Below are 57,671 nucleotides of genomic sequence, written 5' to 3'. Positions count from 1 at the left end.
CGCCTACGTCTCCAACAAGGACGGGCGGACCGTGGCGTCCGGCGCGGAGATCCTCGACCGGCTCGTCGGCCAGGTCGCCAACCCGGTCCGCTGGGACCTGTGCATGGAGACCTTCAAGGAGCTCGGCGTCACCGCGATCGTCGAGGTGTCCCCCGGCGGGACCCTGGTCGGTCTGGCCAAGCGCGCGCTGCCCGGCGTGCGGACGCTGGCGCTGAAGACCCCCGACGACCTGGACGCGGCCCGCGAGATCATCTCCGAGACCGTGACGCCCGCCGCCGACGCGGCGGGTGCGTGAGGAGCCCTGATGGCGAAGATCAAGCCCAGTAAGGGCGCCCCGTACGCGCGCATCCTCGGCGTGGGGGGCTACCGGCCCACCCGGGTGGTGCCCAACGAGGTGATCCTGGAGACGATCGACTCCTCCGACGAGTGGATCCGCTCGCGCTCCGGCATCCAGACCCGGCACTGGGCGAGCGACGAGGAGACCGTCGCCGCCATGTCGGTGGAGGCCGCCGGCAAGGCGGTCGCCGACGCGGGGATCACCGCCGAGCAGATCGGCGCCGTGGTCGTCTCGACGGTCTCGCACTTCAAGCAGACCCCGGCCGTCGCCACCGAGATCGCCGACAAGCTGGGCACCGCCAAGGCCGCCGCGTTCGACATCTCGGCGGGCTGCGCCGGCTTCGGCTACGGCCTGACCCTCGCCAAGGGCATGGTCGTCGAGGGCTCCGCGGAGTACGTCCTCGTCATCGGCGTGGAGCGGCTGTCCGACCTGACCGACCTGGAGGACCGGGCCACCGCCTTCCTGTTCGGCGACGGCGCTGGCGCGGTCGTGGTCGGCCCCTCGCAGGAGCCGGCGATCGGCCCGACGGTCTGGGGCTCCGAGGGCGACAAGTCGGAGACCATCAAGCAGACCGTGCCGTGGACGGACTACCGCACCGGCGAGGTCGCCAAGTTCCCCGCCATCACGCAGGAGGGCCAGGCGGTGTTCCGCTGGGCCGTCTTCGAGATGGCGAAGGTCGCCCAGCAGGCGCTGGAGGCGGCCGGCATCGGCTCCGACGAGCTGGACGTCTTCATCCCGCACCAGGCCAACGAGCGGATCATCGACTCGATGGTGAAGACCCTGAAGCTCCCGGAGTCCGTCACGGTCGCCCGTGACGTGCGCACCACCGGCAACACCTCGGCCGCCTCGATCCCGCTCGCGATGGAGCGGCTCCTGGCGACCGGCGAGGCGAAGAGCGGCGACACCGCGCTCGTCATCGGATTCGGGGCGGGTCTCGTCTACGCCGCGACGGTCGTTACCCTCCCCTAGGCACTCCGTGCCGGATCATGCGGTCCGGTACGGGAAACGCACCACCTGCCGCTACCGCGGCGGGCGCCACACCCTGAAGAACACCAACGAAGGAGCGCCGACATGGCCGCCACTCAGGAAGAGATCGTCGCCGGTCTCGCGGAGATCGTGAACGAGATCGCCGGGATCCCGGTTGAGGACGTCCAGCTGGACAAGTCCTTCACCGACGACCTTGACGTCGACTCCCTGTCCATGGTCGAGGTCGTCGTCGCCGCCGAAGAGCGCTTCGACGTCAAGATCCCGGACGAGGACGTCAAGAACCTCAAGACCGTCGGCGACGCGACCGACTACATCCTCAAGCACCAGGCCTGAGCCACTGCTTGGGCCGGACGCTCCGGCCCGCCCCGCCACCCGGCGGTGGCGCCGCTGAATCCTCGCAAACGTTGGAGAAGGAATCCGTGAGCCCGACCAATCGCACCGTGGTCGTCACCGGTATCGGCGCAACCACACCGCTGGGTGGCGACGCAGCCTCTACCTGGGAGGGCCTGGTCGCCGGCAAGTCCGGCGTCAAGCCCCTGGAGCAGGAGTGGGCGGCCGACCAGGCCGTCCGTATCGCGGCCCCGGTCGCCGTGGAGCCCACCGAGGTCATCCCGCGGCCCCAGGCCCGCAAGCTGGACCGCTCGGCGCAGTTCGCGCTGATCGCGGCTCAGGAGGCATGGAAGGACGCCGGTTTCGCAGGCAAGGCCGGTGAGTCCACCGAGGGCGCCTCGGTCGACCCCGACCGGCTGGGCGCGGTCATCGCCTCCGGCATCGGCGGCGTCACGACCCTGCTGGACCAGTACGACGTGCTGCGGGACAAGGGCGTACGCCGGGTCTCGCCGCACACCGTGCCCATGCTGATGCCGAACAGCCCGTCCGCCAACGTCGGTCTGCTCGTGGGCGCCCGCGCGGGCGTGCACACCCCGGTCTCCGCCTGCGCGTCGGGCGCCGAGGCCATCGGCTACGCCATCGAGATGATCCGCACCGGTCGCGCCGACGTCGTCGTCGCGGGCGGCACGGAAGCGGCGATCCACCCGCTGCCGATCGCCGCGTTCGGCAACATGATGGCGATGTCCAAGAACAACGACGACCCGCAGGGCGCGTCGCGTCCCTACGACGTCGCCCGCGACGGCTTCGTCCTGGGCGAGGGCGCCGGTGTGATCGTCCTGGAGTCGGCCGAGCACGCCGCCAAGCGCGGCGCTCGGGTGTACGCCGAGGCCGTCGGCCAGGGCATCTCCGCCGACGCCCACGACATCGTGCAGCCCGAGCCGGAGGGGCGGGGCATCTCGCACGCCCTGCAGAACCTGCTGGAGCGCACCGACCTGAACCCGGCGGAGATCGTGCACGTCAACGCGCACGCGACGTCGACCCCGGCCGGTGACATCGCCGAACTGAAGGCGCTGCGCAAGGTCTTCGGCGACGACACCGACCACATGGCCGTCTCGGCGACCAAGTCGATGACCGGTCACCTGCTGGGCGGCGCGGGCGGTGTGGAGTCGGTGGCGACGGTCCTCGCGCTGTACCACCGCATCGCTCCGCCGACCATCAACGTGGAGAACCTCGACCCGGAGGCGGAGGCCAACGCGGACGTCGTTCGGGGCGAGGCGCGCAAGCTGCCCGTCGAGGGCCGTATCGCGGCGCTCAACGACTCGTTCGGGTTCGGCGGGCACAACGTGGTGCTGGCGTTCCGGACGATCTGAGAAGTCCTCCAGACGTCGAGTGGCCCGAACCCCGGGGTGGGGTTCGGGCCACTCGGCGTCTCGGCGTCTCGTGGGCCGGTTACACGACCTGGTGCAGCCAGCGCACCGGGGCTCCCTCGCCCGCGTATCTGAACGGTTCCAGTTCGTCGTCCCACGGCTTGCCGAGCAGCTTGGCCACCTCGGCCTCCAGGTCGCTCTCCTCGCGCCGGCTGCGCAGCAGGGCCGCGCGCAGGCGGTCCTCCGGGATCAGGATGTCGCCGTGGATGCCGGTGACGGCGTGGAAGATGCCCAGGTCTGGGGTGCAGCTGTAGCGCTCGCCCTCGGCGCCGGCGCAGGGCTCGGCGGTGACCTCGAAGCGCAGCAGGTGCCAGCCGCGCAGCGCGGACGCCAGCTTGGAGGCGGTGCCGGCCTGGCCCTGCCAGGAGAACTCCGAGCGCCAGGTGCCGGGCGCGGCGGGCTGCCGGATCCAGTCGAGGTTGACGCGCGTGCCGAGCACCCCGGCGACGGCCCACTCGACGTGCGGGCACATCGCGCGCGGCGCGGAGTGCACGTACAGAACTCCACGTGTCGTCACCGGGACCTCCGGGCAGAGCGGGACAGTCTTGCAGGCTGGCGTGGCGGCGGCGGGGCAGCCGCGTTGAGGGCGAGGCTACCGTGCGGCGGCGCAAGGAGTGTGACGTACCGTCGGTCCCGATGTCGTTAAACGTGTGCCATTCACCCGGCAGGACGCCTGTGCGGGTGCGATCGGTCGCTTCCGGTCGCCGTCGGGAACTCCCGGACGTTGTCATGGGAGAGGGACCGGGTGCGGCGCGTCGCACGGAAGCCGGACGAGGAGCGAGGGGGTCACCGGGGATGCGGAAGGGAATCCGGCGCGGGCGGGCGGTGCTCGCGGTCACCACGGCGGCCGTGCTGTGCCTGGCCGGCTGCGACGCCCTGGGCGGGGGCGGCCCCGAGGCGCCCGGCGCGCGGCAGAGCAAGCCGGCGCCGACACCGTCCTTCGCGTGGGACCGCAGCCCCGCGTCGATCGCCGCGGTGGGCGACTCCATCACCCGGGGGTTCGACGCCTGCGCGATCCTGACGGACTGCCCGGAGGTGTCGTGGGCGACGGGCGGCAACGCGGAGGTGAACAGTCTGGCGGTCCGTCTGCTGGGCGCGCGCAAGGCGGCGACGCACAGCTGGAACCACGCGGTGACCGGGGCGCGGATGGCGGACCTGCCCGCGCAGATGGCGCGGGCGGCGGCGGACAAGCCGCAGTTGGTGACGGTGATGGTGGGGGCGAACGACGCCTGCCGGGCGACGGCGGCGGCGATGACGCCGGTGGCCGACTTCCGCGCCGCGTTCGAGGACGCGATGCGCACGCTGCGCCGTGCCGCGCCGAAGACGCAGGTGTACGTGGCGAGCGTGCCGGACCTGAAGCGGCTGTGGTCGCAGGGCCGGACCAGCGCGCTGGGCAAGCAGGTGTGGAAGCTGGGGATCTGCCCGTCGATGCTGGGCGACGCGGACGCGCTGGACGCGGCGGCGACGCTGCGGCGGGACACGGTGCACAAGCGGGTGGAGGACTACAACACGGTGCTCGGGGAGGTCTGCGCGAAGGACCCGCGGTGCCGCTTCGACGGGGGCGCGGTGTACGACTACCGCTTCGGCACCGACCAGTTGAGCCACTGGGACTGGTTCCACCCGAGCGTGAACGGCCAGGCGCGCCTCGCCGAGATCGCCTACCGGAAGGTCACCGGCGCGACCGCGTGACTTAAGGTCTCGCTCATGAGCGAACACTTCGGAACACTTTCCGACGGCACACCGGTGCATCGCTGGACCCTGGAGCGCGCGGGCGTGCGGGTGCGGGTCCTGACGTACGGCGGGATCGTGCAGTCGGCGGAGGTCCCGGACCGGGAGGGGCGGACGGCGGACGTGGTGCTGGGGTTCGCCGCCCTGGACGGGTACCTCGCGCATCCGGAGCCCTATCTGGGCGCCCTGGTCGGCCGGTACGCGAACCGGATCGCGCACGCCGGCTTCCCCCTGGACGGGCGGACGTACGCCCTCGCGCCGAACAACGCCCCGAACTCCCTGCACGGCGGTGAGCACGGCTTCGACAAGCGAGTGTGGGAGGCGGAGCCGGTCGAGCACGGGGTGCGGCTGAGCCGGGTCAGCCCGCACGGCGAGGAGGGCTTCCCGGGCCGCCTGGAGGTGTCGGCGACGTACGCCCTCGACGCGTCGGGCGCCCTGCGGATCGCCTACGAGGCGGTCACGGACGCGCCGACGGTGGTGAACCTGACCAACCACAGCTACTTCAACCTCGCCGGATCAGGGCCCGCGGGCGGGCACGAACTGCGGCTGGCCGCCTCCCGGTACACCCCGGTCGACGCGGACCTGATCCCCGAGGGCGCGCCGGCGGAGGTCGAGGGCACCCGCTTCGACTTCCGCGCGTCCCGCAAGGTGGGCGACGGCTACGACCACAACTTCGTGCTCGACAAGGGCGTCACGGACACTCCGGTGGAGGTCGCCGAGCTGCACGACCCGGCGTCCGGACGGGTGATGACGGTGTCGACGACCGAGCCGGGCATCCAGGTGTACACCGCGGACCACCTCGGCGAGCCCTTCGCCCCCGGTGCGGGCATCGCCCTGGAGACCCAGCACTTTCCCGACTCCCCGCACCGCCCGGACTTCCCGAGCACCGTCCTGCGCCCGGGCGAGGTGTACCGCTCGGAGACGGTGTACGGCTTCTCGGCGCGATAGGCCCGCGAAGACGCGCGAACCCCGGTCCAGGGGTCAGGTCCCGGACCGGGGCCGTTCTCGGGCGAGGAGTGCCGCGTCCGACGCCGGTCGTCGCGGTGCTCCCGCGATCCCGCCTCGATCTACCCACCCGGGTTTCGTACGAACCCTTCGTAAGGGGCTGGGGCCCTCACAGGGGCTGGGGCGCGGTGTCCGTCTCCTCGCGGTCCTCGCCGTCCGCGCTCTCCTCGCCCAGCAGGTCCCGCGCCATGAGGGTCGCGCCCGCGACCGCGCCCGGCATCAGGAGAACCGCCACGAACGGCACCAGGAAGGCCAGGCCCAGCGGGGTGCCGAAGCCCCACACCAGGGGCTTGCGCGAGCGGAGCAGGGCGAGGCGGGCGCGCAGGTCGACGTTCCTGCGCTGGAGGGCGACGGCGGTGAGCTGCTCGGTGAGGAAGAAGCCGGTGACGAAGAAGCCGATCACCGGGACGACCGTCTGCCCGAGGAAGGGGATGAAGCCTAGGGCGAACAGCAGCACCGCCCACAGCAGCGCCCGGACCAGGATGCGCAGGCTGTCGCGGGCGGAGATCCACAGTTCGCGCCAGAGCGGCAGGCCGGAGGAGGGGGCGGTGCCGTCGGGTGAGACGTCACGGTCGACGCGCTCGGAGAGGCTCTCGTAGAAGGGCTCCCCGATGAGCAGCGTGACCGCCGTGAAGGTCAGGACGGACAGCAGCAGTCCGAGGGCGAACAGCACGGCGGTGAGGAAGCCGCGGAACAGGCCCTGCCAGGGGCTCGACCAGTCGTCGGCGAAGGGCGTCGCCCAGGCCGTGAAGTCGTCGCCCCACACCGCGAGGGCCACCAGCGCACCCACGTAGAGGACGAGTGTGATCAGTCCCGGCACCAGAGCGAACCCGTACTGCCTGCCGTGCCGGGCCACCCATCGCTGGCCCTCCATGAGGTACTTGAATCCGGCCCCGAGTTCTCGCATGGCCGCACTCTATCGGTCGTGCTCACATCAGCCTCGGGCGTGATCGAGGGGCTGTGTAGGCCATCCGGGGCACAGGAGACACCGAGCCCCGTGTCACACAGTTGAGTCGATCGGGTAGACCTCGCCGTACCGATCCACGAAGCACGCGAGTACCCCCAGGTCGGGCAGGCTTTGATCACGATGGAACACGCAAGCAGCGGTCTGGTTGAGGAGCACGGATGACGCAGGAGATCCACGGCACCGTCGCGGACGGTTTCGAGGCGGCGCGGGAGGAGTTCGCCGCGTTCGTCGCGCAGGAGCGGCCGGGTTACGAGGGCCAGTTGTGCGCGTACGTGCACGGCCGCCGGGTCGTCGACCTGTGGACCGGGGACGGGGCGGGTGTGGACTCCCTCTACGGCGTGTTCTCGTCGACGAAGGGCGCGGCGCATCTGGTGGCCGCGCTCCTCGTGCAGGACGGCACCCTGGAGCTGGACCGCAAGGTCACCTACTACTGGCCGGAGTTCGGCAGTGAGGGCAAGGGCGCGCTGACCCTGCGTGAGCTGCTCGCCCACCGGGCGGGCGTGGTCGGCACGGACACCGGGTTCACCCGGCAGGAGCTGGCCGACGACCGGCAGCTCGCCGAACGGCTCGCCGACCAGCGGCCGTTCTGGCGTCCGGGGACCGCCTTCGGCTACCACGGGCTGGTCATCGGCGCGCTCGTCGGCGAGGTCGTGCGGCGTGCGACGGGCCGCACGCTGCAGGACGTGTACGAGGAGCGGGTGCGCGCCCCCTACGGGCTGGACTTCTTCCTAGGGCTGCCGGCGCGGCACGAGGCGCGCTTCCGCAGCACGCAGCCGATGGCGCCGACGCCGGAGCAGCGGGCCCTGCTCGACCGGCTGGCCGGCGGGCCGCACTCGCTGTCGGCCATCGCCTTCAACCGCCACGCCGCCGAGCCGACCGATCTCGAACTGCTGCCGAACGACCCGCTGGTGCGTGCCAAGGGTCCGGCCTCGGTGGGCGGGGTGGCGTCGGCGCGGGGGCTGGCCGGGATGTACGCGGCGGCGATCAGCGAGGTCGGCGGGAAGGCGCCGCTGCTGAAGGAGGACACGGCGGCGGAGTTCGCGCAGTTCCACTCGGTGGGCTATGACCTGGTGTCGCGGGCGCACAAGTCGTTCGGTCTGGGGTTCCAGGCGACCGCGGACACCTGGTACCCGTTCCTCGGCGCGGGGGCCTTCGGGCACAGCGGGGCGGCCGGCTCACAGGCGTTCGCGGACCCGCGCAGCGGGCTGGCCTACGGCTACACCCGCCGCCGGTTCGCCTTCCCCGGCGGGGCGGCCCCGGAGAACGCCCGGCTGGCGGCGGCGGTGCACGGGGCGGCGCTGGCGGCCGGCTGAGGCACGGGCTGTCCGCGTACGGCGAAGGCCGCGCCCCGTGTCGGGGACGCGGCCTTCGCCGTACGCGGGTGTGCCGCTCAGAGCTTCACGATCATCTTGCCGGTGTTGTCGCCGCGCAGGACGCCGAGGAACGCCTCGAGGTTGTTCTCGATGCCCTCGACGACCGTCTCGCGGTACTTCAGCTCGCCGGAGCGGACCCAGGCGCCGACCTCCTGGACGAACTGCGGCTGGAGGTCGTAGTGGTCGGCGACCAGGAAGCCCTGGATGTTGCCGCGGGTCTGGATGAGGCGGGTGAGGTTCCTCGGGCCGGGCACGGGCTCGGTGTTGTTGTAGACGGAGATCATGCCGCAGATCGCGATGCGGCCGTGCTCGTTGAGCGCGCCGATCGCGGCCTCCAGGTGGTCGCCGCCGACGTTGTCGAAGTAGACGTCGACGCCGTCGGGGGCGGCCTGCTGGAGCTGCTCGGCCACGGGGCCGTTCTTGTAGTTGAAGGCGGCGTCGAATCCGTACTCCTCCACGAGCAGCTTGACCTTCTCGTCGGAGCCAGCCGAGCCGATGACCCGGGAGGCGCCCTTGAGCTTGGCGATCTGCCCGACCTGGCTGCCGACGGCGCCGGCCGCGCCGGACACGAACACCGAGTCGCCCTCCTTGAAGGAGGCGGTGCGCAGCAGGCCCGCGTAGGCGGTGAGACCGGTCATGCCGAGGACGCCGAGGTACGTCGACAGGGGCGCGGCGTCGGGGTCGACCTTCACCGCCTGCTTGGCGTCGAAGGTGGCGTACTCGCGCCATCCGCCGAAGTGCAGGACGTGGTCGCCGACGGCGACGCCCTCGGCCTCGGAGGCGATGACCTCGCCCACGGCGCCGCCCTGCATGGCCTTGCCCAGCTCGAAGGGAGCGACGTAGGACTTGGCGGCGCTCATGCGGCCGCGCATGTAGGGGTCGACGGAGAGGTACTCGTTGCGGACGAGCACCTCGCCGGGGCCGGGCCGGCGGATCTCCGCCTCGGCCAGCTCGAAGTCCTCGGGCTTCGGCCAGCCGACGGGGCGGCTGAGCAGACGCCACTCGCGGCCGGTGGCGGGAAGCGTGGGGGTCTCGGACATGGAGCCTTCCTTACGTGCCGATCTCGTTCATTTCACTACCTGAAACAACCATGCTCCTGAATATTTCAGGATGTCAAATAAGCGGGTACCCTGGATCTCATGTCCACACCCCAGCAGACCCGCCGTCCCGACGATCCCACCGTGGAGGTCGTCGAGCTCATCGGCGAGGTGGTGACCCGCTACCACGCGGATTACGAGGACGCCGCGGCCCTGCACTCGCTCACCGGCGCGCAGGCGAGGCTGCTCGGCCTGCTCTGTCTGGAGCCGCTGCCCATGCGGAAGCTGGCGAACCGGCTGAAGTGCGAGCCGTCCAACGTGACCGGCATCGTGGACCGGCTGGAGACCAGGGGCCTGGTGGAGCGCCGCCCCGACCCGTCCGACCGCCGCGTGAAACTGGCGGCGGTGACGAAGGAGGGCCATCAGGTGGCCCGGGAACTGCGCGAGTCGCTCCGCTTCGCCAGCGAGCCCCTGGCGGGCCTGGCGGACGACGAACGGGAGCTGCTACGGCGTCTGCTGCGCCGCATGCTGGACCAGTGACGTCCGGCCGGGCGGGCGGCCTCAGGTGCACCACCACAGGAAACGGTTGCACGTTTCCGAAGGCGACGGCTGCGGGGCCGGCTGGGATGTCGTCGGCGTGGCGCCGGCGGTGCGCGTCGGAACCGTCCGGGGGTCCCGCGCGGGCGCGGAGGACGCGCTGGAGGCGGAGGACGCCGTAGAGGCCTCGCGGGTCGGCGACTCGGTGTCCGACGCGCTGGGCGAGGGCGACGCCGAGGCCGGGGAGGCCGAGGAGGAGGCCGACGGGCGGGGTGAGGCGGCGGGGGCGGCGGCCTCACGGGCGTCGGCGTCGGCCGTGGCGGCGGGGGTGGACGAGTCGTCTTCGAGCGGCGAGGACTCCCCGTCGGCGGCCGCGGGGTTCGGCTCGGGCGAGCCGGGCCCGTCGGCGCCGAGCTCGGCGAGGCTCAGCCCGCCGGCCGCGAGGACGAAGCCGGCGGCGATCAGCACGGTCCGGCGACGACGTCTTCGATGGACGGCGGCTTTGCGGTCGCGACGACTCGCGTCGCTCTCGTCGGCCGACGCCGACCCGCGGCCCGCGTCCCGGACCCGACCGCCCCGGCCCTGCTCCCGCCGGCGGGCGGCACGCCCCTGCGCGGGGACGTCTTCGGCCGGCGCAGAGTCCTCGACCACCGCTTCAGCCGCCTCCGCGGCCTCGACGCCGCCGGGCTCGGGGGCGGGCGACTGCCGCTCGTACGGCTGCGGCTCGTAGGGCTGCCGTTCGTACGACTCCCGCTCGTACGGCTGCGGCCCGTACGGGTCCGGCTGGTAGGCGTCCGGGGGGTACGTCTCCCGCCCGTACGCCTCCGGCGCGTAAGCGCCCTGCGGTTCAGCTGGTGCGCCGCACCCCGGGCAGGCGAGGGCGCCGTTGAGGTGCCGTCGGCACGGGTGGCAGTAGTCCATGACGCGGGAAGACTAGGTTCCCGGGGTGTGGCGTTCCTAGGTCCCCCTGTGAAAGTTGTGTGGGAAACCAACGTCCTCAAGGGCGCCCCCGAGCCGGAAAACGATCTCCCACGGTCGAAAGATCACCCGAAACTGTCGAAACCGTTATCTGTTCGACCCATTGACACTCCCCTCACGCCGTCCTTACTGTCACGCCAGCATTTCGAACGTGTGACGAAATCTCGAACAGCTGAGGGGCAACTTCCGTGCGCATCACCGGAATCAGCACACACGTGGTCGGGACGCCCTGGCGCAACCTGACCTACGTCCAGGTGCACACCGACGAGGGCATCACCGGTGTCGGTGAGACTCGCATGCTGGGCCACACCGACGCGCTGATCGGCTATCTGAAGGAGGCCGAGGCCAACCACATTCTCGGCTCCGACCCGTTCGCTGTCGAGGACCTCGTGCGCCGGATGAAGTACGGCGACTACGGCCGCGCGGGTGAGATCGTGATGTCCGGCATCGCCGTCGTAGAGATGGCCTGCTGGGACATCAAGGGCAAGGCCCTCGGCGTCCCCGTCTGGCAGCTGCTCGGCGGCAAGGTCACCGACAAGGTCAAGGCGTACGCCAACGGCTGGTACACCACCGAGCGCACCCCGGAGGCGTACCACAAGGCGGCCCAGGGGGTCATGGAGCGCGGTTATAAGGCGCTCAAGATCGACCCCTTCGGTACCGGCCACTACGAGCTGGACCACGAGAACACCCTGTACGCCGTCTCCCTGATCGAGGCCGTGCGGGACGCGATCGGCCCGGACGCCGAGCTGATGCTGGAGATGCACGGCCGCTTCTCCCCCGCCACCGCCGTCCGCCTGGCCAAGGAGCTCGCCCCCTACAAGCCGGCCTGGCTGGAGGAGCCCTGTCCGCCGGAGAACCTGAAGGCGCTGGAGAAGGTCGCCGCCAAGGTGGACGTCCCCGTCGCCACCGGTGAGCGCATCCACGACCGGATCGAGTTCCGCGAGCTCTTCGAGAGCCAGGCCGTCGACATCATCCAGCCGGACGTCGGCCACATCGGCGGCATCTGGGAGACCCGCAAGCTCGCGGCGACCGCCGAGACGCACTACGTGCTCGTCGCCCCGCACAACGTGGGCGGGCCGGTGCTGACCGCCGCCTCCCTCCAGGTCGGCTTCACCTCGCCCAACTTCAAGATCCTCGAACACTTCAACGACTTCGCGGACGCGGAGATCAAGAAGGTCGTCAAGGGCGCCCCCGAGGTGGTCGACGGCTACTTCCACCTCTCCGACGCGCCGGGGCTCGGCGTCGAGCTGGACGTGGACGCGGCCGCCGAGTTCCCGCAGCAGCAGGCCCGCTTCGACCTGTGGGCCGAGGGCTGGGAGCAGCGCAAGCCGAAGGGCTCCGGGAAGTGACCACCGCCGTCGTCGTCGAGGCGCCGGGCGAGCACCGGCTCGTCGCGCACACGCCGCGCGAGCCGGAGCCGGGCGAGGCGCTCGTGCGGGTCCACGCCGTCGGCATCTGCGGCAGCGACCGCGAGGTGTTCCAGGGCAACCGGCCCGAGGGCTACGTCCGTTACCCGCTCACCCCCGGCCACGAGTGGTCGGGGACGGTCCAGGCGGTGGGCGCGGGAGTGCCCGCCTCACTCGTCGGCCGGAAGGTCGTGGGCGAGGGCTTCCGCAACTGCCAGGTCTGCGACCGCTGTCACGCGGGCGAGACGACGCTGTGCACGGACGGCTACGAGGAGACCGGGTTCACCCAGCCCGGGGCCATGGCCGCCACCCTCACCCTGCCGGCCCGGCTGCTGCACGTCCTGCCCGACGACGCCGACCTGAGCGCCGCCGCCCTGCTGGAGCCGGCCGCCTGCATCGCGGCCGCCGCCCTCAAGGCGCACGCGGTGCCGGGCGAGAAGGTCGCCGTCGTCGGCACCGGGACGCTGGGCATGTTCGCCGTCCAGTTCCTCAAGGCGGGCTCGCCGGGCGAGCTGCTGGTGGTCGGCACCCGGCGGGACCGGGAGGAGCTCTCCCGGCAGTTCGGGGCGACCGGCTTCCGCACCCGGGACGAGGCGCTGCCCGACGACTTCGACGTGGTGATCGAGACGGCCGGGTCCGCGTCCGCCGCGCGCACCGCCGCCTCGCTGCTCCGGCGCGGCGGCCGGCTGGTCCTGACGGGCATCCCGGCGCCGGGCGCCGAGGGACTCGACCCGACGGACCTGGTCGTGCGGCAGCTGGAGGTGCACACCGTCTTCGGGGCGCCGCCGGACGCCTGGTCCCACACCGTCCGGGTGTTCGGGGCCGGACTGCTGGACCCGCTGCCGCTGGTCACGCACGAGCTGCCGCTCACGGAGTTCCCCGAGGCGATCGAGCTGGTGGGCTCCGGCGATCCGAAGGTGGGCAAGGTGCTGCTCCGGCCGTAGGCCACCCCCAGCCGTACGCCGGTACGAAGGCACCTGACGGCCTCCGTACCGGCGTACCCCACCACCCTTTTCCGCCTTGAGCCGCGAACCTCGTCCGACATATCGAACACAAAGGACAGCCTTGTGACCACCGACGCTTCCGCCACGGCGGCCCGCCGACCCGGCGAGCCGGCGCTCACCGCGCTCGGTCTGGGCGCGCCCGCCCTCGATCCCGCCGACGCCTCACCGCACACGTTCCCGGGCGGCGGCCGCTGGCGCACCGAGATCCCCTCGTGCGAGGGTCCCGAAGCGCTGGCCGTCGTCCTGAAGGAAGCCTCGCGGCTCGACGTGCCCATCCACCGCATCAGCCAGGGCAGCGGCGTGTGGATGCTGTCCGACGCCGAGATCACCGAGATGGTCGAGGCGACCGCCGAACGCGACATCGAGCTCTGCCTGTTCACCGGTCCGCGCGGCACCTGGGACATCGGCGGCTCCACCCGGACCGACTCGCGCGGCGCGGGACTGAGAGCCAGAGGCCACGACGCCGTGGCCGGCTGCGTCGAAGACGCGGTGCGGGCCACGGAGTTGGGCGTCAAGTGCCTGCTCGTCGCCGACGAGGGCGTGCTGTGGACGCTGCACCGGGCGCGTCAGGCCGGGATCATCCCGGCGGACACCACGCTCAAGGTGTCCGCGCTGATCGGCCCCGTCAACCCGGCCGCGTACGCGGTGTACGAGCAGCTGGGCGCCGACTCGGTCAACGTGCCCAGCGATCTGACGCTCGATCACCTCACCGAGATCCGGCGGGTGTCGGGCGCCCCGATGGACATGTACATCGAGGCGCCGGACGACTTGGGCGGGTATGTCCGGATGTACGAGGTCGCCGAGCTGATCCGGCGCGGGGCGCCGCTCTACCTCAAGTTCGGTCTCTCCAAGACCCCGGGCATCTACCCCTACGGGCACCACCTGCGGGAACTGACGCTGTCCACCGCCAAGGAGCGGGTGCGGCGCGGCCGGCTCGCGCTGGACCTGCTCGCACGCCACGGAGCCGGCGAGGACATGGCTCCGCTGGGGTCGCGACTGCCCGGCGAGCTGAAGCGGTTCGAAACGCCCGCATAACGTTCCGGACACACAGCACACAAACGCTTCACACAAGCAGACGCAGCCGAACAGAATCCCACACGCGCGTTTTCTCGGCCCTTCCGGCACCGCCTTCGGGCCCTCCAACTCGCGGGGCCGGGAACCACCCTCACCACATCAAGGATGATGACCATGCGTAACCGCAGAGCCGCACTCACCGCCATAGCCGGAGCCGCGTCCCTCGCCCTCACCCTGTCCGCCTGCGGCCAGAACAGCGAAGGCGGCAGCGAGGAGAAGGCGGGCGACACCAAGGGCGCGACCATCGGCATCGCGATGCCGACCAAGTCCTCCGAGCGGTGGATCTCCGACGGCAAGAACGTCGTCAAGGAGCTCGAGGCCAAGGGCTACAAGACCAAGCTGGTCTACGGCGAGGACAAGCCCGAGCAGCAGGTCTCCCAGATCGAGAACCTGATCGCCCAGGGCGTCAAGGCGCTGATCGTCGCGGCGATCGACAACAAGTCCCTGGACAACGTGCTCCAGCAGGCCAAGGACGCGAAGATCCCGGTCATCTCCTACGACCGCCTGATCCTCAACAGCCCGAACGTCGACTACTACGCGTCGTTCGACAACGAGAAGGTCGGCCAGCTCCAGGCCAACTACATCGCCGACAAGCTCGGCCTGAAGTCGGGCAAGGGCCCCTTCAACATCGAGCTGTTCGCCGGCTCCAACGACGACAACAACACCAAGTACTTCTTCAACGGCGCGATGAGCGTGCTCCAGCCGTACATCGACAGCAAGAAGCTCGTCGTCAAGTCCGGCCAGACGAAGATCACCCAGGTCACCACCCTGCGCTGGGACGGCGCCACCGCCCAGCGCCGCATGGACGACATCCTCTCCAAGTCCTACACGAGCGGGAAGGTCGACGCCGTCCTCTCGCCGTACGACGGCATCTCCATCGGCATCCTGTCCGCCCTGAAGTCCGACGGCTACGGCAGCGCCGCCAAGCCGCTGCCGGTCCTCACCGGCCAGGACGCCGAGCTCGCCTCGGTGAAGTCGATCATCTCCGGCCAGCAGACGCAGACCGTCTACAAGGACCTGCGCCAGCTCGCCAAGGTCGCCGCGAACATGGTCGACGCGTCCCTCAACGGCAAGAAGCCCGAGGTCAACGACACCAAGACCTACGACAACGGCAACAAGGTCGTCCCGGCCTACCTGCTCCAGCCCGTGAGCGTCGACAAGGCCAACTACGAGGAGGTCCTGGTCAAGGGCGGCTACTACACCGCCGACCAGCTCAAGTAAGCGCCGACGCCCTTCACACGAAACACGGATTGGAAGGCACGACCATGGCGGGACCCGTCCTGGAAATGCGCTCGATCGTCAAGACCTTTCCCGGCGTCAAAGCGCTGTCGGACGTCACACTGACCGTCCGTCAGGGCGAGGTCCACGCCATCTGCGGAGAGAACGGCGCCGGCAAGTCGACCCTGATGAAGGTCCTCTCCGGCGTCCACCCGCACGGCACCTACGAGGGGGAGATCCTCTTCGAGGGAGAGCTCTGCCGCTTCAAGGACATCCGGGCGAGCGAGCAGCACGGCATCGTCATCATCCACCAGGAGCTGGCGCTGGTGCCGTACCTCTCCCTCGCGGAGAACATCTTCCTCGGCAACGAGCACGCCAAGCGCGGGCTCATCGACTGGAGGGAGACCCTGCGCCACGCCTCCGAGCTGCTGCGCCGGGTCGGCCTGAGCGACCACCCCGAGACCCGCGTCGCCGACATCGGCGTGGGCAAGCAGCAACTCGTGGAGATCGCGAAGGCCCTGTCGAAGGAGGTGAAGCTGCTCATCCTCGACGAGCCGACCGCGGCCCTGAACGACGAGGACAGCGGCAAACTCCTCGACCTGATCCTTGAGTTGAAGAACCAGGGCATCACCTCGATCATCATCTCCCACAAGCTCAACGAGATCCGCCGGGTCGCCGACTCGGTGACGATCATCCGTGACGGGAAGTCCATCGAGACCCTGGACGTCAAGTCCGAGGAGACCAGCGAGGACCGGATCATCTCCGGCATGGTCGGCCGCGACCTCGACAACCGCTTCCCCGAGCGCACCCCGCACGCGCCGGAGGCCGGCGCGGCGCCCGCGTTGGAGATCCGCAACTGGACCGTGCACCACCCGATCGACCAGCAGCGCAAGGTCGTCGACGACGTGTCGATCGACGTGCGGCGCGGGGAGATCGTCGGCATCGCGGGGCTGATGGGCGCCGGCCGCACCGAACTCGCCATGAGCGTCTTCGGCCGGTCCTACGGCCGGCACACGGGCGGCACCGTCCTCAAGGACGGCAAGGTGATCCGCACCAAGTCCGTCGCGGAGGCGATCGGGCACGGCATCGCCTACGTCACCGAGGACCGCAAGCACTACGGCCTCAACCTCATCGACACCATCAACCGGAACATCTCGCTGACCGCCCTGGACAAGGTCGCCAAGCGGGGCGTGGTCGACGAGCACGAGGAACGGCAGGTGGCCGAGCGCTACCGCAAGTCGATGAACATCAAGGCGCCGACCGTCTTCGAGCCGGTGGGCAAGCTGTCCGGCGGCAACCAGCAGAAGGTCGTCCTCAGCAAGTGGATCTTCACGGGCCCGGACGTGCTGATCCTGGACGAGCCCACGCGCGGCATCGACGTCGGCGCCAAGTACGAGATCTACACGGTCATCGACAAGCTGGCCGCGGAAGGGAAGGCGGTCGTCTTCATCTCCTCCGAGCTGCCGGAGCTGCTCGGTATGTGCGACCGCATCTACACCATGGCCGCAGGGCGGTTGACGGGTGAGTTCCCGCGTGCCGAGGCCACGCAGGAATCGCTGATGCGTCAGATGACGAAGGACAAAGAGGTAACCCGATGAGCACGGAAGTGACCGCCAAGAGCCCGGCCCCCGCGCCGCCCGGCAAGAGCGGGGACGCGGCGGGCGGGAACCTGCTCCAGCTGGTGCTGGACGGCCTGCGCCGCAACATGCGTCAGTACGGCATGCTGATCGCGCTCGGTCTGATCGTGGCGCTGTTCGGCGTGTGGACCGACGGCGGACTGCTGACGCCGCACAACATCTCCAACCTGGTGCTGCAGAACAGCTACGTCCTGATCCTCGCGATCGGCATGATGCTGGTCATCATCGCGGGCCACATCGACCTGTCGGTCGGTTCGCTGACGGCGTTCGTCGGGGCCTTCGCGGCCGTGCTGACCGTGCAGCACGACGTGCCGTGGCCCGTCGCCGTCGCTCTCTGCCTGCTGGCGGGGGCCGTGGCCGGCGCGGTGCAGGGCTTCTTCATCGCCTACCTCGGCATACCCTCCTTCATCGTCACCCTCGCCGGGATGCTGACCTTCCGCGGCGTCACCGAGATCCTGCTGGAGGGGCAGACCATCGGCCCGTTCCCCCTCGGGCTGCAGAAGATCGGCAACGGCTTCCTCCCGGAGGTCGGCCCGGAGACCAACTACCACAACATCACCCTGCTCCTCGGCATCGTGCTGATCGCCTTCGTGGTCATGCAGGAGGTCCGGGACCGCAAGCGTCAGCGGGAGTTCTCCCTCGACGTGCCGCCGACCAACCTCTTCCTGCTCAAGCTCGTCGCGATCGCCTCCGCGCTGCTCGTGGTCACCCTGCTGCTCGCCAGCTGGAAGGGCGCGCCGATCATCCTGCTGATCCTGGGCGCGCTGGTGGTCGGGTACGGCTACCTCATGCGCAACTCCATCTTCGGCCGGCACATCTACGCCATCGGCGGCAACCTGCCGGCGGCCAAGCTGTCCGGCGTCAAGGACAAGAAGGTCACCTTCCTTGTCTTCCTGAACATGGGCGTGCTCGCGGCCCTGGCTGGTCTGGCGATCGCCGCCCGCCTCAACGCGGCCTCTCCGAAGGCGGGCCTGAACTACGAACTCGAGGCGATCGCCTCGGCGTTCATCGGTGGCGCGTCCATGAGCGGCGGTGTGGGCACCGTCCTCGGCGCGATCATCGGCGGTCTCGTCCTCGGCGTGCTGAACAACGGCATGAACCTCCTCAGCGTCGGCACCGACTGGCAGCAGGTCATCAAGGGCCTCGCCCTGCTGGTCGCCGTCGGGTTCGACGTGTGGAACAAGCGCAAGTCCGGTTCGTAAGCAAGCGCGGACGCTCCGCCGGGAAAGGCCGTACAAGCCGTATCGAACCCGCGGGCCGGTCGTGGCCGACCGCGCGGTTCCCCGCGCCCCTTCGGGGGCGCGGGCCCGGCGGGGCTCCCACCCAACCCCACTTACGGGAGCCGCTACATGGAACTGAACAGACGCACGGTCATCGCGGGCGCCGCTGCGGCGGGCATCGCCGCCACCGCCCTCGGAGGTGTCGCCGAGGCCTCCACATCCGGCGGGAAGAAGCCGACGAAGAAGGTCTTCGGCACGCTCGCCGACGGCACCGAGGTCCACCTGTGGTCGCTGGCCAACGGCGGGACGCGGCTGAAGGTCCTGGACTACGGCGGCATCGTCCAGTCCCTGGAGATCCCCGACCGTCGCGGCCGCTACACCAACGTCTCCCTGGGCTTCGACAACATCGAGGACTACGTCGCCAAGTCCCCCTACTTCGGCGCCCTGATCGGCCGCTTCGGCAACCGCATCGGCAAGGGGCAGTTCACCCTCGACGGCAAGTCCTACCAGGTCGACGTCAACGACGGCGCGAACAGCCTGCACGGCGGTTCCAAGGGCTTCGACAAGCACGTGTGGAGCGTCGAGCCGTTCGCCAAGGGCTCCGACGTCGGCCTGTACCTGCGGTACACCAGCGCCGACGGCGAGATGGGCTACCCGGGCACGCTGAAGGTCAAGGTCACCTACACCCTCACCCGGCACGGCGACTGGCGCATCGACTACGAGGCCACCACCGACAAGGCCACCGTCGTCAACCTCACCAACCACGTGTACTGGAACCTCGCCGGCGAGTCCAGCGGGACCATCTACGACCACGAGCTGGAGATCGACGCCGCCCGCTACACGCCCGTCGACTCGGGTCTGATCCCCACCGGCGAGCTGGCGAGGGTCGCGGGCACCCCCTTCGACTTCCGCCGCGCCAAGACCGTCGGCGAGGACATCCGCGTCGCCCACCAGCAGCTGCTGTACGGCAAGGGCCTCGACCACAACTGGGTCCTCGACAAGGGCATCACCTCCCGGCCGGCGCCCGTCGCCACCCTGCGCGACCCGTCCTCGGGCCGCACCCTGACGATCTCCACCACCGAGCCCGGCCTGCAGTTCTACTCCGGGAACTTCCTCGACGGCACGCTCGTCGGAAGCGGCGGGACCGTCTACCGCCAGGGCGACGGCATGTGCCTGGAGACGCAGCACTTCCCGGACTCGCCGAACAAGCCGAACTTCCCGTCCACCGTGCTGCGGCCCGGCCAGACGTACCGGTCGACGACGGTCCACTCCTTCGACTGCTGACGTCCCCTCAGCGACGGGGCGCAACTGACACCCGCTTCTCGGCGGTTGAACAGTCGCGCCCCGGCCTGCGTATGTAGGGACGGCCCGTGCTCCCCCGCGCGGGCCACCCAGATGACGACGGGCCCGGTCGTCCCCACCGGGCCCGCCCCATACGGAGGTTCCATGGCCGACAACGTCACCTCGTTGTTCCGCAGCACCGCGGCGCACAGCCCGTCGATGGCGGCGCTGACCCGCGAGGGCGGCGACGGGGGCGGGCCGGTGGACTTCTGCATCCCCTGCAATCCCTACTTCCCCACCCCGCAGATGTTCGACGAGATGTCGAACCGGCTGCGGGACATCATCACGTACTACCCGAGCAGCGCCGACACCATCACCGCCGAGCTGTGCAACCTGCTCGGGCTCCCGCCGCAGGCCGTCGCGATGGGCAACGGCTCCACCGAGCTGATCACCTGGATCGACCACCTGCTGGTCCGCGAGTCCCTCGCGGTGCCCGTCCCCACCTTCGGCCGCTGGACCGACCAGCCGATGGAGACCGGCAAGCGGGTCGACATGTTCCCGCTCCAGGAGTCCAGCGGTTTCGCCCTCGACCTCGCGCAGTACGCCGAGTTCATCCGCACCCGCGGCACCCGGGTCGCCGTCATCTGCAACCCGAACAACCCCGACGGCGGGTTCCTGCACAAGCACGCGCTGGTGCAGTTCATGGACGCGATGGCCGACCTGGACCTGATCGTCATCGACGAGTCGTTCCTGGAGTTCGCCGACGCCGAGGCCGAGCCGAGCGTGGTGCAGGAGGCAATGCTGCGGCCCAACGTCGTCGTGCTGCGCAGCCTCGGCAAGAACTTCGGCCTGCACGGCATCCGCTTCGGCTACCTGGTCGCGAACCCGGCGCTGGCCGGGCGGGTCCGCTCCATGCTGCCCAAGTGGAATCTCAACTCCTTCGCCGAGCACGTGGTGTTCATGCTGAAGGAGCACGGCCCCGAGTACGCGCAGAGCCTGATGCAGGTGCGCCGGGACCGTCTGGAGATGGCCAGCCAGCTCTCCGCGCTGCCCGGCCTGACCGTCTACCCCTCGCAGGGGAACTTCCTCTTCGTGCGCCTCCCCGTCGGCGCCGAGGGCACCGTGGTCCGCGACCGGCTGCTCACCGAGCACCGGATCCTGGTCCGCGAGTGCGGCAACAAGATCGGCTCCTCCAGCCGCTTCCTGAGGCTCGTGGTGCGCCCCCAGGTCGACGTGCGTCGCCTGGTGTCCGGCCTGGAACAGGTGCTCTACGGGAACAGGAGGGGAGCCGCCGTGCCCGAGCTGAGCGCCGGGACCAGCTACAGCTCGGGCACGGCGGCCGTGGATCGGCTGGTGGGGGCTACCAACGGGGCCGGCATGCCGGGCCTTGCCGCTCAGGCCATGGGCGCCGGTGCGCCGGGGCTGCCCCCAGCCCCGGCCGCCGCCGCCGGCATGTCGGCCCCGACCCCCTCCGACGGCTCCGGGGTGCCGCTGCCGGCGGCGGCCCAGATCTTCCCCCAGTCGATACCGGCGCCCCAGCCGCCCGCCCCGGCCCCCGCCCCCGCCCCCGCCCCGGCGATGACGCCCGCGATGGCACCGGCTGCCATGGCCCCGCCGATGGCGCCCGTGCCGCCGCAGATGGCTCCGCCGCCGATGGCGCCCGCCGCGATGGCTCCCGCGGCGATGGCCCCGGCTGCCATGACCCCCGCGGCGATGGCCCCGCCGCCGGCCCCGGCCCCCGCCCCCGCGCCCGCGCCGGCGATGACGCCGGCCGCGGCTCCCATGGCCTCCGGCCAGACCCCTCCGGGCGTCCCGGCCCGAGGCGGCCTGACCGCCGCCCAGGTCCGCGGCACCAACGGCCTCTCCCCGGCAGCGGCCACCGGCTGGCCCAACGCCCAGAGCTGGCCCAACGCGGCGGGAATGGGCCAGGCCGGCTGACCCCCGCCGAGCCGACGCAGCGGAGCCCCCGGCCGACGGGTTGTCGGCCGGGGGCTCCGTGCTCTCCGTGCTGTCAGGTCCCTTCCGGGCCGACCGCCTAGGCGATCAGTTTGATCGTCTGCCAGCCGCCTGTGCCGACGACCGTGGGGGTGCCCACGCCCGTTCGGCGGCCCGGGAGGTACTCCAGGCCTGCCGTGGTGTTCGGCGTCGTGGTCCACAGGTCCGCGATGCCGTCGCCGTCGGTGTCGCCGGTGGCGGTGAACAGCGGGCGGGCCGCCGGGGTCCAGCCGGTGGCGTGGGCCGTGCGGTTGGCGCCGTCGCCCAGGGAGGCCGGGTCGGTGCCGCCGTCGGGGATCCCGTCGCCGTCCGCGTCACCCGGGCTGCGGCCGTGGTAGACCCACAGTCCGCCGCCGACGGTGTCACGGGCGAGCAGATCGGCGAAGCCGTCGCCGTCCACGTCGCCGGGGGAGGCGAGCTGCATCTTGCCCCAGCCGCTGCCGCCGATCACGTAGCCCGACTCGACCGTGCCGTAGGCGTAGCCCGGCAGGAACCACAGCTGGTCGCCGATGACCGCGACGAAGTCGGGGTTGGCTGACTCGGCGTCCGGGGTGATGTCACCGACCGATACGATCTGCTTGATCGTCGCCGGGTCGATCGCCACCTCGGTCTCCGGGTCCGGGAAGACGTACACCTCCTGCTTGGTGTCGTCGGTGAACTCGCCCTGCCCGTTGTTCGGGTACAGGTACAGCTTGCCGTCGGAGCGGCGGGCCACCAGGTCCTCGTAGAAGTCCTCGGTCCAGTCGCCCCGGTGCGTCAGCAGCGAGCCTCCCCAGCCGCCGCCGGAGGACAGCGGGAGCATCGTCGCGACCTTGCCGGCGCCCGTGCCGCCGTACAGGCGCAGGTTGTCGGCGCCGTCGATCGCGAACATGTCCGGCAGACCGTCGCCGTTGACGTCACCGGGCTTGTCCGTCACGCCCGGGCTCTTCACGTAGAACCGGTACGGGTAGACGGGGCCGGGGTTGCCGCCCGCGTCCACCATGCGCACGTACAGCGTGTGCGGTCCCGGCGTGAGCGGGGTGATCTCGGCGGTCGCCTTGCCGCCCTTGGCCGCGGGCTTGGCCGACACGTTCGGCGGGGTGCGGTCCAGGCCGTACAGGTAGTCGACGGTGTCCGCGACGCCGTTCGCGCCGAACTCGAACACGCCCTTGGTGCGCGACAGCGCGCCCTCCACGGGCTCCATGTCGGCCGTGGTCTCCGGGTACAGGTCGTCCTTGGAGTCGACGACCGGCATCACGGTCGGCGCGTTCGGGTCGAAGCCGAAACGGCAGCCCGGCGCGCCCTTGGTGGGCGTCCAGTCGGAGGCGAAGTTCGCGTCCGCGGTGTCCTCGGCCTGTGCCTTCCAGGAGAACTGGCCGTTGCTGGCGCCGAGATGCTTCTTCAGCAGGTCCTTGCCCACGACGACCCGCGCCTGCGCGCCCTTGGAGTCGGCGGCCTTCACGGTGACCTTCACGCGCTTGTCGAAGATGATGCCCGGCGCGGTGTCGTGCTTGCCGGTCGCCCACAGATGGAACTGCACGTTGACGCCGCCGCCGTCCGGGTCCCAGACCTGAGCGGTCAGCGTCACGTCGGTGTTGCCGAGGGTGACGTACGACGAGCCGTTGCCGCACTCGGTGGCGCTCACCTTGGAGCTGGGGATGGTGTCCAGCGCCCAAGGGGCCTTCGGGGGACGGTTGTACTCGACGATCAGCTTGGCGTCCGGCTTGAACTTCTTCCAGCTGTACTCGTCCTTGGAGTCCTCCGCCTTGTCCGGCGCCTTCAGGCCGAAGGTGACGTTGGACCACTTGGAGGCCGCCGCCTTGACGGCCGCGTCCTTGGCGTCGAAGTCGACCGCCTTGTTGGCGCAGCCGACGTCCTCGTTGCCGTGGGCGTAGTTGCGGCTGTCCTGGAGGGTCTTCAGGGCCGGCTGCTTGTTCCAGGTGGTGGCCGAGGAGATCCCGCCGGTGAGCCACAGCTCGACCGGCTTCGGCGTGCAGGACCACGCGTGCGTCTCGGTGATCTGGAACTGCGCGTCGATCACCTTCACGCCGGCCAGGAACTTGCTGCCGACGCGGAAGTAGGAGCGGGCCGTGCCGCCGGACGACGACTCGTAGCCCACGCGCGCCTCGTCCGTCTTGCCGCCGTCCCAGCCGGTGCCGTTCCAGTAGCTGCTGGTCGGATGCGGCTTGTAGGCGATGGTCCAGGCCTCGCGGGTGCCGGTCGTCCGGGGGTCGATGTACACCGGGAAGCGGGTGTCCGGCGCGTTGAGGAGCTTCTGGTCGGGCGTCAGGGTGATCTTCTCGTCGGAGACCCGGACGCCGACCTCGCTGCTCTTGGAGGTGAGCGGGGAGGGATCGTTCTCGGACGCGGTCGTGGCGGTCGCCGTGCGCGGTGACTTCGCCGCCGGGCCGGCGGGAGCCTTGGCCGCGGCCGGCGTCCGGGAGGCGCTTTGCTCCTCCTCCGTCCCGGACGAGTCCCACATCCGGGCCGTGGACGACGCGAAGACCGTCTGCCCGGCCGCGTTCACCGCCTTCAGGGTGCCGCTCACCGTGTCCTTGGTGAGGTCGAGCCCCTCGGCGCTCAGACCGAAGTCGATCCGCGCCAGGTCGGGGTTGGCGGCGGCCTCGGGCGTCTTCACGATCAGCGCCTGGCTGAAGCCGTCCACGCTGGCCTTCACCGCCAGGTCGACGCCCGGTAACACCTCCGGGTAGGTGGCCCTCGCTCCGTCGAGCACGGGCTCGGGCAGGGGCTTGGGCCAGGTCAGGGCGAGTTCGCCGCCCTGGTCGGCGAAGGTCACCAGTTTGGTGTCGCCGCCCGCGGAGAACGTGACGCGGCCGGGCGCGGCCTTGGGCGAGATCCGGCCCGCGGCCTCGGTGAGCGTGGTGTCCACCGCGGTCCACACGCCCTCGCGCTTCACGCGGACGGGCAGGCTGTGCTGGGTGGTGCGCAGGTTCCCGTTGGGCAGGGCGTGCGTCTCGCTGGTCTCGGTGCGGGCGGACACCACTTCCACGGGCTTGCCGCTCTGGGCGGCCTGCTGGAGTGCGCTCTCCTCGGCGTCGGCGGCCGCCTCGGCCGGACGGGCGTCGGCGGCGCCGGCCGTGAGCGGCATCAGCGGCGTCAGCCCGAGCGTCCCGCCGGCGAGCACCGCGACGAGCGCGGCCCGGGCCGAGCGCCTCGCCGGACGCTGTCTTCGGGATGTTTCTGGCATGGGCGAATCCCCCCGGAGTCGTTGCCGTGCGCGCCCCGCAAGGGGGCCGCTGCGCGCCCTTTCACTGGGCCGCGAGGCCGAACAGTACACGCAGGAAAGGCAGTTCTTTACCTACGCATGAGCAAAGTGGGGATTGTCGCATTGCCTTTCCTTTGCTTGTCAGGGTGATCGGCAACGCCTAATGTCTGACCGTTCAACACTCGATCACACAGAGTGAGATCACGCAGAGTGAGTGAGGGGGAGGTCCTTCAGTGGACCAAGTCATAAGACAGTTACGCTATTTCAGCCACTGGCACAGATCCGTCTCCCTGTTCGTGGGCCTCGTGCTCTTCGTCGGCCTCATACCCGACGACGCGAGTGCCGCCGACGGGAGCACGAGGATCTCGGACGTGAAGCGCGATCCGTCCGTTCCCGGACGCGACTTCGACAAGAAGCGTCCGGCCACCCGGGACGACGCCGAGGGCGCTTTCAAGCCCGCGGCCGGAAAGGTGTCGCCCGGCACGTTCACGACACTGGTCACCGACAGTCGCGACAAGCTTCCCAAGCGGGCGCCGCTGACCGCCGGCTCCACCGCGCCGGGCGCGGACACCGCCGTGCGGAGCGGCATGGTGAAAGCCCGTCAGGCCACGGCCGCACCCGCCCGTACGGCGCTGAGCGTCCGCGGCGCGACCCCGAAGAAGGCCGCCGCCGACGCCGGCAGCGCCCTCCAGGTCCAGATCAAGGACGAGGGGGCCGCCCGCGCGGCCGGCGTCCAGGGCGTCCTGTTCACCGCCGCGCCGGCGAACACCGGCCTGGCTCCCGCCGCGTCAGGCTCCGTCGAACTGGAGCTGGACTACGCGTCGTTCAAGGACACCTACGGCGGTGACTGGGGCTCCCGGCTCCGTCTGTACCAGCTTCCCGCCTGCGCGTTGACCACGCCCGAGCTGGAGCAGTGCCGTACCCGCACCGCCCTGCCCGGCGCCAACGACCCGGCCGCGAAGACGGTCCGGGCCACCGCCGACCTGGCTGCCGCGCCCACCGTGCTCGCCGCCGCGGCAGAGGCCTCCGGACCCGGCGGAAGCCATGCCGCGACCTCGCTCGCGCCGTCCGGCTCCTGGATGGCCGGCTCGTCCTCCGGCGGCTTCTCCTGGGCCTACCCGATCGAGGCGCCCGAGGTGCCCGGCGGTCCGCAGCCCGAGGTCGAACTGTCCTACTCCTCGCAGGCGGTGGACGGCCGCACCGCGTCCACCAACGCGCAGTCCTCCTGGATCGCCGAGGGCTGGGACTACGAGCCGGGCTACATCGAGCGCAAGTACCGCTCCTGCTCGGACGACAAGGACGCCGTCGACGGGAAGAAGCCCAACAACACCGGCGACAGCGGCGACCTGTGCTGGGGCTCCGACCACGTCGTGATGTCGCTGGGCGGCAACACCACCGAACTCGTCAAGAAGGACGGCACCGACGAGTGGCGTCCCGCCGACGACGACGGCTCGCGCCTCCAGCACAAGACCGGGGCCGCGAACGGCGCCAAGGACGGCGAGTACTGGATCCTGACCACCACGGACGGCACCCAGTACCACTTCGGCCTGAACAAGCTGCCGGGCGCTCCCGACGGCACGGTCACCAACTCGGCGCTCACCGTGCCGGTGTTCGGCAACCACCCCGACGAGCCCTGCCACGCCACGGCGTTCATGGACTCCGACTGCGCCCAGGCGTACCGCTGGAACCTGGACTACGTGGTCGACCCGCTGGGCGACGCCATGACCCTGTGGTGGACCAAGTTCACCAACTTCTACGGCCAGAACATGAAGGCCGATCAGCAGGCCCGCTACGACCGCAACGCGCAGCTCGCGCGCATCGACTACGGCCTGCGCTCCGACAAGCTGTTCGGCGTCCTGCCGGCCGGCCGCGTCGACTTCACTCTGTCCGAACGGTGCATCCCCGGCACGGCGTTCGACTGCGCCGAGACCAAGCGGACCACGGCCAACGCCAAGCACTGGCCGGACACCCCGCTGGACCAGGAGTGCGCCTCGGGCGCCAAGTGCACCGACAAGTTCTCCCCCACGTTCTGGACGACCAAGCGCCTGACGAAGATCAGCACCAGCGTGCTCGTCGGCAGCGCCCTCAAGCCGGTCGACACCTGGACGCTGGAGCAGTCCTACCCGCCCACCGGTGACGCCACCTCCCCGGCCCTGTGGCTGGAGTCGATCGCCCGTACCGGGCACGGCGCCGGCGGCACGGCGGACATGCCGAAGGTCACCTTCGCCGGCCTCCAGATGGACAACCGCGTCGACGGCGTGGAGGGCCTGCCGCCCTTCTCCCGCTACCGCGTCCACGCCATCGACACCGAGACCGGCGGCCGGATCGGCGTCACCTACTCGGCCAAGGACTGCCAGGCCCTGGAGCCGAAGCGGATGCCGGCCTCGCCGGAGTCCAACACCATGCGCTGCTTCCCGCAGTTCTGGACGCCCAAGGGCGCGACGGCACAGGTCAAGGACTGGTTCCACAAGTACGTCGTCACCCAGGTCAGCGAAGAGGACCTGGTCACCGACAGCCCCGCCAAGGTCACCTCGTACGAGTTCCTCGGCGGCGCCGCGTGGGCCTGGGACGACAGCGAGTTCACCGAGAAGAAGTACCGCACCTGGTCGCAGTACCGCGGCTACGAGCGGGTCCGCACCCGCCAGGGCGCCGGCAGTGACGTCAAGCAGCTCAGCGAGCACCGCTACTTCCGCGGCCTGCACGGCGACAAGCTGCCCTCCGGCACGCGTTCGTCCGCCGTGGAGACCAGTGACGGCGCCAGCCACCAGGATCTGCCGCAGTACCAGGGGCAGTTGCTGGAACAGATCACCTACGAGTCCGACGGCGGTCCCGTCGACTCGGCGACCGTCACCACCCCCTGGGCGGTGAAGACGGCCACCCGGACCCGTGCCGGGACCACGCCGCTCGAGGCCTGGATGACCCGCCCGGAGACCGTCCGCACCCGCGAGCGGGTCAAGGGCGAGACCTGGCGCACCTCCACCGAGACCACCAAGTACGACGGCTACGGCCTGCCGTACCAGGTCGAGGAGAAGACACCCGGCGGCAAGGTCCGCTGCTCCACGGTCGATTACGCCCGTAACACCGGGGCGCACCTGATCGAGCTGGAGTCCCGCGAGAAGACCACCCTCGGAGCCTGCGGCACCACGGGCGGCGAGGTCGTCGAGGACAGCCGCACGTTCTACGACAACCTGGCCTTCGGCGCGGCCCCCACCAGGGGTCTGCCCACCGAGGTCCAGGAGATGAACGCGACCGGCGACGGTTACGTCACCATCGACAGGACCGAGTACGACATCCACGGCCGTGAGGTCGCCACGTGGGACGCGGACAACCGCAAGACGTCCGTCGAGTTCACCCCGAAGACCGTGGCGCGTCCGCTGAAGCAGGTCTCCACCGACCCGCTCCTGCACACGGAGACCACGGAGTTCGACGAGGTCCGCGGTCTGCCGAAGAAGGAGATCGACGCCAACGGCAAGTCGTCGACCATGGAGTACGACCCGCTGGGCCGGCTCCTGAAGGTCTGGGAGATCGACCGCGATCCGTCGCAGAGCCCGTCCGCCAGTTACGACTACACCGTCCGCCGTGACGGCCCGACGGTCGTCACCTCGCGGACGCTGAAGGACAACGGCCAGTACGCCGTGTCGTACGAGATCCTCGACGGCCTGCTGCGCGAGCGGCAGACGCAGGACGAGGCGGTCGGCGCGGGGCGGATCGTCAACGACACCTTCTACGACAGCGTCGGCCGGGTCTGGAAGGAGAACGACGGCTACTACAACTCCTCCGAGCCCGAGCCGAAGCTGCTCCCGGTCGGCGACCAGGACGTGCCGTCGCAGAACCGCACCACCTTCGACGGGCTGGGCCAGCCCACCGCGGAGATCACGTACTACCGCGGCACGGAGAAGCTCCGCACGACGACCGAACGCGACGGGGACGTCTCCACGACGATCCCGCCGAAGGGCGACACGGTCACGGCGACCTTCGAGGACGCCGAGGGCCGCACGGAAAGGCTGCGCGAGTACACGAACCCCGGGCGTACGAAGTGGCGGGACACCGTCTACGAGTACGACGACCTGGACAACCTGCGCACGGTGACCGCGCCGGGCGGTGCGGTGACGACGTTCGAGTACGACAAGCGGGGCCGTCAGACGGCCGTCGTCGACCCCGACGGCGGACGCACGGAGATGCGGTACGACAACGCGGACAACGTGGTCGAGACCGTGGACCCGATGAAGCGGTCCCTGTTCACCACCTACGACGCGGGCGGCCGTCCGGAAACCCTGCGCGAGGGGAGTGCCACCGGCCCGAAGCGCATCGAGTGGACGTACGACACCCTCGCCAAGGGACTGCCCACGGCGCAGATCCGTTACGACAACGGCCGTGAGTACCGGGAGGAGATCACCGAGTTCGACAACGCCTACCGGGTGAAGAAGACGAAGACGGTGATCCCCGCCGAGGAGACCGGCCTGGCCGGCACGTACGAGTACGAGTACTCCTACACGCCGACCGGCAACCTCGCCTGGGTGTCGGTGCCGGGCGTGGGCGGTCTGGTGACCGAGCGGGTCGTCCTGCGCTATGACTCCGACGATCTGCTGATCGGAGTGAGCGGTGCCTCGACCTACTTCTCGGGCGCCGAGTACTCGGCCTTCGGTGAGCTCCTGCGCACCGAATCCGGTCCGGCCGGCAAGAAGGTGTACGGCTCGTACGTCTACGACGAGTTCACGCGCCGCCTCCAGACGGCCACCTTCGACCGGGACGTCGCCCCCGTCCGCATCAACGAGACGCGGTACGGGTACGACGAGGCCGGCAACGTCACCAAGGTCACCGACGTGCCCGGCAGCGCGGCGCCCGACGCGGGCAAGACCGACACCCAGTGCTTCGTCCACGACCAGCTCAGGCAGATGACCTCGGCCTGGACGTCGAAGACGGCGGACGACTGCACGGCGGCCCCGTCGAAGGACACGGTCGGCGGTCCGGACGCGTACTGGAACTCGTACGAGTACGACGACGCGGGCAACCGCAAGAAGCTCGTCGAGCACGACCCGACGGGAGACGCCGCGAAGGACGTCACCCGCACGTATCTGTACGGAAAGGAGGGCGTGGGCGGCCCGAACGCGCTGGCCGAGATCAAGTCGACCGGCCCGCAGGGCGAGCGCCTGAACACCTTCGCCTACGACAAGGGCGGCAACACGGTCGGACGCCAGCACGGCGGCACCAACCAGACGCTCGACTACGACGTCGAGGGCCAGCTGCGCAAGGTGACCCAGCCGGTCGAGGGCGGCGGCACGCAGACCACGTCGTACCTGTACGGCGCGGACGGCGAGCGCCTCATCCGCACCGGCGCGGACGGCAGCCGCACCCTGTACCTCGCCGACGCCGAGCTGACCGTCGACGCGTCCAACACCTCCGCCAAGGCGGAGCGCTTCTACGCCCACCCCGACGGCATGACGACGGTCCGTGCGACCGGCGGCGTGCGTCAGCTGATGATCGCCGACCACCACGGCACGTCCCACACGGTCGTGAACATGGCGGACCCGGCGATGGGCGTCACCCGGCGCAAGTCGATGCCGTTCGGTGAGGCGCGCGGGCAGCAGCCCACCGCCTGGCCCGGCGAGCGCGGCTTCGTCGGCGGCACGGTCGACAAGGACACGGGACTGACCCGCCTGGGCGCCCGTGACTACGACCCGGCGACCGGGCGGTTCCTCCAGGTCGACCCGATGGTCGACTACGGACAGCCGGCCACGATGAACGCGTACGCCTACAGCAACAACGCACCGGCCACCTTCTCCGACCCCTCGGGCACGTTCTTCCCGATCCTGATCGGTATCGCGGCCCGTATCGCCATCCAGGCGGCGATCCGCGCGGCGGCCCGTCGTGCGGCGATCATCGCGGCCCGCAAGGCGGCCCAGGCGGCGGCCCGTCGTGCCGCTGCCCTGGCGCGCAAGCGTGCCCTGGAGGCCGCGAAGCGCGCGGCGGCCAAGGCCCGCCGGGAAGCCGCACGCAAGGCGGCGGCGGCCAAACGAGCGGCAGCCAAGCGGGCAGCGGCCCGTGCGGCGGCCAAGCGCGCGGCGGCGAGGAGGGCGGCAGCCCAGGCCCGTGCCCGCGCGGCACGTGCCGCGGCGAAGAAGGCGGCGGCCCGTCGAGCGGCGGCCCGCAAGGCGGCGGCCCGTCCGAAGCCGCGGGCCAAGCCTCGTTCGCAGCCGAAGCCGCGTCCGAAGCCCTCGCAGGTGAAGCGGGCCGTGAAGAAGGTCGCGAAGGAGGTCAAGGAAGAGGCCAAGGAGACCGCGAAGGAAGAGGTCAAGGGAGCGGCTTGCGAGTCGGTCGCCGGCGCCAACAGCTTCGTCCCCGGTACCCGGGTGCTGATGGCCGACGGTTCGACCAAGCCGATCGAGAAGGTCAAGGCCGGCGACAAGGTCGTCGCCACCGACCCGAGGACGGGGAAGACCTCCGTCCAGACGGCCACGGCGACGATCGTCGGCAAGGGCAGCAAGGACCTCGTCCGGATCACGCTGACCGTGCACGACGGCCCGGCGGCGAAGGCGAAGGCGAAGACCACCACGGTCACCGCGACGGCCGGTCACCCCTTCTGGGTGCCGTCCCTGCGGGAGTGGATCGACGCCGGGGAGCTGAAACCGGGACAGTGGCTCCAGACGTCCTCGGGCACCTGGATCCAGATCGGCTCGGTCGAGGCCTGGACGGCGAAGGCGACGGTCCACAACCTGACCGTCACGGACGCGCACACGTACTACGTGCTCGTCGGGGCGGCGCCCGTCCTCGTCCACAACTGCGTCGACTCCCGGCCGGACTTCAACTCCACGCTGTCCGCCAACGGGCACTACTCCAAGCACGTCAAGGGCGTCGACTTCCGCATCAAGAAGGGGAAGGTGCGCGAACCGCGTGCGCATGAGGCGAGTCTGCCCGAGTTCGACAGGCTCGGCGGACGCAGGGCGTACCGGGAGGCGGCCAGGGACTTCATGGACGGTGACGGCCCCGACGGGTCCATCACCGTGCGGACGAGGACTGGCGGCATGCACCGGTTCGACCCGAGCACGGGCTACTACGGTTATCTCAACGGCGGCGGCACGATCTCCACGTTCTTCCGCCCGAAGGAGGGGCTGACCTACTTCCGTCGCTCGACGATGGGCGACAAGGACACGAGACTGTGACCGACAGGAGGTGACGGACCACATGGCGACGACGTTCGTCGACAGGTTCCGGCACATGGCGGTGCGGGCCGGACGCCGACAGGTGTCCACACCGTTCGCCGTGCTGGAACAGTGGGAGACCTTCGTCGACGACTGCCGCGAGGGGTACGACGGAACGCTGTACGAATACCGGGACGAGCTCTCGGTGCGGCGCTTCCTGCAAGGTGTCCTGGACGATCCCGTCGTCCGGGACACCCCGGAGATCGAGTGGTTCGCCGCCGAAGTGGCGCGGATCGACGCGAAGTTCCGGGAACTCCTCGGCGCCGGGCACCCCGTGCCGGGCGGCACGGCCTGGTGGGACCGCGCCGTCCCCGGCCTCGCCGGCGAGGACATGGCGCAGAACATCAGGTCCCACTTCGGCATCGAGGTGGAGATCTGCTGAGGTGACGGACACCGAGCCCCCGGCCGACAGCCAGTCGGCCGGGGGCTTCGCCGTGTCCCGGGGCGCGGGCGCTTCGACGCGGCCCGCAAGCGACTTGACGGGGCGGCGCTTTGCCGAACTGACAGGTGGCTGACAGGGAGGCTCCCTAACATGCCGTGTTCATGACAGACACCTCTTCGAGCAATTCGGAAAGCCGTATCCCCGTCGCGCGTCGCACGGTGCTGGTCGCCGGCGGCGCCACCGCCGCCGCCCTGGCCGTGGGAGGCGCCGCCTCGGCCGGCGCCCTCAACGGCACCCGCCAGGACACCGCGGCCGCAGCCGTGTGCACGCTCACGCGGGAGATGACCGAAGGCCCCTACTACCTCGACGGGCAGTACGTCCGCTCCGACATCAGCGAGGGCAAGCCCGGCGTCCCGCTGAAGCTGACCCTCACCGTCGTCGACGACGACACCTGCGCCCCGCTCCGGGGCGCACTCGTCGAGCTCTGGCACGCCGACGCGCTCGGCGAGTACTCCGGCTTCGTCGGCAAGAACGGACACAGCGAGCCCGACAACGGCACCTTCCTGCGCGGCGGAGTGCTCACGAACTCCGCCGGCGTCGCGGTCATCACGTCCGTCTACCCCGGCTGGTACGTGGGCCGCTGCATCCACATCCACGTCAAGGTCCACACCGGCGTCACCCTGACCTCCGACGGCCACTTCACGGGCGGCCGGGAGATCCACACCGGCCAGCTCTTCTTCAGCGAGACCGTCACCACCCGGGTCGCCGCGATCTCGCCGTACTCCACCAACCGCGTCACCCGGACCACCCTCGCCCGGGACTCGATCTACGACGGGGGCGGCGCGGCCTCCGGGCTGCTCACCCTGTCCGCGCTGGGGAGTTCACCCTCCGCCGGCTACGCGGGCGCCCTGACCCTCGGCGTGGAGACCAGCTGACCGTCGCGAGGGCCTGAGCGCCGACCGGGTGTCACCGAGCGCGCGGTGACGCCCGGTCAGTGCGACCCCGCCGCCTCCGGGGCCACTCAGACCGGACATCTCTTCACGATCCCCAGCCATCCCGGCACGTCGACCTCCGCGCGCACCGTCTTCCCCGGCGGCGGCACCCGGTCCACCACCTCCCAGCGGGCCGCCAGCGCGTGCACCAGCACCAGCCCCCGGCCGCCCTCCTCCAGCGGCAGCGGCTCCCGTACGGCGTTCGGTCCCGGCGGAAGCGGCGGTTCGGCCCGGGTGTCGCTCACCTCGACGCGGACGCTCCCCGCGACGAGCGACAGCCGCAGCTCGAAGTCCCGGCCCGGCACCCGGCCGTGGGTCACCGCGTTCGCCGCCAGCTCGGCCACGATCACGGCGACCGCCTCCGACACGTCCGTGCCGTGCGGGATGCCCCACGCGTCGAGCTGGCTCAGCGCCAGGCGCCTGGCCAGCCGCGCCCCGCGCGGCGTCGCGCTCAGCCGCTGCGTGAACGCACGTACGGTGACCGGAAGTCGGGTCGGTCGAGGGGTGGAGCGAGCAGTCATGCGGCCAATGTGGCGTGAGTGGAGCCCACTTCTCCAGCGACGTGCCGCGTACGCTCGCGCAGCGTACACGGTCACTCACTGGACAGTACTGGTGACTCCACGTGACCATTGCCGCGAGGGAGGTGGCCGATGGCGGTCGACGGACGGGTGGGTGCGGGCGGCGGTGAGCCGGAGTCCTCGGACAGTCTGCGGACGTTCGGGGCGGTCGTCCAGGCTCTGCGCGAGTTCCACGGACTGAGCAGGGAGGAGTTCGGCAACCTGGTCGGGTTCTCCAAACACACGGTCGCCTCCGTGGAGTTGGGCAGGCGCATGCCGGACGTCGACTTCGTCGAGGCGGCGGAGGCGGTACTGGGCAACACGGGGGCGCTGCGGAAGGCCGCCGTGCACCTGGTACGGCAGGTGGGGTTGGCGGCGTGGTTCCGCCGCTGGGCCAGCATGGAGAGAACAGCGATCAGTCTCTTCAACTACGAATGCCGCATGATTCCGGGCTTGTTGCAGACCGAGGCCTACGCCCGGCAACTGTTCGCCGACCAGCTGCCGCCGCTGGACGATGGGCAGATCGAGGCCAATTGGGCCGCCCGAGCCGAGCGCCAGCAGTTGCTGCGGGAGCGGCCGAACACCGCGTTCAACTTCATCATCGAAGAGCACGTGATCCTTCGTCGAACCGGCGGCCTGGACGTGACCCGTGCCGCCATCGATCACCTGCTCAGCGTTGCGGAACTCCGGAACGTCGAGATTCAGATCATGCCACTGGTCCAGACGTCACATGCCGGACTGCACGGCCCGATCGCGCTGTTGGAAACCCCGAAGCACAAGTGGTTCGGATACAGCGAGGGTCAGGAGAGCGGCCACCTCATCTCCGACCCGAAAGGCATCAGCGTGCTGCAGAATCGGTATGCCAGGATTCGCTCACAGGCTCTCACCATCCAGGACTCCGTGAGCCTGCTGCAACGGATGCGAGGAGACCTATGAGCACGTCCGAACTGGCCTGGTTCAAGAGCAGCTACAGCAGCGGCTCCGGCGACAACTGCATCGAGGTCGCCACCCTCCCCGGACACATCCACGTCCGTGACAGCAAGGACAAGAGCGGTCCCCAGCTCGCCCTCTCCCCCGCCGCCTGGGCCGACTTCGTCGCGTACGCCGCGCGGTGACCGTCGGGGCCGTCCGTGCCGGAAGGCGACGGGCGGCCCCTGTCGGGTCACTTGCCCGGGCACTCCTTCCACGCCATGTGGTAGGTCGTGCTGATGTCGCCGTCCGTCGAGTCCATGGTCATGAAGCTGACCTTGCCCGGCGAGGAGGTGCCCGCGTTCACGCGCAGCTCCGTGTTGATGTTGAAGTTGCGCTGGACCCCGCAGGGCGCGTAGACGAGCTGGGCCCAGTCCGTGGTGTCGGTGGCCTGCCAGTTGTCGTTGTAGGCGCCGCTGAAGTTGTGGTTCTTGTAGACGGTGCTGGACGAGCCCTGGAAGTAGTACGAGGCCCGCTGGACGGCCGTCGCGCCGGGCTGGAGCGAGGCGAAGCCCCGGTAGTCCGCGCTGGCGATCGCGTAGGTGAACCCCTGCGGGACGTGCACCTTCAGGTTCAGCTGACAGTTCTTGCGGAACGCCGTGGGGTCGGAGTTGCCGCCGACCTGCGCCAGGTAGTCGCTGTAGGTCACCGTGAAGGCGGTGTTGTCGGCGGAGACGGCTACGGCGGCGGTGCCGGCGGGGCAGCCGGAGCCGTTCACCGTGGCGATGGTGATCACGATCTTGTCAGGCGGCGGGTTGTCGAAGGACGACGGGCTGTGCGCCGGCACGGCGGCGGTGACGAGAGCGGCGACCGCGCCGCCCAGGAGCAGGCCACTAGCCATGGTCTCTCCCCTTCGTTCGGGATCGGTGGGGGGGGTGGATGCGCCGGGCCCCTCCACAGCCGAACAGTCGAACTCTGTGAAGAACGCATGGAGTTGCTGTGAAGCGGCGAGGCGATCGCATCGTAAGGAGCCGCCCGGGACGCGGACAGACCGATCCCCGGCCATTCACGCCGACCGGTTCACACACCCCTCCGGTTCACGGGCCGAGCCCGCCGGGGCCTTACGGGTTCTCCCATGCCGCCGGTTCCGCCGCCAGTTCGCGCACGGGCTCCGGGAGGGCGCCGGCCGCGATGTCGGCGACCGTGACGCCCTCCAGGATCTTGCGGACGTTGGCGCGCAGCGCGATCCACAGGGGCAGCAGGGGCTCGGCGGTGCCCGTGTAGGTGAGGCCGGTGGGCCGTTCGCCGCGGACCGAGACGATCGGGCCGTCCACCGCCCTGATGACGTCCGCGACGGTGATGCTGCCCGGCTCGCGCGCCAGCCGGTAGCCGCCGCCACCGCCGCGCCGGCTCTCCACGATCCCGCCGCGCCTGAGGTCGCCGAGGATCCCCTCCAGGAACTTGTGCGGGATGCCCTGGGCTTCGGAGACGGCCTCCGCCTTCACCGGGTCGCCGCCCTGCCGTACGGCCAGTTCGAGTACCGCCCGTACCGCGTAGTCAGCCCGTGCCGAGATCCTCATAAGCCCATTGTGAGGCCACCCGCCGCTCCGGAACGGATCACCCCAGGCGGATCACGTTCCACGACAGCGGCTCCAGCGTCGCCGTGAGCGTCCCGTCGGCGAGCGTGGTGCCCTCGGCGGCGTGCGGAGTCACCCGCTCGGGGTCGTCGAGGGTGTTGCGGGCGTCCGGGTCGGCGTCCGCGAGCACGCTGTGCTCGACGATCCGCGTGACGCCGAGGCCGTTCAGCGCCGCCTCCAGCGGCAGGGCCTCCGTACGGCTGCGGTTGACCGCGAACACCGTGAGCGTGCCGTCCTCCGCGCGCACGGCGGTGGCGTGCAGCAGGTCCGTCTCGCCGTACTTCTTCGTCTCGTGCGTCGGCGAGTCCACGCGCACGTCGAGGACCTCGCCGCGGCCGTGCCGGGAGGCCTGGGCGAAGGGGAAGAACGTCGTCTGCCGCCAGGCCGGCCCGCCCGGCTCGGTCATGATCGGGGCGATGACGTTGACGAGCTGGGCGAGGCAGGCGACCGTCACCCGGTCGGCGTGCCGCAGCAGGGCGATGAGCAGCGAGCCGAAGACGACCGCGTCCATGACGCTGTAGTTGTCCTCCAGGAGGCGGGGGGCCTCCGGCCAGTCGCGCTGTTCGATGCCCTTGGCGTGCTCCTCCCACCGGGGCAGGTACCAGACGTTCCACTCGTCGAAGGAGAGGTTGATCCGCTTCTTCGACTTGAGCCGCGCGCCCACGTGGTCGGCGGTCGCGACGACGTTGGCGATGAAGGACTCCATGTCGACTGCGGAGGCGAGGAAGGAGTCGAGGTCGCCGTCCTCGGGCCAGTAGTAGGCGTGCAGGGAGATGTAGTCGACGAGGTCGTACGTCTCCTTCAGGACGGTCGCCTCCCACTCGGCGAACGTCGGCATGCTCTGGCTGGAGGAGCCGCAGGCGACCAGTTCCACGGACGGGTCGATCTGGCGCATCGCGCGGGCCGTCTCCGCGGCGACGCGGCCGTACTCCTCGGCCGTCTTGTGGCCGGTCTGCCAGGGGCCGTCCATCTCGTTGCCGAGGCACCACAGCCTGATGCCGAAGGGGTCCTTGTCGCCGTGGGAGACACGGAGGTCGGACAGGGCGGTGCCCTCCGCGTGGTTGGCGTACTCCTGGAGTTCCAGGGCCTCGGCGACACCTCGGGTGCCGAGGTTGACGGCCATCATGGGTTCGGCCTGGGGGCCGATCTTGCGGAGGAAGGCGATGTACTCGGACAGGCCGAAGCGGTTGGTCTCGGTGGAGTGCCAGGCGAGGTCGAGCCGGCGGGGACGGTCCTCGGCGGGACCCACCGAGTCCTCCCACTTGTAGCCGGAGACGAAGTTGCCCCCGGGGTAGCGGACGGCGGTGACGCCCAGTTCGCGGACCAGGTCGAGGACGTCGGCGCGGATGCCGTCCTCGTCGGCCGTGGGGTGGCCCGGCTCGTAGATGCCAGTGTAGACGCAGCGGCCGAGGTGCTCGACGAAGGAGCCGAAGAGCCGGGGGTCGACCCGGCCGACGGTGAAGGCGGGGTCCAGGGCGAGGCGGGCGGTTCTCATGGGCGCCTTTCGGATGTCGTCCGGTGACTCGTGTTCGGGCCTCGCGACGGGGGTTTGTGTTCGGAATACCGGAGGCCGCTCGGGAGGTCGAACAGGAACGAACAAAAACGTAAGATCGGAGCGGTTCGCGCGTCAATGGGGCGGTGGACGGCGAAGGCCTTCGGTGAGGATTCGCCCCGGGTTCCGCGCCGGCCTTCGTGGGGCCACGGCGGGTCTCCGGTCGGGTTTCGGCGGGTCTCCGGTGGGTCTTCGGCGGATCTTCCGCAGGTCTTCCGGCAAGGCTTGACGCCGCGTGCTTCCGGCCGCGTAGCCTCGAACAGGTTGCCGCACGGCGGCCGGGAGGGGGACGCGATGGACATCGCGGGCGCGCGTGCCAGGGTGGCCCACATCGCCTCGGCGCTGCGGCGCGGCAGGAACGGTCCGGCGATGCGTGAGCTGGCCGGCGTCCTGTCCGCCGCGCTGCGGACCCGGCCCCGCCCCCCGCACGGCGTGCCGGAGGTGTTCGGGGCGCTGTGCGAGGAGATGACCGCGGTGCGCGGCGGACGGCGCGTCGAGCTGCGGTTCGAGCGGTTCCCCGACGAGTTCCAGGTGACCGGGCTGTGGGTGGAGTTCCAGGACTTCGACCTCGTCATCGTCGAGGAACGGGCCGAGGCCGTGCAGCAACTGGTCATCCTCGGCCATGAGTTGTGGCACCTGCACGCGGGGCACCGGCACCACCACCACGGTGTCGACACGGCCGCCGCGCACGTCTTCGCCGGGCGGTCCGGCCGGGACGACATCGCCCTGGCCGTCGCGGCCCGCAACGGCTCGCGTCGGCGGGACGAGTCGGAGGCCGACGAGTTCGGGCACCGGCTCGCGGCGGCCCTGCGGCCGTACCTGAACGCGCCCGGCGGCGACCCGTCGTCGTCGCTGACGCCGGTGCAGCGGTCGATGGGCTACCGGGGGCGCAGAGGGACCGCGCGGTGACGGCACCCGCGCCCGGCGCTCTCGCCGCGGAACACTTCCTCAGCGGGCTGTACGTGTCCTTCTGGCTGCCGACCGTCGTCCTCGCCGCCGCCCTGGCGATCAAGCTGCCCAGCATCCTCAAGCTGTGGCGAGACCCGCTGCTGCGGGCCGTCGGCGGGCTGCTGGTGTTCGCCTGCGCGGTGTTCGTTTTCGCCGCCCCCAAGACGATCGCCTGGACGAACCGGGTCACCGGCGTGCCCAACATCGCCGCCCCCTGGGTGTACTCGCTGCTGACCGCGCTCTCCGCGTCCTGGCTGCTGCTGATCATCGCCTGGCGCAACGGCCGCGCCGAGCGCTCGGCGGCGACCCGGCGCGCGACCCGGTGGGTGGTCTCCGTGTACGCGGGGGTGGTCGTCGCGCTGTGGGTGCTGTTCGCGCTCGCCGACGTGCCCGTGGAGCAGATCCGGGACCTGGACACCTACTACGCCGGTACGCCGTTCATGCGCGAGGAGATCCTGCTCTACCTCACCGCGCACACCGTGGCCTGCTCGATCACCGCCCGGCTGATCTGGAACTGGATCCGCACCGACGGCCTCGACGCCTGGCTGCGCTGGGGGCTGCGCTTCCTGGGCGTCGGCTATGCGACGAACCTGCTGTTCAGCGCGGCCAAGTTCACTGCCGTGGCGGCCCGTTGGACCGGTCACGACCTGGACTGGCTCAACACGAACGTGGCCCCGTCGGCCGCCTGTGTCGCCGCCACCTTCGTCGCGGTCGGCTTCATCGTCCCGCACGCCGGCCAGTACCTCCAGGAACGCTGGCTGGTGCGGCGGCGGCACCGGGACCTGCGGCCGCTGTCCCGGCTGATGCGGGAGGTCACCGGCGACCGTGAGCCGCTCGCGCTGCGTGCCACGCCGGAGTTGCGGCTGATCCGCCGCGAGACGTTCATCCGCGACGCGCTGCTTCCGCTGTCCCGGCGGCTCGACGAGGGGCTGCGCGGGCGGGCCTACGAGGCTGCCCTCGCGCTCGGCCACGACCGGGGGCGGGCGCAGGCGCTCGCGGCGGCGGTGGCGCTGCTGGACGCGGTCGCGGCGGGCGGGGGGCGGGGCGGGGCGGCTGTCGCCGGTGAGGCGTCCGGCGCCGGCGGGGCGGCGGTCGCCGGCGAGGCTTCCGGCTCCGGTGAGGCGTCCGGCGGCGGCGAGGCTTCCGGCTCCGGTGAGGCGTCCGGCGGCGGCGAGGCTTCCGGCTCCGGTCAGGCAGCTCGTGACACGTCGGCTCGTGGCGTGTCTCCCGACGCGGAAGCCGACGCCACCCCTGACACCACTTACCTGCTGCGCGAGATCCAGGCCGTGGCCCGGGCTTTGCGCGGCACCGACGACATCAACGCGGTGCGCGTCCACGCCGCCGCCCCGGCAGAGAGCGTGTCCGCGCATGAGTGACCCGTCCCACCCCGCCAGAACCGCCGTCGTCCTGGGGGGCTCCCACACCGGCATGCTCGCGGCGCGGGCCCTCGCCGAGTTCGCCGAACGGGTCGTGGTCGTCGAGCGCGACGCGCTGCCCGAGAGACCCGAGCCCCGCAAGGGGCTGCCGCAGGCGCGGCACGCGCACATGCTGTGGTCGGGCGGGGTGCGGGCCCTGGAGGAGCTGCTGCCGGGGATCACGGCGGCGCTGCGGGAGGCCGGCGCGCGGCGGGCTCCGGTCACCACGGACGTGGTGGCCCTGTCGCCGCGGGGGTGGTTCCGGCGGTGGGAGGAGTCCCACCATGTGATCCTCGCCGGGCGGGACCTGCTGGACGCGACGGTCCGTGCGCGGGTCCTCACCGACCCCCGGGTGGAGGTGCTGGCCGGGGCGGAGGCGTCGGGGCTGGAGGGCACGGCGTCCGCGGTCACCGGGGTGCGGGTGCGGACCGCCGACGGGAGTGAGCGGGTCGTCGGTGCGGGGATGGTCGTCGACGCGACGGGGCGCGGTTCGCGTGCGGCGCGCTGGCTGACGTCGCTGGGGCTGCCGGAGGTGGAACGGCGGGAGGTGGACGCCGGGTTGGCGTACGCGAGCCGGCTCTACCTCGCGCCCGAGCACGCGCGGTCCGGCTTCCCCGTCGTCAACGTGCAGCTCGATCCGCGGGCCGGGGGGCCGGGGCGGTCGGGGTTCCTGCTGCCCATCGAGGACGGGCGGTGGATGGTCACACTCGCGGGCACGCGGGGTGCTGAACCCACGTCGTGCGCCGAGGAGTTCGCCCCCTTCGCGCGGGACGGCCTGCGACACCCGCTGATCGGGAGGCTGTTGGAGCGTGCCGAGCCGCTGAGCGAGGTGTCCGTGACCCGGGCGACGGCCAACCGCCGCCATTTCTACGAGCGGATGCGGGCGTGGCCCGACAACTTCGCCGTCATCGGCGACGCGTTGGCCGCGTTCAACCCGGTGTACGGGCACGGGCTCGCCGTGAGCGCCCAAAGCGCCCTGCTATTGCGGGATGTGACGAGACGTCACGGGTGGGGAGCGGCCGGGCTCTCGCGGCGGGTGCAGAAGGCGGTGGCCCGGCCGGTGGGCGCGGCGTGGGATCTGGCGGTCGGGCAGGACGTGTTCTACCCGGGCGCGGTCGACGGCGGGCCCGGGCTGCGGGACCGGCTGGTGGCGGCGTACGTGAACCGGCTGATGCGCACGGCGACGGGCAACGGCCGGATCGCGCGGCGGGTGACGGATGTGACGTCGCTGGAGCGGGGCGCGGCGGTGCTGCTGTCGCCGTCGGTGCTGGCGGGGGCGGCGGCGGGGCCGCTGCTGCCCCCGCTTTCCGGACCGCCGCTGACGGGGGACGAGATCAAGCGGGCGGGGCTGGAGGACTGAGCTCGGCCGCGGGGCCCGGCTCGATCTCCCCGGTGTCAGCCCGCGAACGCCGGCTGGGGCAGTCCCTGTCCCGCGCCCGGCACGACCAGCAGTGAGCCGGCCACCGGATGGGGTGCGTCGAGCCCCACGCGGGCGGTGGTGACGTAGAGGTCGCTGAGGGTGGGGCCGCCGAAGGCGCAGGCGGTCACCCGGGGTGTGGGGAGGGCGATGACACGGTCCAGCTTCCCCTCGGGGGTGTAGCGGCGTATCGCTCCCCCGTCCCACAGCGCCACCCACACGCAGCCGTCGGCGTCGACGGTGAGGCCGTCGGGGAAGCCCGCGCCGTCCTCGATCACGGCGAAGGTGCGACGGCCGGACACCCGGCCGTCCGCGTGGTCGAAGACGTCGACGCGGCGGGTCGGGGAGTCGACGTAGTACATGAGGCGGCCGTCGGGGCTCCAGCCGGTGCCGTTGCTGACGGCCACGTCGTCGAGGACGGGCTCGACCGAGCCGTCGCCGGTGAGGCGGGTGAGCGTGCCGCCGCCGGGGGCCTCGTCGTAGCGCATGGTGCCGGCCCAGAGGGAGCCGTCGGGGGCGACGGCTGCGTCGTTGGCGCGGCGGCCGGGGACGGGCTCGCGGTGGAGCCAGCGCAGGGCGCCGTCCCCGTGCGCGTCGATGAGGGCGACGCCGTCGCGGAGGTTGAGGACGAGGCCGCCTCCGGCGCGGGGCTTGGCGGCTCCGACGTGCTGGTCGGTGACGCGTACCGTGCGGCGGCCGGTGGCGGGGTCGTAGGTGTGGAGGCGGGAGCCGAGGATGTCCAGCCAGAGGAGGCGGCCGGCGGCCGGGTCCCAGGTGGGTCCCTCGCCGAGGGTGGCCCGGGCGCGGACGGCCACCTCGTACGCCGTGCTGCGCGTCGTCGTCATGACACGCTCCGGTAGCCGAGGAGCTCGGACAGCTCGGCCGCGCCCTTGGCGGCGAGCTGCTCCAGCTCGGGGCGGCGGTCGTCGCTCCAGCGGATCATGGGGACGGAGATGGACAGGGCCGCGACCACCTGTCCGGTGCGGTCGCGGACGGGGGCGGCGACGCAGCTGACGTCGGGGTTGGACTCGCGGTTCTCCACGGCGACGCCGCGCTCGCGGATCTGTGCCAGTGCCTCGCGCAGCGCGCCCGGCTCGGTGATGCTGTTCTGCGTCATGCGGACGAGTTCGGCGTCGTCGGGGATGCGGGCGGCGAGCTCGGCCTCGGGGAGGGAGGCGAGGAGCATCTTGCCGACGGAGGTGCAGTGGGCGGGCAGCCGGCGTCCGGCGGCGGAGACCATGCGGACGGCGTGCGTGGAGTCGACCTTGGCTATGTAGATGACGTCCGTGCCCTCCAGGATCGCCACGTGGACCGTCTCGTCGCAGGTCTCGGCGACGGACCGGGCCACCTGCTGCCCCTCGGCGGCCAGGTCGAGCTGCTCGGCGTACCGGCTCCCGAGCTGGTACGGACGTACGCCGAGGCGGTACCGTCCGGGCTGTCCGGGGATCTGGACGATGTAGGACCGGGCGGCGAGCGTGGTGACCAGCTCGTGCACGGTGGTGCGCGGCAGCTGGAGCTTGCGCACGATGTCGGGGGCGGAGAGCGTCCCGTCTCCGTCGAGGAAGAGCTCGAGAATGTCGAGAGCCCGGGTCACGGCAGGTACGAGTCGTCCCACGACCGTCCCCCTCCCTTGATCGTCTCATTGCCTGTGTTCGATATACCAACAGGCGATCGGCATGACGAACACAGGCTAGCCACACAGCAACCTGCCGGGCAATGGCCGGGAACGGGGCAGGTGTGAAGCGGACGGTCAGCGACCGCACCGGCCGGGTGGCGGGGGATGGGTGAGGATGGACGCTATGCCGTCCGAGAAGCGTCCCGCCGAGCCGTTCACGGCCCTGCACTTCCAGCTGGTGCTGTTGCGGCGTATGGCCGATCACAATCCCGGGCTGGTGGACGACGCGCGGCGGGAACTGGGGGTGTCCCTGGGCGGGATGCGGGAGGCGAACAAGCGGTGGCAGGCGATGGTGCGGTCGCCGCGGGGGCGGGCTGCCGCGTCCCGGTACCGATCGGTGCTGGGCGCTCCGGAGTCCCGTACCGCCCGCCGCGTCGGCGACCTCGACTGCGAGGCGCTGCTCTGGCCGCTCCCGCTGTGGCCCGACCTCCGCTTCGAGGTGCTGCTCGCCCCGAACGGCGCGGTGTGGAACGAGTGGCTGGTCCGCGCCCCGGGAGCGGAGCCGCCGTCCCTGCGCACCCTCGACGACCTCACCCCCTGGTCCTGCACGGTCGACGAGGCCGCCCGCGCCTTCGCCCCCGCCCGCCCCCTGGAGGGCACGGCCCCGACCCGCTGGGGCCTCCTCCTCACCGCCCCGGACGGTCAGGGCCGGCGACGGCGGGTGGCGGCGGAGTTCACCTGGGGACTGCTGCAGCGGACGGCGGTCAGGGCGTAGCGGCCGTCGTCAGGATCGCTGTCGCGACCTTCGGGGTCGAGGTGGGGTGGAGGTGGAGGAACAGGTTCGGTTCGACCAGTTCGAGTTCCATCACCCGCGGTTCGCCGTCCGCGCCCTGCACCAGGTCCACCCGGGCGTAGAGGAGGTCCGGGGCGCCGGGGACCGCGGACAGCGCCTGTCGGGCCACCGCGAGTTCGGACGCGGTCGGGGTCCAGGGCTCCAGGCCGGGGTGGGCCACCTTGTCCGCGTCGAAGGCGATGCCGGGGGCGAGGACCGCCCGCTTGCGGCTGGCGTGCAGGAGGCGGCCGGCGAAGAACTGCAGGGCCCGTTCGCCGCCGGTGTCGATCGACGCCATGTACGGCTGGATCATCGCCGTCAGCCCCTCCTCGTGCATCCGCGCGAGGTGCCGTACGGCCGTCTCGTGCCGGTCGGGGGTGTAGCGGGCGGCGTAGCGCGCACCCGCCCCCGAGGTGGGCTTGATCACGTACTCGTGGTCGGTGGGGAGAGCGGTCGAGGGGTCCGGGGTCCCGGGGGCGACATAGCGCGTCGGGACGACGGGGACGCCGGCGTCGGCCAGGTCGCCGAGGTAGCGCTTGTCGGCGTTCCAGCGCACGACCTCCACCGGGTTCGCGAGCCGCGTCGCCTTCGCGCAGCGCTCCGCCCACGCCGTGAACTCGGCCGCGCGCCAGCTGTAGTCCCAGGTCGAGCGGATGACGGCGAGGTCGTAGGAGGCCCAGTCGACGCCGGCGTCGTCCCAGCACACGGCGTCCGCCCGCGCGCCGGCGTCCTCCAGCGCGCGCCGCAGTACGGGGAGGTCGAGGTCCTTGCTGGGCTCCGGACCGGGGTCGTAGGTCACGAGGGCTATGCGGGGCACGGCGGGACTCCGTTCTCGTACGTTCTCGCGAGACGCGCGTCCCGGCAGGCTAGCCCGAGCCGGCGCGGCCGCGGCAACCGTCCTGCCCCTGTTGACCTTCCCCTTCGGGGAAGCCCCAGCATCGGTGGCGGAACGAGACGGAAACGGGGTGCACAGGCACATGAGCATGACGATCGGCGCCTTCGCGAAGGCGAGCCGGCTGTCGCCGAAGGCGCTGCGGCTCTACGACGAGCTGGAGTTGCTGCGACCCGCGCGGGTCGACCCCCACACCGGCTACCGGTACTACACCGCCGAACAGCTGGAGCGGGCGCGTCTGGTGGCGTGGCTGCGGCGGCTCGGCATGCCGCTGGCCCGCATCCGCGAGGTCGTCGCCCTCGAACCGGCGGACGCCGCCCGGGAGATCCGCGCCTACTGGGCGCGGGTGGAAGCGGAGACGGCGGTACGACGCGACCTCGCCTCGTTCCTCGTGAACCAGTTGACGCAAGCACCGAGGAAGGACACCACCATGCTGGAACTGCGTTACGCCGCCCACTCCGACCGGGGCCTGGTCCGCCCGGAGAACCAGGACACCGCCTACGCGGGAGGCCGGCTGCTCGCGGTCGCCGACGGCTTCGGACCGGCGGGCGCGCCGGCGAGCGGCGCGGCCGTGGAGGCGCTGCGCTTCCTGGACACCCCGGACGCGCCCGCCGGGAACGTGCTGAACCTCCTGGAGGACGCGGTGCGCGGCGCGACCCAGGCGGTCCGTGACATCGCCGACGGCGGCAACGACGTCGGGACCACCCTGACGGCGCTGCTGTGGACGGGCTCCCGGCTCGCGCTGGTCCACATCGGGGACTCCCGCGCGTATCTCCTCCGCGACGGCGGACTGTTCCGGATCACCGAGGACCACACCGTCGTCCAGTCGCTGATCGACGAGGGCCGCCTCACGCCCGAGGAGGCCGTCTCCCACCCCCAGCGCTCCATGCTGCTGAAGGCCCTGACCGGCGACGGCCCGGCCGCGCCCGACCTGCGCCTGCACGACGCCCGCCCCGGCGACCGCTACCTCCTCTGCTCGGACGGCCTGTCGACCGTCGTCCCGGAGGACCGTCTGCGCAGCCTCCTCACCACCACCCCCGGCGCCCCCGACGAGACGGTCCACGCCCTGGTCGCCGAGGCGAACACGGCCGGCGGCCCGGACAACGTGACCTGCGTGGTGGCAGACGTGGTACAAACCACGACGGCCTGACCGGCGGCGCGCGTCTCGCGGCGCCCGGGACAGGGAAAGGTGATGCCGTGAGGTGCCGTCCACCTTCGTGCCGTCGAGACAGCCAGGAGTCGCCGCGTGTCGTTCCTTTTTCCCGCTCTGGCCGACGGGCCGGGCGAGTGTGTCGCTCTGCGGTTCGGGGAGCGGTCCCTCACGTACGCGGAGCTGGCGGCGGCCGCCTCGGCGGTCGGGGGGCGGGTGCGCGAGGGGGAGCGGGTCGCCGTGTGGGCCACCCCGTCGCTGGAGACGGCCGTCGGCGTGGTGGGCGTGCTGCTCGCCGGGGCCACGGTCGTGCCGCTCAACCCGAAGTCGGGCGAGAAGGAACTCGGGCACATCCTCGCCGACAGTGCGCCGTCGCTGATCCTGGCGGCTCCCGGCGAGCGACTCCCCGAGGCGGCGGGCCACTTGACGCGCGTCGACGTCGACGTCCGAGTCGACGGCGGCGGTGCGGACTTCGCGCACGTGGACGACGGTGATCCCGCGCTCGTCGTCTACACCTCCGGCACCACCGGCCCGCCCAAGGGCGCGGTCCTCCCCCGGCGGGCCCTCGTCGCGACCCTGGACGCACTCGCGGACGCCTGGCAGTGGACGGCGGACGACGTGCTGGTGCACGGGCTGCCGCTGTTCCATGTGCACGGGCTGGTGCTGGGCGTGCTCGGCCCGCTGCGGCGGGGCGGGTCGGTGCGGCACCTGGGGCGGTTCTCCGCCGAGGGCGTGACGCGGGAGCTGAACGCGGGGGCGACCATGCTGTTCGGGGTGCCGACGATGTACCACCGGCTCGCCGAGGCGCTGCCCGACGATCCCGAGCTGGTCAAGGCGCTGTCCGGGGCCCGGCTGCTGGTCTCCGGTTCGGCCGCGCTGCCCGTGCACGACCACGAGCGGATCGCGGCGGCGACCGGCCGCCGGGTGATCGAGCGGTACGGCATGACGGAGACGCTGATGAACACCAGCGTCCGCGCCGACGGGGAGGCACGGCCGGGGACCGTGGGCGTGCCGCTGCCGGGCGTGGAACTGCGGCTGGTGGAGGAGGACGGCACGCCCGTCGGTGCAGACGGCGGCACGCAGAATGCGGCGCACGGCACGCCCGTCGGTGCAGACGGCGGCACGCAGAACGCGGCGCACGGCACGCCCACCGGGGCAGACGGCACCCGCGACGCCGCCTCGGCCACGCAGAACCCCGCCTACGACGTGGAGACCGTGGGCGAGATCCAGGTGCGCGGGCCGAACCTCTTCACCGAGTACCTCAACCGCCCCGACGCCACCGCCGCCGCCTTCACCTCCGACGGCTGGTTCCGCACCGGGGACATGGCGGTGCGCGACCCCGACGGTTACGTACGGATCGTGGGGCGCAAGGCCACCGACCTGATCAAGAGCGGCGGCTACAAGATCGGGGCCGGGGAGATCGAGAACGCGCTGCTGGAGCACCCGGGGGTGCGCGAGGCCGCCGTCACCGGGGAGCCGGACCCGGACCTCGGGGAGCGGATCGTGGCATGGGTGGTGCCGGTCGACCCACAAAGCCCGCCGGGAGAACGCGAGTTGGCCGACCATGTCGCCGGCCGGCTCGCTCCGCACAAGCGGCCCCGCGTCGTGCGGTATCTGGACTCCCTGCCCCGCAACGACATGGGGAAGATCATGAAGCGGGCGCTGCCGTCATGACCGCCGACCACCGCCCGAGCGCCCGGGAGGCCATCGCGCTCGTCGCCGACGGCTTCCGTGAACTCGACTGCCCGATACGGGGCTCGGAGAGGGACGGCCCCCTCGGCTGGCCCGGCTACGACGCCTCCCGCGCCCGCGCCGCGGAGCGGACCGGCGAGACGGAGTCCGTCGTCTGCGGCACCGCGTCCATCAAGGGCGCGTCAGACGCCGAAGGCGTACGCGCCGTCCTGATCGCGTTCGAGTTCGGCTATCTGGGCGGCTCGCTGGGCGAGCGGACCGGCGACCGCCTGGAGGCCGCCTTCGCCTGCGCACGAGAACACCGGCTCCCGGTGGTCCCGTTGATCGCCACTGGCGGCAGCCGTATGCAGGAGGGCATGCTCGCCCTCACCCAACTCCAGCGCGTGGCAAGGCAGTCGGCGCTCACGCGAGAAGCCGGGCTGCCGCAGGTCGCCGTGGTGCGCGACCCGACGACCGGCGGCGGATGGGCCACCCTGGGCGCGGGCGCCGACGTCGTCCTGGCGCTGCCCGGCGCCCAAGTGGGCTTCGCGGGCTCACGGGTGAGGCCGCCGGACGCCGACCCGTCCGCCTACACGGCCGAGGCGCAGGTCGCGGCCGGATCGGCGGACGCGGTCGTGCCCTCGGAAGGGCTGCGGGAGACGCTCGGACGGTGGCTGCGGCTCCTGACCACGCCGTCGGCGGAGCCCGCGCCCGTCCCCCGCCCCCTCGGCGCAGCCGGTCTGCCCGCCTCCGGCTGGGACGCGGTCCAGCGGGCCCGCTCCCCCGAACGTCCGCGCGCCGCGCACTACTTGGACGACTACTTCACCCACCGCGTCACGATCAGCGGCGACCGCTGCGGCGGGACGGACCCCGACGGCGTCCTCTGCGGCTTCGGCGAGCGGGACGGCCGTACGATCGCCTACGCCGCCCAGACCGGCACGGCGACCCGCCCCGCCGGATACCGCACGGCGACCCGGCTGATCCGGCTCGCGGAACGGCTGGGCATCCCGGTGCTGACCCTGGTGGACACCCCGGGCGCGGCCAACGACGCCGAGGCCGAGCGGCAGGGCGCGGGCGCGGCGATCGCGGAGCTGTTCGGCGTGGTGGCCGCCGCCCGGACCCCGGTCACGACGCTGGTCATAGGCGAGGGCGGCTCCGGCGGCGCGCTCGCACTGGCCGCTCCCGGCCGCACCTGGGCCACACCGGACAGCTACTTCTCCGTCATCGCCCCGGAGCAGGCCGCCCGCATCCTCAAGCGCCCGCCGTCCGAGATCGAGTCGACGGCGGAACAACTCCGCATCCGACCGCAGGACTTGGCCGAGCTGGGGGTGATCCGCACGGACGTCGGGTGACGGGGTCAGGGCGGCTGCGAGCACCGTCCGTTACGGCTACGCTGCACAGAGCCGTGTCACGTGCACAGCGGCGTGGGACGACCGGCGAGGACGAGGGGGCGACCGGGGAGCCATGACGGGACTGGTGGAGTTCAGGACGGAGGACGGCGCCGTGGTCGCCGTGGAGGCCGTCACGGAGCAGCGTCCCGGTTCGCGGCTGGTCGCCCGTGGCGACGGCACCGTCCAGGCGGCCCGGACCTTCGAAGGCGCGCTGGAGGGCGTGCGCTCCGCCGCGGAGTCCGCGCTGCGGGTCTTCCGGGACGGCGCGCTGCGGCCCGACGGGGTGGAGATCGAGTTCGGGGTGAAGCTGGCCGCCGAGACGGGCGCGATCATCGCCAAGGGAACGGCGGAGGGCCACCTGGTGGTGAGACTGACGTGGTCGCCCGACCGCGACACCGGCGAGGGCTCGCCGGGAGCCGGACCCGGCGCTCCCACGGCCGCGATCGAGCCTCCCGCCTCCTCATGACGCGCATGCGACGCATGCGCCGCATGACCGCCATGGACAGCCCCGAGTGGCACGCCCGCGTCGAGTGCGCCGGCCAGGTCGTCGGCGCCGGCTTCCTGGTCACCCCCCGGCTGGTCCTGACCTGCGCGCACGTGGTGCACGAGGGCCCGGCGGACGCGCTCGCGGTGACGTTCACCGAGCGGCCGGGCTCCGCTCCCGTCCCCGCCCGGATCGTCGCCGAGGGCGGCTGGGCCGGAGGCGTCACCGACCTCGGCGACCTCGCCGTCCTGGAGTTGGAGCGGGAGGTCGGCATCGCGCCGGCCGCGCTCGCCCCCGTCGACGCGGCGCACGGCCGGCAGCCCCGCAAACTCGTCGTGTACGGCTTCCCGGTCGGCTTCGACGAGGGCACCCTCGCCGAATACCGCATCACCGCACCGCAGTTGCTCAACCGGGAGTGGATGCAGCTGGAGGCCTGGCAGCCGGACGGCCAGCCGCTCGCCCCCGGTTTCAGCGGCGCGGCCGTCACCCTCGTCGACACCGGCGAGGTCGTCGGCATGGTCACGGCGGCCGCCGGCGACCAGGGCGTGCGCAACGGACGCATGATGCCCACCGAGGTCATGGCCCGCCACTGGCCCGGGCTCGCCGGCCTCGTCCCCACCTCCGACCACCGTTCCGCCGACCGGGCCCGGCTGCGCGACCTCGTCGAACGGGCCGTCCGCACCGGGCTGGACTGCGATCCCGTACGGCTCGCGCGGCTCTACCGGGCCGCCGCCGGGCCGTTCGACCCGGACCCGCCGCAGGAGGGCTTCGACTCGCTGCGCGCGGCGGCCCTGTTCGTGCTGTGCGAGATCGACGGCGAGGACGCGGCCGGCACCGTCGCCCGCTTCGCCGACCAGGTGGAGACCCTGTTCCGGGCCCCGACCCACACGCCCGCCGTCCCCCGCTGGGCGCCCATCCTGGTCGAGCTCCAGCACAGCGGCGCCGGCGACGGGCAGGTCCGCGTCGAGGTGTCCGCGTACAGCGGGGGACGCCGGCACCCCGTCGCCTCCGGGACCGTGCCGCGGGCCGGGCTGCCCGACCACGTGCGCGACCTCATCGAGGCCGCCTTCCCCTGTCTGACGGCAGGTGACGACGAGTTGATCGCGTTCGCCCTGCCCCGCGACTGGATCGACCTGCCCGTCGACCGCTGGGCGAGCGCCCCCGACGACGACACCCCGCTGGGCTGCGTGTACCCGCTCGTCGTCACCGACCAGGCGCGGCGCAGGGCGGGCGCGCGGCATCAGCTGACCCGGGCCTGGAACCGGCTCGACGCCGTGCCCGGCGCGCGGCTGCACCGGATCGAGTGCGGCGGGCCGGAGGAGCCCCGCCGGCTGCGGGTGCGGCTGCGGCAGGCCGACGCCTGCCTGGCCGGCTTCGCCGCCGCGCCGGCCTCGGCCCGCACCAGGCCCCACTTCGACACCTCGCTCACCGCGCCCGCGCCGGTGGTCGTCTGGTCCAGGGGCGGCTGCGACGGCGGGCCGGACGAGCCCTGCGTGGGCGGCGACGGGTGCGCGGGCAAGACGTTCCTGGACGAGCTGGACGCGTGCGTGTCCGTCGTCCCGCCGGCCGAACTGCCGCGCCGGATCCTTCAGTTGCGGGAGGAAGCCGACTCGGAGGACGGGCACTGGGCGCGGGACATCCAGCTGCTGTGGGACGACCCGCGCGTCTTCACCGACCCGCACGGCGAGACGGCGGCGCACGCCCGATCGCCTGTGTCGCCTCTTGAATGAGCCCACCGCGCAGCCCGTCGACCGACCGGGCCCCACCGGACGAGCCCCTGAACAGAGACCGGAACTTTCCCATGCCCCACTGGTCCGTCTACACCGGCGACAGCGAGCCGCACGACGGCGTCGACCGGCTGCCCCCGCCGCCGCCCTGGCGCGCGTTCGACGGCGAGCCCGTCCTGCCCACGCCCCGGGACGCCGACGACGAGGCGGCCGTCTCCCCCGACCGCGTGCACCGCGCCCGCACGTACGTGGCCGCGCCCGAGAGCGTCCAGCTCGTCAACGCGGCCCTCGTCCTGCGCCGACCGCTGCTGGTCACCGGCCCGCCCGGCACCGGCAAGTCCTCCCTCGCCTACGCGGTCGCCCGGGAGCTGCGCCTCGGCCCGGTCCTGCGCTGGAACATCACCAGCCGCAGCACCCTGTCCGACGGCCTCTACCAGTACGACCCCCTGTCCCGCCTGTACGCGGCGAGGCAGGCGGCGGCCCGGCGGGCGGGGGCTTCGAGCGGGGACCTGCCGGGGGCGGGGAGGGGGACGGCGAACGAGGCGAGCGCCGCCGGTGCGGACGGCGTCGAGGACCACCTGCGTCTCGGCCCCCTCGGCACCGCCCTGCTCCCCTACGACCGCCCCCGCGTCCTCCTCGTCGACGAGATCGACAAGAGCGACCTCGATCTGCCCAACGACCTCCTGAACGTCCTGGAGGAGGGGCAGTACGAGATCCCCGAACTGATGCGCGCAGCCCGCCACTCGGCCGACGCCGCCACCGCCGAGGTGCTCGCCGACGGCACGGACACACCGGTGCCCGTCACCCGTGGCCGGGTCCGCTGCCGTGCCTTCCCGTTCGTGGTGCTGACGAGCAACGGCGAGCGCGAGTTCCCGCCGGCCTTCCTGCGCCGCTGTGTCCGGCTGAAGCTGCGCCGCCCCGACCACGAGCAGCTCACGGAGATCGTCCGCGCCCACCTGGCGACCCCGCCGGGCGAGGCCGACCACCTCATCACCCGCTTCCTGAACCGGGCGGCCGACGGCGAACTCGCCACCGACCAGCTCCTGAACGCCCTCTACCTCACCGGCGTCGCCGGCCTGGACCCCGCCTCCCGAGACGCCCTGGCCGACGAGCTGATGCCCTACCTGACCCCCACGGCAGACACCGATGGCTTCTGAACGCCCCGGGGAACAGCGGGGAGATCAGAGGGAGGAACACGGGGAGGAACAGGGGGAAGGCGAGGCGGAAGGCAGGGACGCGGAGGCGGGCCGCTCCGACGCGGAGGCGGCTCGGGGGCGGGACGTCCGTGCCGTCGCCCGGCTGGCCGCCGTACTCGCCGCCGTCGGCCGTGGCTCCGCTTCCGAGTTCACGCCGGCCCCTCGCGAGATCGCCGAAGTTCTCTGGCTCGCACGGCAGTTGGGCGACGAGGGAGACTTCCTCACGGAAGCGGCCGCAGCCACGGACGACGAGGGCGGCCCGCTCGGCTCCCACCCCCGTGCGAAAGACGCAGGCCCCGATTCCGCCCCCGACCGCGCGGCCCCCTCCCCGCCGCCCGCCTCCGACCGCGTCCCCCTGCGGCTCCCCCGCGCCCCCGCCCACCAGGGCGAACCGGGCGGCGGCGGTACCCCGCTCCTCGCGCCCGTGCCGCCGATGCTGCCCCGCCCCCTGAGCCTTCAGCGCGCCCTGCGTCCCCTGAAGCGGACGGTGCCGTCGGCGCGGGTGCGGGAGCTGGACGAACGCGCCACAGCCGACCGCATCGCACGGCTCGGCGCACACCCCGACGTCTGGCTGCCCGTCCTGCGCCCGGCACGGGACCGCTGGCTGCGGCTCGCCCTCGTGCACGACACCGGCCCAACCATGCCGGTCTGGCATCCCCTCGTCCGCGAACTGCACGCCGTACTGGCCCAGTCGGGCGTCTTCCGCACGGTCACCCTGCACCCGGCGGGACCCGACGGCCGCGCCCGGCACGTCCCGGACCCCGGGGACGGCCGGACCGTCGCCCTGATCGTCAGCGACTGCATGGGCCCGCAGTGGCGGCCCGGCCCCGCGGGCGAGCGCTGGTACCGCGCTCTGCGCCACTGGGCGGCCCGGATGCCGCTGGCCGTCGTCCAGCCGCTGCCGGAGCACCTGTGGGCGACGACGGCGCTGCCCGCCGAACCGGGCGTCCTCTCCTCCCCCGGCGCGGCGGCCCCGCTCACCTCCTGCGCCTTCACCCCCTACGACCGGGACGCCCCGCCCCCGCACCCCGCCGCCGTCCCCCTCCCGGTCCTGGAGGCCGGCGTCCCCTGGCTCACCCACTGGGCGGGGCTGCTGGCCGCCCCCGGCGGCGGCCGCACGCCCGGCGCGGCAGCCTGGCTCACCCCACGCCCCTCCGCCCCGGCCTTCGCCGATCCGGCTCCCGGCCTCGCCTCGCTCCCCGCGAAGGACCTCGTCCTCCGCTTCCGCGCCACCGCCTCCCCGGAGGCGTTCCGCCTCGCCGGGCACCTGGCCCTGGCCCAGCCCTCGATACCCGTGATGCGGCTCGTGCAGCGCGCGGTGGAACGCGATCCGCGCCCGCAGCACCTGGCCGAGGTGATCCTCAGCGGCATGCTCGCCGCCGTCCCCGGCCCGCCCGGCTCGTACGCCTTCCGCCCCGGCGTACGCGACCTGCTGCTGCGCACCCTGCCCCGCACGGCGCGCGGCCGGGCCCGCGAACTCCTCGACCGCGTGGGCGCGTTGATCGACGAGCGGGCAGGCCTGACGGCGGGCGGTTTCCGCGCCGAGACGAGCCCCGCCGACACGGCACCCGCCGACGCCCCGGCGTTCGCGATGGTGAGCGCGGAGACGGTACGCCGACTCGGAGCGGAGGGGGGCGCGGGCGAGCGCGAGGACCGCGACGCGAACAGTGACGCCGCCGGCGAGGGCACCGGCCCCGGCGACATGGCAGACCCCGGCCCCGGCGACATGGCAGACCCCGGCCCCGGCGGCACGGCGGACCCCGGCACGGCGGACCCCGGCACCGGCGGCACGGCGGACCCCGGCATGGGCACCGGCCGCCGCACCCTCCGCTTCGAGACCGACGTCGATCTCGGCGCCCGTCCCGAGGCGCGCATCTCGCTCGAGTACGCGGTGCACCAGGTCCTCGAACGCGGCGATCTCGCCCCTCACCAGTACGACGTCCGGGTGCGCCCCGACGGCTACGACGTCGGCGTCGACGCGGACGCCTACCTCCTCCCCGTCCTCGCGGCGGTCCTGCGCTGGCTGCCCGGCCCCTTCGCCGAGCCGGCCGAACCGCCGCGCCTGCGCGTGACGTTCGGACACGGGCCGCGGCTTCCCGAGCCCGCGCACACCGACTCCCCCGTCCTGGTGCTCGTCCCGCCGGACCTCTACGAGTCCTTCGCCGACAGCTCCGCCGCCTCCGGCCCGCACCGCTTCCGCCCGCTGTACGGCGACGCGGTCGACGGGCCCCCGCTCGCCTGGTACTGCCCGCTGCCCGCACCCCGGGACGACGACCCGGACGCGAGCCCGGACCTGGTGCGCGGCCCCTTCGTCACACCGGACCTGCGGCAACTGGGCGTGCCCGCGCACGGCCGCACCGCCGTGGTGCACACCCAGGCCGGCGGCCCGCTCACCCTCCTCGACCCCGCCCGGCCGCACGGCATCCGCCCGCCCCGGCTGACCACGTACTACGAGGTGGACCTCACCCCCCAGCACGCCGTGCACCGACTGTCGCTGCCCAGCTCCAGCAAGGGCGACTTCGCGGCCACGGCCGAGCTGACCTGGCAGGTCTCGGACCCGGTGGCGTTCGTACGGGCCGAGGTGACGCGTGTACCGGAGCGGCTGCTGGCCCATCTGACGGAGGCCGCCTCCCGCGTCACCCGCCATCAGGCCCTGCGCCGCGCGGTCGGCGCCCAGCGCGCGGTCAACGCCGGGCTGGGCAGATGGCCGGTGCCGGGGCTGACGGTGACGTGCGAGGTGCGGCTCGCGCCGGCGTGGGCGCCCGCGCCCGAGCCCCGGCGGACCCCCACGCCGGCGGCCCCGTCCGGCGAGCAGCGCGGCGAACGCCACGAGGAGCGGTCCGGCGAGGCGACGCCCGCCGGGCTCCTCGCGCGGGCCGAGACCGTCCTGCTCGGATTCGACGGCCCCCTCACCCGCCTGTTCACGGCGACGACCGCCCGCGAGGCCGCGCTGAAGCTGCTGGCCCTCGCCACCCAACCCCGGGACGAGCAGCCCCCCGACGCCGAGCGGGGCGACGCCCTACCCCGCACCTCCGGCCCCCGCGACATCACGCTCACACACCCGCTCGACGTGCTGCGCGTCTTCGCCCGGCATCCGCTGGCCCCTCTCCTTCGGAACCGGCTGGACGGCCTGGAGATGGAAGCCGTCCTGCACGCGCCCACCACCCACAACTCCGTCGCTCTGGTGAGGGCGTTGCACGCCTCGGGGCGGCGGGTGGCGCTGGTGACGGACGTGTGCGAACGGGCCGTCCGCCAGTACGTGGAGCCGTACCGGCTGCCGCTGGTCGGGATCCACGGCCGCGCCCCGGACCTCGCGCTGCTCACCCCGAACCCGGACGTCCTGCTGCGCGCCCTGCAAGCGCTGCCCGCGCCGGGGCGGCCGTCCTCCCCGGGCGCCCCGCACTCCAGGAGCCTCGTCATCGGATCGACGGTGGCCGAGCTGACCGCCGCCCAGCGGATCGGCCTGCGCTTCCTGGGCCTCGCCCGCAATCCGACCGTCGAGCAGGAACTCAGGGGCGCGGGCTGCGAGGTGACCGTGCGGTCGCTCACGCCGGTGCTCGACGCGGCGCGGGCACTGTAGCGCCCAAGCGGCCGTTTCCCTGACACCCACTCAGATCGCGCCGCGCGCTGAAGACCGTTTTCACCCGTTCGGCCGCACCCCGCCCGGACCCCTCCAGCGGGCGCGCGTCCTCTCCCGCCCGCACGATGGCGTAGGAGGCCACCGCCCGGCGGCCCACGCACGAAGGCCCGCCGGCCCGGCGGCCGCCACGGTCTGCGCTCTCGGGAGGACCCGCCATGACCGCCAGTCTGGAGCAGTTGCGCCGCTGCCACTTCGCAGTCGACCTGGGCGCGGCCCGTACCCGCGTGTGGGTGAAGGGGGCGGGGCTCGTCGTCGACCAGCCGTCCGCCGCGGCCGTGAACACCCGCACCGGCGCGCTGATCGCGGTCGGGGAGTTCGCCGAGAAGATGACGGGCCGCACCCCGCACTACATCCGTGTCGTGCGCCCGGTGTCCGGCGGCACGGTCATCGACATCGAGATGGCGCAGCGCATGCTGCGGCACCTGATCGGCGACAAGCTGCGCCGGCAACTGCGCCGCAGGCCCTTCCTGCGGGCCGCCGCCTGCACGCCGCACGACGCCGGGCCGCTCGCCCAGCGCGCGACCGTCGAGACGCTCGTCGGCCTCGGCGCCCGCCGGGTGGAGCTGGTGGACACGCTGATCGCCGCCGCCGTCGGCTGCGGGCTGCCCGTGGAACAGCCGGAAGCCACCATGATCATGGTGTGCGGGGCCGCCGCCACGCAGGTCGCGGTCCTCTCCCTCGGCTCCCTCGTCACCGCCGAGCGGATCCCGGTCGGCGGGGAGGCCGTGGACCACGCGATCGTCCAGCACCTGCGCCACGAACACGAGTTGATGCTGCCGAGCCAGTCCGTAAGGCCGCTTCAGCTCGCCCTGTCCGGCAATGGTCTCACCGCGCACGGACCGGCCCGCACGGAGATCCACGGCCGCGACGTGGCCACCGGACTCGCCCGCACCGTCCAGGTCGACACCGCGGCCGTTCGGGACGCGATCGAGACGCCGCTGACGGCGGTCCTCGACGGCATCGGCCGGGTGCTGCGGGAATGCCCGCCGGACCTGGTCGCCGACCTCGCGGACCGCGGCATCATGATGGTCGGCGGCTCGGCACTGCTCCCCGGCTTCGACCAGATGCTCCGCCGCGCCACCGGCATGCCGGTCCACATCGCCGAACAACCCGACATCTGCGCGGCCCAGGGCCTGGGAGCAATGCTGGAGGGCAGAATCGCCCCCTTGACCCTGGCCCCACTGGCGACAGACTGAACCCGCCCCGACGCCCGCCGGACGGGGAGGTCCTGACGGGTGCGACACCTTTCAGCCCGTGTGCGCAGAAATTCACCTATAGATTCGATGCAGAAGAACTGCATATTCACAGTGGGCGTCGAC

At 72.1% G+C, this 57,671-nt stretch carries 45 protein-coding genes (1 of these 45 running past the window's edge); 33 read left to right on the top strand and 12 right to left on the bottom strand.

All coding sequences use genetic code 11. The features are described 5' to 3' along the window. From EV567_RS02920 to fabF, 4 genes are all read left to right on the top strand, one after another. Positions 1-295: the 3' portion of an ACP S-malonyltransferase gene (locus EV567_RS02920; protein ID WP_130436963.1), read on the top strand. Its footprint begins 644 nt before the window's first position; 295 of the gene's 939 nt are visible here — the last part of the coding sequence; its start codon lies beyond the left edge, outside the window; the stop codon is at positions 293-295. A gap of 9 nt (positions 296-304) precedes the next feature. Continuing rightward, positions 305-1,306 (top strand): ketoacyl-ACP synthase III, encoded by a 1,002-nt coding sequence (locus tag EV567_RS02915; protein ID WP_130436962.1) that lies wholly within the window; start codon positions 305-307, stop codon positions 1,304-1,306. A 102-nt stretch (positions 1,307-1,408) separates the two neighbouring features. Beyond that, positions 1,409-1,657: an acyl carrier protein gene (locus tag EV567_RS02910; protein ID WP_030341284.1), complete on the top strand. Its 249-nt coding sequence runs from the start codon at positions 1,409-1,411 to the stop codon at positions 1,655-1,657. Between the two features lie 86 nt (positions 1,658-1,743). Continuing rightward, a complete protein-coding gene (gene fabF, locus EV567_RS02905) occupies positions 1,744-3,024 on the top strand; it encodes a beta-ketoacyl-ACP synthase II (RefSeq protein ID WP_130436961.1) in 1,281 nt (426 codons plus the stop codon). 79 nt (positions 3,025-3,103) lie between these two features. Here the strand turns inward: fabF and EV567_RS02900 are convergent, their stop codons facing one another. Further along, positions 3,104-3,598 (bottom strand): DUF3145 domain-containing protein, encoded by a 495-nt coding sequence (locus tag EV567_RS02900; RefSeq protein WP_130436960.1) that lies wholly within the window; start codon positions 3,596-3,598, stop codon positions 3,104-3,106. A gap of 278 nt (positions 3,599-3,876) precedes the next feature. Here EV567_RS02900 and EV567_RS02895 point away from each other — a divergent pair, with 278 nt between their 5' ends. Together EV567_RS02895 and EV567_RS02890 are read left to right on the top strand one after the other, a co-directional pair. Continuing rightward, a complete protein-coding gene (locus tag EV567_RS02895) occupies positions 3,877-4,770 on the top strand; it encodes an SGNH/GDSL hydrolase family protein (RefSeq protein WP_130436959.1) in 894 nt (297 codons plus the stop codon). Between the two features lie 15 nt (positions 4,771-4,785). Next, on the top strand, positions 4,786-5,757 hold the full coding sequence (locus EV567_RS02890; protein WP_130436958.1) for an aldose epimerase family protein: 972 nt from the start codon (positions 4,786-4,788) through the stop codon (positions 5,755-5,757). Positions 5,758-5,923: 166 nt separating this feature from the next. Here EV567_RS02890 and EV567_RS02885 read toward each other — a convergent pair whose 3' ends face one another. After that, positions 5,924-6,721 carry an EI24 domain-containing protein gene (locus tag EV567_RS02885; protein ID WP_130436957.1) on the bottom strand — a complete coding sequence of 266 codons (798 nt, stop codon included), beginning with the start codon at positions 6,719-6,721 and terminating at the stop codon, positions 5,924-5,926. Between the two features lie 218 nt (positions 6,722-6,939). On the opposite strand from EV567_RS02885, the gene EV567_RS02880 reads away from it, so the two are divergent. Continuing rightward, entirely contained in the window at positions 6,940-8,094 is a 1,155-nt protein-coding gene (locus tag EV567_RS02880; RefSeq protein ID WP_130436956.1) for a serine hydrolase domain-containing protein, read from the top strand. A gap of 77 nt (positions 8,095-8,171) precedes the next feature. On the opposite strand, the gene EV567_RS02875 is transcribed toward EV567_RS02880, so the two are convergent. Beyond that, on the bottom strand, positions 8,172-9,194 hold the full coding sequence (locus EV567_RS02875) for an NADP-dependent oxidoreductase (RefSeq protein WP_130436955.1): 1,023 nt from the start codon (positions 9,192-9,194) through the stop codon (positions 8,172-8,174). A 99-nt stretch (positions 9,195-9,293) separates the two neighbouring features. On the opposite strand from EV567_RS02875, the gene EV567_RS02870 reads away from it, so the two are divergent. Next, positions 9,294-9,731, top strand: coding sequence for a MarR family winged helix-turn-helix transcriptional regulator (locus EV567_RS02870; RefSeq protein WP_130436954.1), 438 nt, complete (start codon positions 9,294-9,296; stop codon positions 9,729-9,731). A gap of 21 nt (positions 9,732-9,752) precedes the next feature. Here the strand turns inward: EV567_RS02870 and EV567_RS27750 are convergent, their stop codons facing one another. Further along, positions 9,753-10,649: a hypothetical protein gene (locus EV567_RS27750; protein WP_165430278.1), complete on the bottom strand. Its 897-nt coding sequence runs from the start codon at positions 10,647-10,649 to the stop codon at positions 9,753-9,755. Between the two features lie 245 nt (positions 10,650-10,894). Here EV567_RS27750 and EV567_RS02855 point away from each other — a divergent pair, with 245 nt between their 5' ends. From EV567_RS02855 to EV567_RS02820, 8 genes are all read left to right on the top strand, one after another. Continuing rightward, positions 10,895-12,055, top strand: a complete 1,161-nt coding sequence (locus EV567_RS02855) for a mandelate racemase/muconate lactonizing enzyme family protein (protein ID WP_130436951.1) — start codon at positions 10,895-10,897, stop codon at positions 12,053-12,055. After that, positions 12,052-13,056, top strand: a complete 1,005-nt coding sequence (locus tag EV567_RS02850; protein WP_130436950.1) for a zinc-binding dehydrogenase — start codon at positions 12,052-12,054, stop codon at positions 13,054-13,056. The genes EV567_RS02855 and EV567_RS02850 overlap by 4 nt, the downstream gene beginning before the upstream one ends. Before the next feature lie 123 nt (positions 13,057-13,179). Next, on the top strand, positions 13,180-14,151 hold the full coding sequence (locus tag EV567_RS02845) for a hypothetical protein (RefSeq protein WP_130436949.1): 972 nt from the start codon (positions 13,180-13,182) through the stop codon (positions 14,149-14,151). Between the two features lie 153 nt (positions 14,152-14,304). Then, positions 14,305-15,411 (top strand): multiple monosaccharide ABC transporter substrate-binding protein, encoded by a 1,107-nt coding sequence (gene chvE, locus EV567_RS02840; protein WP_130436948.1) that lies wholly within the window; start codon positions 14,305-14,307, stop codon positions 15,409-15,411. A gap of 44 nt (positions 15,412-15,455) precedes the next feature. Continuing rightward, on the top strand, positions 15,456-17,006 hold the full coding sequence (gene mmsA, locus EV567_RS02835) for a multiple monosaccharide ABC transporter ATP-binding protein (RefSeq protein WP_130436947.1): 1,551 nt from the start codon (positions 15,456-15,458) through the stop codon (positions 17,004-17,006). Beyond that, the gene (gene mmsB, locus EV567_RS02830; protein WP_130436946.1) at positions 17,003-18,247 is read left to right on the top strand and encodes a multiple monosaccharide ABC transporter permease; all 1,245 of its coding nucleotides are present in this window, start codon (positions 17,003-17,005) and stop codon (positions 18,245-18,247) included. The genes mmsA and mmsB overlap by 4 nt, the downstream gene beginning before the upstream one ends. A 147-nt stretch (positions 18,248-18,394) precedes the next feature. Then, positions 18,395-19,549: an aldose epimerase family protein gene (locus EV567_RS02825; protein WP_130436945.1), complete on the top strand. Its 1,155-nt coding sequence runs from the start codon at positions 18,395-18,397 to the stop codon at positions 19,547-19,549. Between the two features lie 162 nt (positions 19,550-19,711). After that, positions 19,712-21,484, top strand: coding sequence for a histidinol-phosphate transaminase (locus tag EV567_RS02820; protein ID WP_130436944.1), 1,773 nt, complete (start codon positions 19,712-19,714; stop codon positions 21,482-21,484). Between the two features lie 97 nt (positions 21,485-21,581). Here EV567_RS02820 and EV567_RS28365 read toward each other — a convergent pair whose 3' ends face one another. Next, a complete protein-coding gene (locus tag EV567_RS28365) occupies positions 21,582-24,728 on the bottom strand; it encodes a VCBS repeat-containing protein (RefSeq protein ID WP_278044732.1) in 3,147 nt (1,048 codons plus the stop codon). 389 nt (positions 24,729-25,117) lie between these two features. Here EV567_RS28365 and EV567_RS02810 point away from each other — a divergent pair, with 389 nt between their 5' ends. The 3 genes from EV567_RS02810 (at position 25,118) to EV567_RS02800 (ending at position 33,262) form a co-directional block, all read left to right on the top strand. Beyond that, a complete protein-coding gene (locus EV567_RS02810) occupies positions 25,118-31,906 on the top strand; it encodes a polymorphic toxin-type HINT domain-containing protein (RefSeq protein ID WP_242620658.1) in 6,789 nt (2,262 codons plus the stop codon). Between the two features lie 22 nt (positions 31,907-31,928). Further along, entirely contained in the window at positions 31,929-32,327 is a 399-nt protein-coding gene (locus EV567_RS02805; protein WP_130436942.1) for a hypothetical protein, read from the top strand. Positions 32,328-32,488: 161 nt separating this feature from the next. Beyond that, complete coding sequence (locus EV567_RS02800; protein ID WP_130436941.1) at positions 32,489-33,262, top strand: intradiol ring-cleavage dioxygenase; 774 nt, start codon at positions 32,489-32,491, stop codon at positions 33,260-33,262. Positions 33,263-33,348: 86 nt separating this feature from the next. Here the strand turns inward: EV567_RS02800 and EV567_RS02795 are convergent, their stop codons facing one another. Beyond that, entirely contained in the window at positions 33,349-33,840 is a 492-nt protein-coding gene (locus tag EV567_RS02795; RefSeq protein WP_130436940.1) for an ATP-binding protein, read from the bottom strand. Positions 33,841-33,969: 129 nt separating this feature from the next. On the opposite strand from EV567_RS02795, the gene EV567_RS02790 reads away from it, so the two are divergent. Both EV567_RS02790 and EV567_RS02785 read left to right on the top strand, forming a co-directional pair. Next, positions 33,970-34,812, top strand: coding sequence for a helix-turn-helix transcriptional regulator (locus EV567_RS02790; RefSeq protein ID WP_130436939.1), 843 nt, complete (start codon positions 33,970-33,972; stop codon positions 34,810-34,812). Next, positions 34,809-34,991: a DUF397 domain-containing protein gene (locus EV567_RS02785; protein ID WP_130436938.1), complete on the top strand. Its 183-nt coding sequence runs from the start codon at positions 34,809-34,811 to the stop codon at positions 34,989-34,991. Before EV567_RS02790 ends, EV567_RS02785 begins: the two co-directional genes overlap by 4 nt. 47 nt (positions 34,992-35,038) lie before the next feature. Here EV567_RS02785 and EV567_RS02780 read toward each other — a convergent pair whose 3' ends face one another. The 3 genes from EV567_RS02780 to EV567_RS02770 form a co-directional block, all read right to left on the bottom strand. Then, positions 35,039-35,686, bottom strand: coding sequence for a DUF4360 domain-containing protein (locus EV567_RS02780; protein WP_130436937.1), 648 nt, complete (start codon positions 35,684-35,686; stop codon positions 35,039-35,041). Between the two features lie 220 nt (positions 35,687-35,906). Continuing rightward, positions 35,907-36,365 (bottom strand): Rrf2 family transcriptional regulator, encoded by a 459-nt coding sequence (locus tag EV567_RS02775; RefSeq protein WP_130436936.1) that lies wholly within the window; start codon positions 36,363-36,365, stop codon positions 35,907-35,909. A 37-nt stretch (positions 36,366-36,402) separates the two neighbouring features. Beyond that, the gene (locus EV567_RS02770) at positions 36,403-37,917 is read right to left on the bottom strand and encodes an alpha-N-arabinofuranosidase (protein WP_130436935.1); all 1,515 of its coding nucleotides are present in this window, start codon (positions 37,915-37,917) and stop codon (positions 36,403-36,405) included. A 351-nt stretch (positions 37,918-38,268) separates the two neighbouring features. Here EV567_RS02770 and EV567_RS02765 point away from each other — a divergent pair, with 351 nt between their 5' ends. From EV567_RS02765 to EV567_RS02755, 3 genes are read left to right on the top strand one after another with little or no spacing between them, the layout of a single operon-like run. Then, positions 38,269-38,883 (top strand): toxin-antitoxin system, toxin component family protein, encoded by a 615-nt coding sequence (locus EV567_RS02765; protein ID WP_207228659.1) that lies wholly within the window; start codon positions 38,269-38,271, stop codon positions 38,881-38,883. After that, the gene (locus tag EV567_RS02760) at positions 38,880-40,298 is read left to right on the top strand and encodes an MAB_1171c family putative transporter (RefSeq protein ID WP_130436934.1); all 1,419 of its coding nucleotides are present in this window, start codon (positions 38,880-38,882) and stop codon (positions 40,296-40,298) included. The genes EV567_RS02765 and EV567_RS02760 overlap by 4 nt, the downstream gene beginning before the upstream one ends. Then, complete coding sequence (locus EV567_RS02755; RefSeq protein ID WP_207228658.1) at positions 40,291-41,697, top strand: NAD(P)/FAD-dependent oxidoreductase; 1,407 nt, start codon at positions 40,291-40,293, stop codon at positions 41,695-41,697. The genes EV567_RS02760 and EV567_RS02755 overlap by 8 nt, the downstream gene beginning before the upstream one ends. Before the next feature lie 35 nt (positions 41,698-41,732). On the opposite strand, the gene EV567_RS02750 is transcribed toward EV567_RS02755, so the two are convergent. Together EV567_RS02750 and EV567_RS02745 are read right to left on the bottom strand one after the other, a co-directional pair. Further along, the gene (locus tag EV567_RS02750; protein WP_130436933.1) at positions 41,733-42,599 is read right to left on the bottom strand and encodes an SMP-30/gluconolactonase/LRE family protein; all 867 of its coding nucleotides are present in this window, start codon (positions 42,597-42,599) and stop codon (positions 41,733-41,735) included. After that, a complete protein-coding gene (locus EV567_RS02745; protein ID WP_130436932.1) occupies positions 42,596-43,369 on the bottom strand; it encodes an IclR family transcriptional regulator in 774 nt (257 codons plus the stop codon). The genes EV567_RS02750 and EV567_RS02745 overlap by 4 nt, the downstream gene beginning before the upstream one ends. Before the next feature lie 175 nt (positions 43,370-43,544). On the opposite strand from EV567_RS02745, the gene EV567_RS02740 reads away from it, so the two are divergent. Next, entirely contained in the window at positions 43,545-44,144 is a 600-nt protein-coding gene (locus EV567_RS02740) for a hypothetical protein (protein ID WP_130436931.1), read from the top strand. Here the strand turns inward: EV567_RS02740 and EV567_RS02735 are convergent. Then, on the bottom strand, positions 44,134-45,018 hold the full coding sequence (locus EV567_RS02735) for a RimK family alpha-L-glutamate ligase (RefSeq protein WP_130436930.1): 885 nt from the start codon (positions 45,016-45,018) through the stop codon (positions 44,134-44,136). The two genes, EV567_RS02740 and EV567_RS02735, sit on opposite strands and share 11 nt — an antisense overlap. 160 nt (positions 45,019-45,178) lie before the next feature. Here EV567_RS02735 and EV567_RS02730 point away from each other — a divergent pair, with 160 nt between their 5' ends. From EV567_RS02730 to EV567_RS02695, 8 genes are all read left to right on the top strand, one after another. Continuing rightward, the gene (locus tag EV567_RS02730; RefSeq protein WP_130436929.1) at positions 45,179-46,243 is read left to right on the top strand and encodes a MerR family transcriptional regulator; all 1,065 of its coding nucleotides are present in this window, start codon (positions 45,179-45,181) and stop codon (positions 46,241-46,243) included. 96 nt (positions 46,244-46,339) lie between these two features. Continuing rightward, entirely contained in the window at positions 46,340-47,917 is a 1,578-nt protein-coding gene (locus tag EV567_RS02725) for an acyl-CoA synthetase (protein WP_130436928.1), read from the top strand. Continuing rightward, positions 47,914-49,266 carry a carboxyl transferase domain-containing protein gene (locus tag EV567_RS02720; RefSeq protein ID WP_130436927.1) on the top strand — a complete coding sequence of 451 codons (1,353 nt, stop codon included), beginning with the start codon at positions 47,914-47,916 and terminating at the stop codon, positions 49,264-49,266. Before EV567_RS02725 ends, EV567_RS02720 begins: the two co-directional genes overlap by 4 nt. Before the next feature lie 112 nt (positions 49,267-49,378). Then, the gene (locus tag EV567_RS02715) at positions 49,379-49,771 is read left to right on the top strand and encodes a CU044_2847 family protein (RefSeq protein WP_130436926.1); all 393 of its coding nucleotides are present in this window, start codon (positions 49,379-49,381) and stop codon (positions 49,769-49,771) included. A gap of 32 nt (positions 49,772-49,803) precedes the next feature. Beyond that, entirely contained in the window at positions 49,804-51,519 is a 1,716-nt protein-coding gene (locus tag EV567_RS02710; protein ID WP_130437547.1) for a trypsin-like peptidase domain-containing protein, read from the top strand. 71 nt (positions 51,520-51,590) lie between these two features. Further along, positions 51,591-52,673: a MoxR family ATPase gene (locus EV567_RS02705; RefSeq protein WP_130436925.1), complete on the top strand. Its 1,083-nt coding sequence runs from the start codon at positions 51,591-51,593 to the stop codon at positions 52,671-52,673. Continuing rightward, on the top strand, positions 52,663-56,292 hold the full coding sequence (locus EV567_RS27915; protein ID WP_207228657.1) for an HAD family hydrolase: 3,630 nt from the start codon (positions 52,663-52,665) through the stop codon (positions 56,290-56,292). Before EV567_RS02705 ends, EV567_RS27915 begins: the two co-directional genes overlap by 11 nt. 215 nt (positions 56,293-56,507) lie before the next feature. After that, positions 56,508-57,548: a rod shape-determining protein gene (locus EV567_RS02695; RefSeq protein WP_130436924.1), complete on the top strand. Its 1,041-nt coding sequence runs from the start codon at positions 56,508-56,510 to the stop codon at positions 57,546-57,548. Positions 57,549-57,671 lie beyond the last annotated feature (123 nt).

The sequence above is a fragment of the Streptomyces sp. BK239 genome (genome assembly GCF_004217285.1).
In the GTDB taxonomy this organism is placed as follows: Bacteria; Actinomycetota; Actinomycetes; order Streptomycetales; family Streptomycetaceae; genus Streptomyces.
This window is presented reverse-complemented; position numbering and strand designations above follow the sequence as displayed.

Bases quoted from the DNA above. Each gene is read 5' to 3' on its own strand.
- EV567_RS02730 (WP_130436929.1), top strand. From the start codon at position 45,179: ATGAGCATGACGATCGGCGCCTTCGCGAAGGCGAGCCGGCTGTCGCCG.
- EV567_RS28365 (WP_278044732.1), bottom strand. From the start codon at position 24,728: ATGCCAGAAACATCCCGAAGACAGCGTCCGGCGAGGCGCTCGGCCCGG.
- EV567_RS02805 (WP_130436942.1), top strand. From the start codon at position 31,929: ATGGCGACGACGTTCGTCGACAGGTTCCGGCACATGGCGGTGCGGGCC.
- mmsA (WP_130436947.1), top strand. From the start codon at position 15,456: ATGGCGGGACCCGTCCTGGAAATGCGCTCGATCGTCAAGACCTTTCCC.
- EV567_RS02770 (WP_130436935.1), bottom strand. From the start codon at position 37,917: ATGAGAACCGCCCGCCTCGCCCTGGACCCCGCCTTCACCGTCGGCCGG.
- EV567_RS02825 (WP_130436945.1), top strand. From the start codon at position 18,395: ATGGAACTGAACAGACGCACGGTCATCGCGGGCGCCGCTGCGGCGGGC.
- EV567_RS02890 (WP_130436958.1), top strand. From the start codon at position 4,786: ATGAGCGAACACTTCGGAACACTTTCCGACGGCACACCGGTGCATCGC.
- EV567_RS02880 (WP_130436956.1), top strand. From the start codon at position 6,940: ATGACGCAGGAGATCCACGGCACCGTCGCGGACGGTTTCGAGGCGGCG.
- EV567_RS02895 (WP_130436959.1), top strand. From the start codon at position 3,877: ATGCGGAAGGGAATCCGGCGCGGGCGGGCGGTGCTCGCGGTCACCACG.
- EV567_RS02870 (WP_130436954.1), top strand. From the start codon at position 9,294: ATGTCCACACCCCAGCAGACCCGCCGTCCCGACGATCCCACCGTGGAG.
- EV567_RS02775 (WP_130436936.1), bottom strand. From the start codon at position 36,365: ATGAGGATCTCGGCACGGGCTGACTACGCGGTACGGGCGGTACTCGAA.
- EV567_RS02755 (WP_207228658.1), top strand. From the start codon at position 40,291: ATGAGTGACCCGTCCCACCCCGCCAGAACCGCCGTCGTCCTGGGGGGC.
- chvE (WP_130436948.1), top strand. From the start codon at position 14,305: ATGCGTAACCGCAGAGCCGCACTCACCGCCATAGCCGGAGCCGCGTCC.
- EV567_RS02820 (WP_130436944.1), top strand. From the start codon at position 19,712: ATGGCCGACAACGTCACCTCGTTGTTCCGCAGCACCGCGGCGCACAGC.
- EV567_RS02885 (WP_130436957.1), bottom strand. From the start codon at position 6,721: ATGCGAGAACTCGGGGCCGGATTCAAGTACCTCATGGAGGGCCAGCGA.
- EV567_RS02765 (WP_207228659.1), top strand. From the start codon at position 38,269: ATGGACATCGCGGGCGCGCGTGCCAGGGTGGCCCACATCGCCTCGGCG.
- EV567_RS27750 (WP_165430278.1), bottom strand. From the start codon at position 10,649: ATGGACTACTGCCACCCGTGCCGACGGCACCTCAACGGCGCCCTCGCC.
- EV567_RS02785 (WP_130436938.1), top strand. From the start codon at position 34,809: ATGAGCACGTCCGAACTGGCCTGGTTCAAGAGCAGCTACAGCAGCGGC.
- EV567_RS02800 (WP_130436941.1), top strand. From the start codon at position 32,489: ATGACAGACACCTCTTCGAGCAATTCGGAAAGCCGTATCCCCGTCGCG.
- EV567_RS02705 (WP_130436925.1), top strand. From the start codon at position 51,591: ATGCCCCACTGGTCCGTCTACACCGGCGACAGCGAGCCGCACGACGGC.
- EV567_RS02720 (WP_130436927.1), top strand. From the start codon at position 47,914: ATGACCGCCGACCACCGCCCGAGCGCCCGGGAGGCCATCGCGCTCGTC.
- EV567_RS02715 (WP_130436926.1), top strand. From the start codon at position 49,379: ATGACGGGACTGGTGGAGTTCAGGACGGAGGACGGCGCCGTGGTCGCC.
- EV567_RS02795 (WP_130436940.1), bottom strand. From the start codon at position 33,840: ATGACTGCTCGCTCCACCCCTCGACCGACCCGACTTCCGGTCACCGTA.
- EV567_RS02915 (WP_130436962.1), top strand. From the start codon at position 305: ATGGCGAAGATCAAGCCCAGTAAGGGCGCCCCGTACGCGCGCATCCTC.
- EV567_RS02875 (WP_130436955.1), bottom strand. From the start codon at position 9,194: ATGTCCGAGACCCCCACGCTTCCCGCCACCGGCCGCGAGTGGCGTCTG.
- EV567_RS02710 (WP_130437547.1), top strand. From the start codon at position 49,804: ATGGACAGCCCCGAGTGGCACGCCCGCGTCGAGTGCGCCGGCCAGGTC.
- EV567_RS02740 (WP_130436931.1), top strand. From the start codon at position 43,545: ATGGACGCTATGCCGTCCGAGAAGCGTCCCGCCGAGCCGTTCACGGCC.
- EV567_RS02695 (WP_130436924.1), top strand. From the start codon at position 56,508: ATGACCGCCAGTCTGGAGCAGTTGCGCCGCTGCCACTTCGCAGTCGAC.
- EV567_RS02790 (WP_130436939.1), top strand. From the start codon at position 33,970: ATGGCGGTCGACGGACGGGTGGGTGCGGGCGGCGGTGAGCCGGAGTCC.
- EV567_RS27915 (WP_207228657.1), top strand. From the start codon at position 52,663: ATGGCTTCTGAACGCCCCGGGGAACAGCGGGGAGATCAGAGGGAGGAA.
- mmsB (WP_130436946.1), top strand. From the start codon at position 17,003: ATGAGCACGGAAGTGACCGCCAAGAGCCCGGCCCCCGCGCCGCCCGGC.
- EV567_RS02780 (WP_130436937.1), bottom strand. From the start codon at position 35,686: ATGGCTAGTGGCCTGCTCCTGGGCGGCGCGGTCGCCGCTCTCGTCACC.
- EV567_RS02910 (WP_030341284.1), top strand. From the start codon at position 1,409: ATGGCCGCCACTCAGGAAGAGATCGTCGCCGGTCTCGCGGAGATCGTG.
- EV567_RS02750 (WP_130436933.1), bottom strand. From the start codon at position 42,599: ATGACGACGACGCGCAGCACGGCGTACGAGGTGGCCGTCCGCGCCCGG.